This is a genomic window from Microbulbifer hainanensis (genome assembly GCF_014904735.1).
GTDB classification, from domain to species: Bacteria; Pseudomonadota; Gammaproteobacteria; order Pseudomonadales; family Cellvibrionaceae; genus Microbulbifer; species Microbulbifer hainanensis.
This window is the reverse complement of sequence record NZ_JACZCR010000026.1, coordinates 1-57,671: the sequence shown is the minus strand read 5'-3', so window position 1 is coordinate 57,671 and position 57,671 is coordinate 1. Positions and strand designations below refer to the sequence as shown.

General features: G+C 58.0%; 46 protein-coding genes (1 of these 46 running past the window's edge). 23 read left to right on the top strand and 23 right to left on the bottom strand.

Annotated elements, in window-relative coordinates:
* The 8 genes from IG168_RS09125 to IG168_RS09090 form a co-directional block, all read right to left on the bottom strand.
* Window positions 1-36 carry the 5' portion of an FAD:protein FMN transferase gene (locus IG168_RS09125; protein ID WP_226876732.1) on the bottom strand. 888 nt of this gene lie to the left of the window's left edge, so only the first 36 of its 924 coding nucleotides appear in the window; it begins with the start codon at window positions 34-36; its stop codon lies beyond the left edge, outside the window.
* 152 nt (window positions 37-188) lie between these two features.
* Window positions 189-1,412 (bottom strand): NADH:ubiquinone reductase (Na(+)-transporting) subunit F, encoded by a 1,224-nt coding sequence (gene nqrF / locus IG168_RS09120; RefSeq protein ID WP_193164080.1) that lies wholly within the window; start codon window positions 1,410-1,412, stop codon window positions 189-191.
* Between the two features lie 18 nt (window positions 1,413-1,430).
* Complete coding sequence (gene nqrE, locus IG168_RS09115) at window positions 1,431-2,039, bottom strand: NADH:ubiquinone reductase (Na(+)-transporting) subunit E (RefSeq protein ID WP_319024682.1); 609 nt, start codon at window positions 2,037-2,039, stop codon at window positions 1,431-1,433.
* A 2-nt stretch (window positions 2,040-2,041) separates the two neighbouring features.
* On the bottom strand, window positions 2,042-2,704 hold the full coding sequence (locus IG168_RS09110; protein WP_193164079.1) for an NADH:ubiquinone reductase (Na(+)-transporting) subunit D: 663 nt from the start codon (window positions 2,702-2,704) through the stop codon (window positions 2,042-2,044).
* A gap of 3 nt (window positions 2,705-2,707) precedes the next feature.
* Entirely contained in the window at window positions 2,708-3,490 is a 783-nt protein-coding gene (locus IG168_RS09105; RefSeq protein WP_193164078.1) for a Na(+)-translocating NADH-quinone reductase subunit C, read from the bottom strand.
* Window positions 3,483-4,703, bottom strand: coding sequence for an NADH:ubiquinone reductase (Na(+)-transporting) subunit B (locus IG168_RS09100; RefSeq protein ID WP_193164077.1), 1,221 nt, complete (start codon window positions 4,701-4,703; stop codon window positions 3,483-3,485). The genes IG168_RS09105 and IG168_RS09100 overlap by 8 nt, the downstream gene beginning before the upstream one ends.
* 2 nt (window positions 4,704-4,705) lie before the next feature.
* Window positions 4,706-6,046, bottom strand: a complete 1,341-nt coding sequence (locus IG168_RS09095) for a Na(+)-translocating NADH-quinone reductase subunit A (RefSeq protein WP_193164076.1) — start codon at window positions 6,044-6,046, stop codon at window positions 4,706-4,708.
* A gap of 362 nt (window positions 6,047-6,408) precedes the next feature.
* A complete protein-coding gene (locus IG168_RS09090; RefSeq protein ID WP_193164209.1) occupies window positions 6,409-7,872 on the bottom strand; it encodes a glyceraldehyde-3-phosphate dehydrogenase in 1,464 nt (487 codons plus the stop codon).
* A 304-nt stretch (window positions 7,873-8,176) separates the two neighbouring features.
* Between IG168_RS09090 and mfd the strand changes: the two genes are divergently transcribed.
* The 3 genes from mfd (at window position 8,177) to IG168_RS09075 (ending at window position 13,746) form a co-directional block, all read left to right on the top strand.
* Window positions 8,177-11,656, top strand: coding sequence for a transcription-repair coupling factor (gene mfd / locus IG168_RS09085; RefSeq protein ID WP_193164075.1), 3,480 nt, complete (start codon window positions 8,177-8,179; stop codon window positions 11,654-11,656).
* Between the two features lie 90 nt (window positions 11,657-11,746).
* Window positions 11,747-12,475, top strand: coding sequence for a CsiV family protein (locus IG168_RS09080; protein WP_193164074.1), 729 nt, complete (start codon window positions 11,747-11,749; stop codon window positions 12,473-12,475).
* Window positions 12,476-12,513: 38 nt separating this feature from the next.
* Window positions 12,514-13,746 carry a DUF819 family protein gene (locus IG168_RS09075; protein ID WP_193164073.1) on the top strand — a complete coding sequence of 411 codons (1,233 nt, stop codon included), beginning with the start codon at window positions 12,514-12,516 and terminating at the stop codon, window positions 13,744-13,746.
* A gap of 156 nt (window positions 13,747-13,902) precedes the next feature.
* On the opposite strand, the gene IG168_RS09070 is transcribed toward IG168_RS09075, so the two are convergent.
* The 4 genes from IG168_RS09070 to IG168_RS09055 all read right to left on the bottom strand — a co-directional run bounded on the left by IG168_RS09070 (window position 13,903) and on the right by IG168_RS09055 (window position 17,362).
* Window positions 13,903-14,118, bottom strand: a complete 216-nt coding sequence (locus IG168_RS09070) for a cold-shock protein (RefSeq protein ID WP_020413094.1) — start codon at window positions 14,116-14,118, stop codon at window positions 13,903-13,905.
* Window positions 14,119-14,414: 296 nt separating this feature from the next.
* Window positions 14,415-15,524 carry a mechanosensitive ion channel family protein gene (locus IG168_RS09065; RefSeq protein ID WP_319024681.1) on the bottom strand — a complete coding sequence of 370 codons (1,110 nt, stop codon included), beginning with the start codon at window positions 15,522-15,524 and terminating at the stop codon, window positions 14,415-14,417.
* 42 nt (window positions 15,525-15,566) lie between these two features.
* Window positions 15,567-16,583 carry a beta-N-acetylhexosaminidase gene (nagZ, locus tag IG168_RS09060; RefSeq protein WP_193164072.1) on the bottom strand — a complete coding sequence of 339 codons (1,017 nt, stop codon included), beginning with the start codon at window positions 16,581-16,583 and terminating at the stop codon, window positions 15,567-15,569.
* 146 nt (window positions 16,584-16,729) lie between these two features.
* The gene (locus IG168_RS09055; protein ID WP_193164071.1) at window positions 16,730-17,362 is read right to left on the bottom strand and encodes a TetR/AcrR family transcriptional regulator; all 633 of its coding nucleotides are present in this window, start codon (window positions 17,360-17,362) and stop codon (window positions 16,730-16,732) included.
* Window positions 17,363-17,496: 134 nt separating this feature from the next.
* On the opposite strand from IG168_RS09055, the gene IG168_RS09050 reads away from it, so the two are divergent.
* Entirely contained in the window at window positions 17,497-17,820 is a 324-nt protein-coding gene (locus tag IG168_RS09050) for a DUF6763 family protein (protein ID WP_193164070.1), read from the top strand.
* Window positions 17,821-17,883: 63 nt separating this feature from the next.
* Here the strand turns inward: IG168_RS09050 and IG168_RS09045 are convergent, their stop codons facing one another.
* Window positions 17,884-18,522: an LOG family protein gene (locus IG168_RS09045; RefSeq protein WP_193164069.1), complete on the bottom strand. Its 639-nt coding sequence runs from the start codon at window positions 18,520-18,522 to the stop codon at window positions 17,884-17,886.
* Between the two features lie 163 nt (window positions 18,523-18,685).
* Here IG168_RS09045 and lexA point away from each other — a divergent pair, with 163 nt between their 5' ends.
* Window positions 18,686-19,291 (top strand): transcriptional repressor LexA, encoded by a 606-nt coding sequence (gene lexA, locus IG168_RS09040; protein ID WP_193164068.1) that lies wholly within the window; start codon window positions 18,686-18,688, stop codon window positions 19,289-19,291.
* A gap of 97 nt (window positions 19,292-19,388) precedes the next feature.
* Here lexA and IG168_RS09035 read toward each other — a convergent pair whose 3' ends face one another.
* The 4 genes from IG168_RS09035 to IG168_RS09020 form a co-directional block, all read right to left on the bottom strand.
* Window positions 19,389-19,643, bottom strand: coding sequence for a hypothetical protein (locus tag IG168_RS09035; protein ID WP_193164067.1), 255 nt, complete (start codon window positions 19,641-19,643; stop codon window positions 19,389-19,391).
* Between the two features lie 76 nt (window positions 19,644-19,719).
* The gene (locus IG168_RS09030; RefSeq protein WP_193164066.1) at window positions 19,720-20,214 is read right to left on the bottom strand and encodes a DUF6586 family protein; all 495 of its coding nucleotides are present in this window, start codon (window positions 20,212-20,214) and stop codon (window positions 19,720-19,722) included.
* Window positions 20,211-22,892 (bottom strand): type I DNA topoisomerase, encoded by a 2,682-nt coding sequence (gene topA, locus IG168_RS09025; protein WP_193164065.1) that lies wholly within the window; start codon window positions 22,890-22,892, stop codon window positions 20,211-20,213. Before topA ends, IG168_RS09030 begins: the two co-directional genes overlap by 4 nt.
* A gap of 218 nt (window positions 22,893-23,110) precedes the next feature.
* Window positions 23,111-23,635: a hypothetical protein gene (locus IG168_RS09020; RefSeq protein ID WP_193164064.1), complete on the bottom strand. Its 525-nt coding sequence runs from the start codon at window positions 23,633-23,635 to the stop codon at window positions 23,111-23,113.
* A 150-nt stretch (window positions 23,636-23,785) separates the two neighbouring features.
* Between IG168_RS09020 and IG168_RS09015 the strand changes: the two genes are divergently transcribed.
* On the top strand, window positions 23,786-24,229 hold the full coding sequence (locus IG168_RS09015) for a universal stress protein (RefSeq protein WP_193164063.1): 444 nt from the start codon (window positions 23,786-23,788) through the stop codon (window positions 24,227-24,229).
* A gap of 30 nt (window positions 24,230-24,259) precedes the next feature.
* Here IG168_RS09015 and IG168_RS09010 read toward each other — a convergent pair whose 3' ends face one another.
* Entirely contained in the window at window positions 24,260-26,122 is a 1,863-nt protein-coding gene (locus IG168_RS09010) for an ATP-binding cassette domain-containing protein (RefSeq protein ID WP_193164062.1), read from the bottom strand.
* A gap of 197 nt (window positions 26,123-26,319) precedes the next feature.
* Between IG168_RS09010 and IG168_RS09005 the strand changes: the two genes are divergently transcribed.
* Window positions 26,320-28,281 carry a transglycosylase SLT domain-containing protein gene (locus tag IG168_RS09005; protein ID WP_193164061.1) on the top strand — a complete coding sequence of 654 codons (1,962 nt, stop codon included), beginning with the start codon at window positions 26,320-26,322 and terminating at the stop codon, window positions 28,279-28,281.
* A gap of 42 nt (window positions 28,282-28,323) precedes the next feature.
* On the opposite strand, the gene IG168_RS09000 is transcribed toward IG168_RS09005, so the two are convergent.
* On the bottom strand, window positions 28,324-28,572 hold the full coding sequence (locus IG168_RS09000) for a glutaredoxin family protein (protein ID WP_193164060.1): 249 nt from the start codon (window positions 28,570-28,572) through the stop codon (window positions 28,324-28,326).
* A gap of 5 nt (window positions 28,573-28,577) precedes the next feature.
* Window positions 28,578-29,447: an FHA domain-containing protein gene (locus IG168_RS08995; RefSeq protein ID WP_193164059.1), complete on the bottom strand. Its 870-nt coding sequence runs from the start codon at window positions 29,445-29,447 to the stop codon at window positions 28,578-28,580.
* 336 nt (window positions 29,448-29,783) lie between these two features.
* On the opposite strand from IG168_RS08995, the gene IG168_RS08990 reads away from it, so the two are divergent.
* Genes IG168_RS08990 through IG168_RS08980 form a run of 3 tightly spaced genes read left to right on the top strand, consistent with a single transcriptional unit; the run spans window position 29,784 to window position 33,607 of the window.
* Window positions 29,784-30,707 (top strand): PP2C family protein-serine/threonine phosphatase, encoded by a 924-nt coding sequence (locus tag IG168_RS08990; protein ID WP_193164058.1) that lies wholly within the window; start codon window positions 29,784-29,786, stop codon window positions 30,705-30,707.
* Window positions 30,708-30,726: 19 nt separating this feature from the next.
* Window positions 30,727-33,195, top strand: coding sequence for a bifunctional serine/threonine-protein kinase/formylglycine-generating enzyme family protein (locus tag IG168_RS08985; protein WP_193164057.1), 2,469 nt, complete (start codon window positions 30,727-30,729; stop codon window positions 33,193-33,195).
* A 31-nt stretch (window positions 33,196-33,226) separates the two neighbouring features.
* The gene (locus IG168_RS08980; protein WP_193164056.1) at window positions 33,227-33,607 is read left to right on the top strand and encodes a hypothetical protein; all 381 of its coding nucleotides are present in this window, start codon (window positions 33,227-33,229) and stop codon (window positions 33,605-33,607) included.
* Between the two features lie 40 nt (window positions 33,608-33,647).
* Here the strand turns inward: IG168_RS08980 and rlmKL are convergent, their stop codons facing one another.
* Window positions 33,648-35,828: a bifunctional 23S rRNA (guanine(2069)-N(7))-methyltransferase RlmK/23S rRNA (guanine(2445)-N(2))-methyltransferase RlmL gene (gene rlmKL, locus IG168_RS08975; protein WP_193164055.1), complete on the bottom strand. Its 2,181-nt coding sequence runs from the start codon at window positions 35,826-35,828 to the stop codon at window positions 33,648-33,650.
* Window positions 35,829-36,283: 455 nt separating this feature from the next.
* Here rlmKL and rmf point away from each other — a divergent pair, with 455 nt between their 5' ends.
* Window positions 36,284-36,535, top strand: coding sequence for a ribosome modulation factor (gene rmf / locus IG168_RS08970; RefSeq protein ID WP_193164054.1), 252 nt, complete (start codon window positions 36,284-36,286; stop codon window positions 36,533-36,535).
* A 128-nt stretch (window positions 36,536-36,663) separates the two neighbouring features.
* Here the strand turns inward: rmf and IG168_RS08965 are convergent, their stop codons facing one another.
* Together IG168_RS08965 and IG168_RS08960 are read right to left on the bottom strand one after the other, a co-directional pair.
* Window positions 36,664-37,701 (bottom strand): quinone-dependent dihydroorotate dehydrogenase, encoded by a 1,038-nt coding sequence (locus tag IG168_RS08965; protein ID WP_193164053.1) that lies wholly within the window; start codon window positions 37,699-37,701, stop codon window positions 36,664-36,666.
* Between the two features lie 120 nt (window positions 37,702-37,821).
* Entirely contained in the window at window positions 37,822-42,702 is a 4,881-nt protein-coding gene (locus IG168_RS08960; RefSeq protein WP_193164052.1) for an NAD-glutamate dehydrogenase, read from the bottom strand.
* A 441-nt stretch (window positions 42,703-43,143) separates the two neighbouring features.
* Between IG168_RS08960 and IG168_RS08955 the strand changes: the two genes are divergently transcribed.
* The 12 genes from IG168_RS08955 to IG168_RS08900 all read left to right on the top strand — a co-directional run.
* Window positions 43,144-44,115, top strand: a complete 972-nt coding sequence (locus IG168_RS08955; RefSeq protein WP_193164051.1) for an AAA family ATPase — start codon at window positions 43,144-43,146, stop codon at window positions 44,113-44,115.
* Window positions 44,116-44,154: 39 nt separating this feature from the next.
* The gene (locus IG168_RS08950; protein ID WP_193164050.1) at window positions 44,155-45,129 is read left to right on the top strand and encodes a DUF58 domain-containing protein; all 975 of its coding nucleotides are present in this window, start codon (window positions 44,155-44,157) and stop codon (window positions 45,127-45,129) included.
* Window positions 45,126-45,692, top strand: a complete 567-nt coding sequence (locus tag IG168_RS08945; RefSeq protein WP_193164049.1) for a DUF4381 domain-containing protein — start codon at window positions 45,126-45,128, stop codon at window positions 45,690-45,692. Before IG168_RS08950 ends, IG168_RS08945 begins: the two co-directional genes overlap by 4 nt.
* A complete protein-coding gene (locus IG168_RS08940) occupies window positions 45,685-46,698 on the top strand; it encodes a vWA domain-containing protein (protein ID WP_193164048.1) in 1,014 nt (337 codons plus the stop codon). Before IG168_RS08945 ends, IG168_RS08940 begins: the two co-directional genes overlap by 8 nt.
* On the top strand, window positions 46,695-48,560 hold the full coding sequence (locus IG168_RS08935) for a VWA domain-containing protein (RefSeq protein ID WP_193164047.1): 1,866 nt from the start codon (window positions 46,695-46,697) through the stop codon (window positions 48,558-48,560). Before IG168_RS08940 ends, IG168_RS08935 begins: the two co-directional genes overlap by 4 nt.
* Window positions 48,554-50,314 (top strand): BatD family protein, encoded by a 1,761-nt coding sequence (locus IG168_RS08930; protein WP_193164046.1) that lies wholly within the window; start codon window positions 48,554-48,556, stop codon window positions 50,312-50,314. Before IG168_RS08935 ends, IG168_RS08930 begins: the two co-directional genes overlap by 7 nt.
* 781 nt (window positions 50,315-51,095) lie before the next feature.
* Entirely contained in the window at window positions 51,096-51,875 is a 780-nt protein-coding gene (locus IG168_RS20985; protein WP_193164045.1) for a GDP-mannose 4,6-dehydratase, read from the top strand.
* 49 nt (window positions 51,876-51,924) lie between these two features.
* A complete protein-coding gene (locus IG168_RS08920) occupies window positions 51,925-52,854 on the top strand; it encodes an NAD-dependent epimerase/dehydratase family protein (RefSeq protein WP_193164044.1) in 930 nt (309 codons plus the stop codon).
* 12 nt (window positions 52,855-52,866) lie between these two features.
* The gene (locus tag IG168_RS08915) at window positions 52,867-55,131 is read left to right on the top strand and encodes a glycosyltransferase family 4 protein (RefSeq protein WP_193164043.1); all 2,265 of its coding nucleotides are present in this window, start codon (window positions 52,867-52,869) and stop codon (window positions 55,129-55,131) included.
* A gap of 2 nt (window positions 55,132-55,133) precedes the next feature.
* Window positions 55,134-55,859 carry a glycosyltransferase family A protein gene (locus IG168_RS08910; protein WP_193164042.1) on the top strand — a complete coding sequence of 242 codons (726 nt, stop codon included), beginning with the start codon at window positions 55,134-55,136 and terminating at the stop codon, window positions 55,857-55,859.
* A 15-nt stretch (window positions 55,860-55,874) separates the two neighbouring features.
* On the top strand, window positions 55,875-56,510 hold the full coding sequence (locus IG168_RS08905; protein ID WP_193164041.1) for a phosphoadenosine phosphosulfate reductase family protein: 636 nt from the start codon (window positions 55,875-55,877) through the stop codon (window positions 56,508-56,510).
* Window positions 56,511-56,523: 13 nt separating this feature from the next.
* Window positions 56,524-57,671, top strand: a 1,148-nt coding sequence (locus IG168_RS08900; RefSeq protein WP_193164040.1) for an NAD-dependent epimerase/dehydratase family protein, incomplete at its 3' end; no start/stop codon positions are given.

Here is a 57,671-nt window from a genome sequence, read left to right as displayed (position 1 = left end):
TACATCCACCACGGTAATGTGGTAGGTGGTGCCCATAGTGCGTCCGCTCAGCTGCCAGTCCCGAGATTCCGGGGCGCAGGCAGTGAGACTCATTACCAGCCAGAAAAGCAAAAACAGGGCCGGATTAACGGGCCCTGTTTTTATTGTTATCGGCTTGCGAATTGCGAATTGCAATTTAACGTCTCCGATCAGCCACCAAAGTCATCGAGCAGGATGTTGTCATCCTCGACACCCAGATCTTTGAGCATATTGATGACTGCCGCGTTCATCATGGGCGGTCCGCACATGTAGTATTCGCAGTCTTCCGGCGCCGGGTGATCCTTGAGGTAGTTCTCGTAGACCACGTTGTGAATGAAGCCGGTGTAACCGGTCCAGTTGTCTTCCGGCTGCGGATCGGACAGTGCCACGTGCCACTGGAAGTTGTCGAACTCTGCCTGCAGACCGTTGTAGTCGTCCTCGTAGAACATCTCACGCAGGGAACGCGCACCGTACCAGAAGCTGATCTTGCGCTTGCTGTGCAGACGCTTCAGCTGATCGAAGATGTGTGAACGCATCGGCGCCATACCGGCACCACCACCGATAAAGACCATTTCGTTGTCGGTATCCTTGGCGAAGAACTCACCGAAGGGACCGTACACCTTGATCTTGTCACCCGGCTTCAGGCTGAACACGTAAGAGGACATCTGGCCCGGCGGCACACCTTCGGTGCGCGGCGGCGGAGTGGCGATACGGATGTTGAACTTAACAACGCCCTTCTCTTCCGGATAGTTGGCCATGGAATAGGCGCGTACAACCGGCTCGGTCACCTTGGATTCCAGATTGAAGAAGCCGAAGTGCTCCCAGTCACCGCGGTACTCCGGCTCGACATTGAAGTCGGAGAATTTCACGTGGTGGGCCGGGGCTTCCAGCTGCACGTAACCGCCAGCGCGGAAGTCGACGTTTTCGCCTTCCGGCAGCTTCAGGGTCAGCTCTTTAATGAAGGTTGCCACGTTCGGGTTGGATTCCACAGTGCACTCCCACTGTTTCACACCGAACACCTCTTCGGGCACTTCGATTTCCATGTCCTGCTTTACAGCCACCTGACAGGAAAGGCGCTTGCCTTCCTTCGCATCGCGCGGGGTAAAGTGCGCAGCTTCGGTGGGCAGCATATCGCCACCACCGGATACCACTTTACACACGCACTGGGCGCAGCTGCCGCCGCCGCCACAGGCGGAGGCCAGGAACAGGTTGTTCGCAGCCAGAGTCTGCAGCAGCTTGCCGCCGGCCGGTACGGTGAGAGTCTTCTCACCGTTCACCAGGATGTTGACGTTACCCGTGTTTACCAGGCGCGAGCGAGCGACGAGGATCACCGCCACCAGTGCCAGCACGATGACGGTAAACATGGCCACGCCGAGGATAATTTCTATATTCATATGTTCTTTCTCCCCCGCTTAGAGTGCGATACCGCCGAAAGACATGAAGCCCAGGGACATCAGGCCAACGGTAACGAAGGTGATGCCCAGGCCTTTCAGGCCGTTCGGAACGTCGCTGTATTTCAGCTTCTCGCGGATACCGGCCAGGGCCAGGATCGCCAGTGCCCAGCCAGCGCCGGCGCCGAAACCGTAGGCAACACTCTCGCTGAAGTTGTATTCGCGCTCGACCATGAACAGTGAAGCACCCATGATGGCGCAGTTCACGGTGATCAGCGGCAGGAATACGCCCAGCGCGTTGTAGAGCGCCGGTACGAATTTATCCAGGAACATTTCCAGGATCTGCACCAGAGCGGCGATTACGCCGATGTAAGACAGCAAGCCGAGGAAGCTCAGGTCCACATTCGGGAAGCCCGCCCAGGCCAGGGCGCCGTCTTTCAGCAGGTAGGTGTAGATCAGGTTGTTGACCGGTACCGTCAGGGTCAATACCACGACGACCGCGACACCGAGACCGATAGCGGCTTCGATCTTCTTGGACACCGCCATGAAGGTACACATGCCCAGGAAGAACGCCAGCGCCATGTTCTCGATGAATACAGCGCGGACGACCAGAGAAATCAAATGTTCCACGATTAAGCCTCCTGTGCCAGCGCTTTAGTATTGGGCGCGATCTTGAATTCCGTCTCTTCCCGCTGACCCGGTTTCCAGGTGCGCAGGCCCCAGATAATCAGTCCGATCAGGAAGAAGGCAGAGGGCGGCAGCAACAGCAGGCCGTTCGGCACATACCAGCCACCGTTGCTCACGGTCTGCAGGATTTCAACACCGAACAGTTTGCCAGCGCCGAACAGCTCGCGGATGAATGCCAGGGTAATAAGCATGGCGCTGTAGCCGAGGCCGTTGCCGATGCCGTCAAGGAAGCTGGCCACGGGGCCGTGCTTCATGGCAAAGGCTTCCGCGCGCCCCATGACGATACAGTTGGTGATGATCAGGCCGACGAATACGGACAGCTGCTTGGAGATGTCGTAGGCCGTCGCCTTGATGATCTGATCCACCACGATTACCAGAGAGGCAATCAGGGTCATCTGCACGATAATGCGGATGCTGTTCGGGATGTAGTTCCGAACAGAGGAAACCGCCAGGTTGGAGAAGGCCGTTACCAGGGTCAGTGCGACACACATCACCAGGGTGACTTTCAGGGAGCTGGTTACCGCCAGCGCGGAGCAGATACCGAGGATCTGCAACGCGATGGGGTTATTGTTGAATACCGGCTCCAGCAGAATTTCTTTCAATTTCATTGCTTATGCCTCCCCTGCTTTCAGGTTCTTCAGGAAGGGACCAAAGCCCTCGCTGCCCAGCCAGAAGTGCAGCAGGTTCTGCACACCGTTGCTGGTGAGAGTCGCACCGGACAGTGCGTCCACCTGGTGAACCGCTTTGGGACTGTTCGGATCCACTCCGCCCTTGACCAGGCTGATATCCACGGAGCCGTCTTTACCGAAGACTTCCTTACCCGGCCACAGTGCTTTCCAGTTGGGGTTGTCTACTTCACCGCCCAATCCGGGGGTTTCCTTCTGGTCGTAGAAGCCCAGGCCGGCCACGGTGTTGAGATCGCTATCCAGTGCGAGGAAGCCGTAGAGCGTACTCCACAGGCCGTAACCGCGCACCGGCAGCACAACGCGTTGCAGCTCGCCGTTATTCTCCACGAGGTAAACCTCGGAGATGTTTTCGCGGCGAATGATCTTCGCAACATCGTCGTCCGGATTCAGCTTTTCACTGGCTGACGGGACCTTGGCCGCGGCGCGACCCTGACCACCTTCCGGCTTCTCATCGGTAAATTTACCGGTGTTGAGATCGACATAACGAATCGTCACATTGGCGAACGCGTCTTCAACCGTTGACTTGCTGGCCTTCGGGTCATTGATCAGGCCCGCGGCCATCAGCACGTTGCGCTTCATGTCCAGCTCAACGTTGGCCTTCTGTGCCGGTCTCAGCATGACCGCTGCGGTGGAAACCACCACCGAGCAGACAATACACAGGACCAATGCGACCAGCAGTGTACCTTTTACAGAATCTTTATTAGCCACGTGCCAACCTCCGTTTGATATGAGACTGCACCACAAAGTGGTCAAACAGCGGCGCGAACAGGTTGGCAAACAGGATCGCCAACATCATGCCTTCCGGGAAAGCCGGGTTTACGACACGAATCAATACGCACATAAAGCCGATCAGGATGCCGTAGAACCAGCGACCGGTGTCGGTCATGGATGCGGAAACCGGATCGGTCGTCATGAAGATCAGACCGAATGCGAAACCGCCCACTACCAGGTGCCAGTACCAGGGCACTGCAAACATCGGGTTGGTATCGGATCCGATGAAGTTGAACAGAGTGGCAGTGGCCATCATGCCCAGCAGCGTGCCGGCCACGATACGCCAGCTGGCGATTTTCATGGTCAGCAGGATGGCGCCGGCAATCAGGATTGCCAGGGTAGAGGTCTCACCGATGGAGCCCTGCATGTTGCCGAAGAAGGCGTTGAACCAGCTCAGGTGACCGCCAGCCAGGCCGCCGGTGCCGAGAACGCCGTTCTGGATACCGTCACTGGCCATGGAGGACAGCGCAGTAGCGCCGGTGTAGCCGTCCACGGCGGTCCATACCGCATCGCCGGACATGGAGGCCGGGTATGCGAAGAACAGGAAGGCACGACCGCACAGGGCCGGGTTCATGAAGTTCTTGCCGGTACCGCCGAACACTTCTTTACCGATGACCACGCCGAAGCTGATACCCATCGCCACCAGCCACAGGGGCAGGTCCGGCGGGCAGGCCAGTGCAAACAGGATGGAGGTCACGAAGAAGCCTTCGTTGACTTCGTGGCCGCGCACGGCCGCGAACAGCACTTCCCAGATACCACCTACGATGAAAGTCACCGCGTAGATCGGCAGGAAGTACATGGCACCGTAGACCAGGTTGTCCCACAGGCTGTTGGGGTCATAGCTGGTCAGCGCACCGATGATCGCCTGGCGCCAGCCAGTCAGCGACGGGTCGGTCATGCCCTGGAGAATGGTATTGGCCTGGAAACCGACGTTGTACATGCCGTAGAACATCGGAATCAGCGCACAGGCCCACACGGTGATCATGATGCGCTTCAGGTCGATGCCGTCGCGCACGTGTGCCGTGGTCTTGGTGGTATCCGCCGGCTGGAACAAACCGGTATCAACCGCTTCGTACAGTGCGTACCACTTTTCGAGTTTACCGCCCTTGTGGAAATGCGGCTCAATGGAATCGAGGAATTTACGCAACATCCTTAACCCTCCTTCTCAATACGGGTCAGGTTGTCCCGCAAAATGGGGCCGTATTCGTACTTGCCCGGGCACACAAAGGTGCACAGCGCCAGATCTTCTTCGTCCAGCTCCAGTGCGCCCAGTTTCTGGGCAGTCGCGGTATCTCCCACGATCAGCGCACGCAGCAGCTGGGTCGGCAGGATATCCAGCGGCATCACACGCTCATAGGTGCCGATCGGCATCAGCGCGCGCTCGGAGCCATTGGTGCTGGTGGTGAAGTTGAACAGGCGGTTCTTGAACAGGCGCGACAGGTAGATCGGGAAGACCGAGAAGCGCTTGTTGCCCGCGCGCAGGTAGTGCAGGAACGGACGATCGCGACCCTCTTCCAGCACAGTCACCTGGTTGTGGTAACGACCCAGATAGGCCAGCGGACCCGCCGCGGTGCTACCACCGAACACGGAACCGGAGATTACGCGGTTGTCGTCACCCTGCAGCTCGCCGGCGGTCAGCTCGTCCAGGCTGGCGCCCAGACGGGTACGCAGCAGGCGCGGCTTGTTGACCCGCGGGCCAGCCAGGGAAACCACGCGGTCAGTGAACAGCTTGCCAGTGGCAAACAGCTTGCCCACTGCAATGACGTCCTGGTAACCGATGGTGAACACGCTGCGGCCGGGCTTAACCGGGCTCAGGTAGTGAACATGAGTGCCAGACAGTCCCGCCGGATGCGGGCCGGCAAAGGCTTCACGGCGAATGTTGCTCGCGCTGGGCACCGGAATATCGGCATCCGGCGCGGTACATACATAGGTGACATCCGCCAGTTTGGACAGGATTTCCACACCCTGCGCAAACGCATCGCGCTGCTCGCCGATGATCAGGGCGGGATCCGCCGCGAGCGGGTTGGTATCCATGGCGTTGATGAAGATTGCCGCTGGCTGGGCGTCCAGAGCCGGTACTTTGCTGTACGGGCGGGTACGCAGCGCGGCCCACATCCCTGACTCCACCAGGTTCTCGCGAACCTGCTCTGCAGTCAGGCTGCCGAGCTGGTCGGCACTGTAGGAGGCGAACTGCTCCGCCTCGTCGCCATCGATCTCGATAACGACGGACTGCAGTGCGCGGCGGGCGCCACGATTGATGGCCACTACGCGGCCGGCAGCCGGAGCGGTATAACGCACACCTTCAGTTTTCTTATCGGTAAACAGCAGCTGTCCGAGTTTGACGCTATCCCCCTCTGCCACCGCCATGGTCGGCTTCATCCCGTGGTAATCGGGGCCGAGCACAGCGACGGTTTTGAGTGCAGGACCATCGTGGATGGCCTGCTCGGGCGCGCCGGATATGGGTAAATCCAATCCCCGACGGATCTTTCTCATACGCCTATGCCTAAGTTTCTAGTTTAAAAAATATGCAACAGCATCCTTTCGCAACCCGACACACAGCCCAATACCCATCTGTGCTCGGCTCGAAGAGACACTGTTTCAGGAATTCTCGCGCTGCGAGGACTTAAACCGCATTGCCCGGAGGTCGGGCAGGAGGAAGCTAACTTCTCGGCGCACGGCGGCCCCGCCAAAATCGCGCGCATTATAAAGATGGGACGGATTCATTACCAGTGCGGAAGCGGCCTAATCGGCCCGCCATTAGGAAAATTTTGCTGGAAAAACAGGGATTTGGGGGATGGGACCGGGGAGCCCCTGCTTGGGACTCCCCGGTCGGCAACGGCGTCAGTGCTGGCGCCTCAGTCCTTCTTCGGGTACAGCTCGTAACGTACGCCGGCCATATCCTCGAGACAGCGCACCACCTGGCAGCTGTATCCGAACTCGTTGTCGTACCAGCAGTACAGAACGGCGTTATTGCCGTCGACAATGGTGGCAATCGAGTCGAAGACACAAGCGCGACGGGAGCCGACAAAGTCGCTGGACACCACTTCCGGGGAGTTGGTGTAGTCGATCTGCTGGCGCAGCGGCGAGTGCAGAGCCACTTCGCGCATATAGTCGTTCAGCTCTTCCTTGGTGGTTTCCTGACCCAGGTTCAGATTCAGGATCGCCATGGACACGTTCGGGATGGGAACGCGAATCGCGTTACCGGTCAGCTTGCCCTTCAACTCCGGCAGCGCCTTGGAGACCGCCTTGGCCGCACCCGTCTCGGTCAGGACCATGTTCAGCGCGGCAGCACGACCGCGGCGCTCGCCCTTGTGGTAGTTGTCGATCAGGTTCTGGTCATTGGTATAGGCGTGGACGGTCTCCACGTGGCCATGCTCTACACCGTACTTGTCCATCACCGCTTTCAGGACCGGCACGATGGCGTTGGTGGTACAGGAGGCGGCGGACAGGATTTTGTCGCTCTCCTCGATATCGCCGTTATTGATACCGTAAACGATATTCTTGATATCGCCCTTGCCCGGCGCAGTCAGCAGCACCTTGGCGGCACCCTTGCTCTCGAGGTGCTGACTCAGGCCAGCTTCGTCGCGCCATACACCGGTGCTGTCCACGACGATCGCATCGTGAATGCCGTGCGCGGTGTAATCCACTTCCTGGGGTGAATTGGCGTAGATCACCTTGATCTCGTTGCCGTTACAGATCAGGGTATTGGTCTCTTCATCGACACGGATGGTGCCCTTGAAGGCGCCGTGTACACTGTCGCGGCGCAGCAGCGAGGCGCGCTTGACCAGATCATTGTCAGCGTTGCCCTTGCGCAACACGATGGCGCGTAGGCGCAGCACATCGCCACTGCCGGCCTTATCGATCAGCAGGCGCGCCACCAGGCGGCCGATGCGGCCAAAACCGTAGATCACGACATCTTTGGGCTGTGGCAGCGGCGTGCCGGCGCCCTCGGCATCCGCCAGCTCGCGACGCACGAATTCGTCCACGGACAGGCCGTTGCCTTCGCGCATGAACTTGTTGGTCAGGGTGCCCAGGTCGATATGTACCGGGCCCAGGTCCAGCTTGCAGATGGCTTCCAGTACCGGGAAGCTCTCGAACTCGGAGAGTTCATTCTCCTCGACCTGCCGCACAAAACGGTGCGCCTTCATGATGCTCAGCACGGAGCGGTTAACCAGGTTACGGCCGTACATGTAAACACCGACGTTGCGCTCACGGTTGAGCTTGCCAATCATCGGGATCATGGATTCAGCCAGCGCTTCGCGCTCCTTCCAGTCCTTGAAAAAATCCGCGGGCTTTGGTCGCTTCTGAGTCACTGTCAGACACCTCTGCAATGTGTTCGATAGGCAGGAAATTCGCGGCCTGCAGGCACTGCCCGGGCCGCGTGGCTGCGCAATATAGGGATTACACTCCGGGGGTGCAACCGGGCAAAAAAACAGCAAAAAAATGTAGTAAAACTACCAATTTACGCGCCGCCGATTGCCCACCCGAAGACACCTTCCGGTGCCTCCCTCGCCGGACCGTTTTAGCGCCCGCTGACAGATGCCCTGCACGGGTTTCAGTTCACCGCTACAATAGCGTCCCCCGAGCCGACCTCCGACTGAAAGCGCGGATTTATAAGGAAAGATGACCGATTTAAGCCCCCTATCCCCACCGGACTTTCGCTCCTCCAGTGACCGCCAATTCTGGGGTCAACTGCACGGCGCTGCCGCCGCAGTGGCAATCCTGAACGCTGCCCGCAGAGCGGAAACACCCACCCTGCTGGTGACCCGCGACAGCCAGGAAGCGCACCGACTGGAGGTGCAGCTGAAATTTTTTAACAAGTCCCGGCGAGATGACGGCGACGGCAGCGAACTGGAAATTTTCCATTTCCCGGACTGGGAAATACTTCCCTACGACACCTTCTCTCCGCACCAGGACATCATTTCCGACCGACTGGCGACCCTCTACCGCCTCCCGCAGATGGGTCGCGGCATCGTCATCGTGCCTGTCAGCACGCTGATGCACAGGCTGCCGCCGCGGGACTACGTGGCCGGCAATGCGCTGATATTGCAGGAAGGGCAGCGGTTTGACATCGATGCCCAGCGCCGCCTGCTCGAACAGGCCGGCTACCACTGCGTGGATACCGTCTACGAACACGGTGAATTCGCCGTGCGCGGTGCGCTGATGGATATCTTTCCGATGGGCAGCCGCCTGCCCTACCGCATTGACCTGTTTGACGATGAGATTGAAACCCTGCGCACCTTCGACCCGGAAACCCAGCGCACGGTGGATAATGTGGACAGCGTTCACCTGCTGCCCGCACGCGAGTTCCCGCTGCACAAGGCTGCGCTGGCGGAATTCCTGCAGAACTGGCACGAGCAGTTCGACTGCGACCCGAGCCAGGTATCCATCTACCAGGACATCAGCGCCGGCATCGCTCCGGCGGGTATCGAATACTATCTACCTCTCTTTTTCCGCGATCAGTGCGCCAGCCTGTTCGACTACCTTCCGGAAAACAGCCAGGCATTCCTGCAGGGCGATATTCAGCAGCCCATCGAGCATTTCTGGCGCGAAGTCGGCAACCGTTACGAAAGCCGCTGCGGTGACCTGACCCGCCCGATTCTCAAACCGCGTCAGATCCTGCTCAATATTGACGAGTTCAATGCGGCACTGAAGGGCATGCCGCGGGCGATATTCTCCGAAGAGACGCTTCCACAAGGCCAGGGCAACCATAACTTCACCACCGATGCCCCGCCCAAGCTACCGGTGGACGGCAAAGCCGAGCAGCCGCTGGCAGCGCTGGAAAGCTACCTGATGGAATACTCGGGCCGCGTGCTCTTCTGCGCGGAAAGTGGTGGCCGTCGCGAGGCACTGCTAGAGCTGCTCCGCGGGATCCGCCTGGAACCGACGCAGTTCGGCAGCTGGAGCGACTTCCTGGCCAGCGAGGAGAGTTTCGGCATTACCGTAGCGCCGTTGGATCAGGGCTTGAAGCTCGCCGACCCCGCCATCAACCTGATCGCCGAACCGCAACTGTTCGGCGAGCGGGTACTACAACAGCGCCGGCGCAAGAAAGCCAAGGACGATGCCGATAACGCGGTCAAGAATCTCGCCGAGCTACGCATCGGCGCGCCGGTGGTGCATATCGATCACGGTGTGGGCCGCTACCGCGGCCTGCAGCACCTGGAAATCGACGGCCAGCCGGCGGAATTCCTGACCCTGGAATACGCCGACGAGGCCAAACTGTATGTGCCCGTCGCCAGCCTGCACCTGATCAGCCGCTATTCCGGTGCCGACGAGGCGCTCGCGCCCCAGCACAAACTGGGTAGCGAGCAGTGGCAGAAAGCCAAGCGCAAGGCGGCGGAAAAAGTGCGCGACGCCGCCGCCGAGCTGCTGGATATCTACGCCCGGCGCGAAGCCCGCGTCGGCCACGCCTTTGCCGATCCCGGGCTCGCCTATCGCGAATTCGCCGCCGGCTTCCCGTTCGAAGAGACCCCGGACCAGCAGCAGGCCATCGAAGCCGTCGTTGCCGACATGCTGTCGAAGAAACCGATGGATCGGCTGGTCTGCGGCGACGTGGGCTTCGGCAAGACCGAGGTGGCGATGCGCGCGGCTTTTGTGGCCGCCCACGCCGGCAAGCAGGTGGCCATGCTGGTGCCCACCACCCTGCTCGCCCAGCAGCATTTCCAGTCATTCCGCGACCGCTTCGCCGACTGGCCCCTGAACATCGAGGTGATCTCACGGTTCCGCTCCGGCAAGGAAATCGACAGCATCAAGGACAAGGTGGCGAGTGGTGCGGTGGATATTCTGGTCGGCACACACAAGCTGCTACAGAGCGATCTGGACTTTAAAAACCTCGGCCTGCTGATCATCGACGAGGAACACCGCTTCGGTGTGCGCCAGAAAGAGCGCCTGAAGAGCCTGCGCGCGGAGGTGGACATTCTCACCCTGACCGCGACACCTATTCCGCGCACGCTGAATATGGCAATGGCCGGCATCCGCGACCTGTCTGTCATCGCCACGCCGCCGGCCCGGCGCCTGTCGGTGAAAACCTTTGTACGGGAACGCGATGAGGCGCTGATCAAGGAGGCGGTGCTGCGGGAGATATTGCGCGGCGGCCAGGTGTATTTCCTGCACAACGAGGTAAAAAGCATCAAACGCATGGCGCGGGAGCTGCAAGAACTGATTCCCGAAGCCCGCATCGGCATCGGCCACGGCCAGATGCGCGAGCGCGAGCTCGAGCAGGTCATGAGCGACTTTTACCACAAACGCTTCAACGTACTGATCTGCACCACCATCATTGAGACCGGTATCGATATCCCCACTGCCAATACAATTCTGATCGAGCGCGCTGACAAATTCGGCCTGGCGCAACTGCACCAGCTACGCGGCCGTGTGGGCCGCTCCCACCACCAGGCTTACGCCTACCTGCTGACACCAAACAAACGCGCCATGACCACCGATGCTGTCAAGCGCCTCGAGGCGATCAGCGAAGCCCAGGATCTCGGCGCCGGTTTTACCCTGGCCACCCACGACCTCGAAATTCGCGGTGCGGGGGAGCTGCTGGGCGAGGAACAGAGCGGACAGATACAGAGTGTCGGCTTCAACTTATATATGGAGATGCTCGACCACGCCGTCAAAGCGATTCGCGAGGGCCGCACGCCGAATATCGACGAGCCGCTGGAATCGCCGGCGGTAGACGTGAACCTGCGCGTCCCCGCGCTGATCCCCGAAGACTACCTGCCGGACGTGCACGGGCGCCTGATGATGTACAAACGCATCGCCAACGCGGCCGATTCGCAGGCACTGAGAGAGCTGCAGGTAGAGATGATCGACCGCTTCGGGCTGCTGCCGGAACCGGTAAAGCACCTGTTCCGCACCACCGAGATCAAATTGCGGGCCGACGGCATGGGCATTCGCAAACTCGAGGCTTCCGCCGTGCGGGGACGTATCGAATTTGCGGACAATACCCGGGTTGATCCGCTGACTTTGGTTAAGATGGTGCAGACCGAGCCGGGCCGCTATCAGCTGCAGGGCGCCAACCAGTTAAGCTTCGCGCTCGACGAAGAGGGGCCCGATCAGCGCCTACAACAGATTAGCGGAGTGTTGGAGCGGCTGGCCCAGTGATAGTATTCCGCCGCGGGCGCCGATAGTATGCGGCCCGCGGCGCGGGCCCGGACCCACTTGAAAGCCATAACGATTAAAAGCGGTAACGAAATGACCAGAATTCTCAAACTGTGCTCCGCACTGCTGCTGACCTTTGCCGCAGCCAGTGCCAATGCGGTCAGCTACGCCGGCACAACCTTCGAAATCGAGATGATCGTGTTCAGTCGCACACAGGGCATGGAGCGCTCCAGCGAAACCTGGCCTGCCGCACCGCGCCTGCAATACCCGTGGCGCTGGGTGGATTTCCAGTCCACCAACGACAACGGTGCACCGGCGCTCACTCCAGTACCGACGCAACTGGACAACAAAGTTGCGGCATTGAACCGCGGCGGCCAGTACCGGGTGCTGTTCCACAAGGCCTGGCAGCAGGTCCTGTGGCAGAAACACCGCGCTCCGGCGATCGTGATCAGCGGCGGCGACAGCTATCGCGGTCACCGCCAGCTGGAAGGCAGTGTCACCGTCAGCGTGTCTCACTATCTGCACCTGAACACCAACCTGTGGTTCAACGACTTTACCGGTGAACCCACCAGCGCCAGCATACTGCTGCCCGAGCCCCCCAAAGCCACCAGCGACGAACCGCTGGATCTACAGCAGGGCGTACCGGCAACTGGCGGCATGACAACCGGCTTCAGTGCCCCCCTTTACGCCCAGCATGTTGCAGTGCTGCAGGAGGGGCGCCGCCTGCGCAGCGGGGAACTGCATTACTTCGACAGCCCCCAGCTGGGTGTCCTGATCGAGGTCCGCACCGTGAAAAATCCGGCAGATGCCGCCGGCAAATAACGTCCGTCTTATAACAACAACAGAATCTTTCCTGCTTTATGATTACAAACGATGCAATTATTCTCGGCATGCTCGCCGCCATCCTCGGTTTTGTCTTTTATACCGCGGGCAGCGAGCACCGGTTCTGGAAGCGCTTTTACCGCTTTGTACCGGCACTGCTGCTGTGTTATTTCCTCCCTTCCCTGCTGACCACATTCCACATTATCGATGCGGAGTCTTCGCGGCTTTATTTCGTTGCGTCGCGCTACCTGCTGCCGGCAAGCCTGGTACTGCTGACTCTTAGCATCGATCTGAAAGGCATCATTAACCTGGGCCCCAAGGCGCTGGTTATGTTCCTGACCGGCACCCTCGGCATCATCATCGGCGGCCCTATCGCACTGCTGATCATGTCGACCTTCAGCCCCGACCTGATTGGTGGCGGCCCAGATGCGGTTTGGCGCGGCATGACGACCGTGGCCGGCAGCTGGATCGGTGGCGGTGCCAACCAGGCAGCAATGAAAGAGATCTTCGGCGTGGGCGGTAACATTTTCTCGGCCATGGTGGCCGTGGATGTGATTGTGGCCAATATCTGGATGGCAGTACTGCTGATTATGGCGGGTAACGCCAAGCAGCTGGATGCCCGCCGCGGTGCCGACACCAGCGCGATCACCGAATTGCGCGAAAAGGTCGAGGCGATGCACAAGAAGCACAGCCGCAATCCCAGCCTGACCGACCTGATGCTGATTGCAGCCGTCGGCTTTGGTATCACGGCCATTGCCCATGCCTGCGCGGATCAGCTGGCACCCTGGTTCCAGGCCAACGCACCACAGCTGGCACGCTTCAGCTTTACCAGTCAGTTTTTCTGGTTGATTGTGATCGCCACCACAATCGGAATATTCGCTGCATTTTCACCGGCGAAAAAGCTCGAGGGCGCCGGCGCCTCCAAAGTGGGGTCGGTGTTCATTTATTTCCTGGTGGCGACCATTGGCACCCACATGGATATCACCGCACTGCGCGACAGTCCGGAACTCTTCCTGCTGGGGGCTATCTGGATGGCGATACACGCCGGCCTGATTTTGCTGGTAGCCAAGCTGATCAAGGCGCCCACCTTCTTTATGGCGGTGGGTAGCCAGGCCAATGTCGGCGGTGCCGCATCGGCACCGGTGGTGGCGGCGGCCTTCCACCCCTCTCTGGCACCGGTAGGCGTACTGCTTGCGGTCATGGGCTATGCACTGGGCACCTACGGTGCCTGGTTCTGTGGCCAGCTGCTGCGTATCGTTGGCGGGGGATAATCGACAGATAAAGAAAAGGCGGGCCAGATGGCCCGCCCGGTAGGATTCACCGCTCAGCACTTAAAGCGCCAAACTAAGATCTGGTGCAAATATTGTCTATTTCCAACCAGAACCCGTGAACAGAAGTGCGGATTCTATCGAGTAATTCGGTATCAATTACTCGCAGGGAACCACATCTTCCGCCAGCAATCCCTTGTCACCCTGCTGCATCTCAAACTCTACAGCCTGACCTTCGTTCAGAGTTTTGTAACCCTCGCCGCGAATGCTGCGATAGTGAACGAAAATATCCTCAGTTCCTTCTCCACAGGTGATGAAGCCATAACCCCGGGCGTTGTTAAACCACTTCACTGTACCTGTAACGCGATCACTCATTGAGACAACCTCATTATTGTTATTGCGCTTGCCTCTCAACCTCTGCGGGCAAAAGTGCAAAACGCCACCCCGATACCAGCCGTCAGTACAGTTGCCAGCGGCTGTCTTGCTCTGCCCACCGGGTCAAACCCGGCAAGCACATACTGATTCTTAGATAAAAAGGCGCCAGTGTCTAGGTGTGTCCGGGAAATAAATACTGACGATTCAAGTTCGTGCGCAATAATTCACCAACCGTGACCCGCATCCCCTTTCTTACTGTTCAATCCTGCTTTTGCGTACTCGTGTTTACCAGCTGTCTATCCGGCACTTTTCGCCACTTCCGGTATTTGGGATGGCCACTCCGCGACATGCAGTGTTGACGTGGGGAAAGCACAGGAAGCGCCGTGCCCCTCGATTATCTGCAAAATCCGCAACAGGATATCCTGTTTGATTTCGTGGTAGCGCACCCATTCCGTGGTCTTGGTAAAGGTGTAAATAAAGAAATCCAGTGATGACGGCGCAAAACTGTTGAAATTGACTATCAGGGTCTGATTGGTATCGATTTCCGGATGCTGCTGCAACATTGCTTTCACATCTGCAACGATTCCGGCCATCAGCGGCGCATCCTCGTAGCGAATGCCAATCGTTTCATAGATGCGCCGGTTGAGCATCCGCGATGGATTCTCCACAGCAATCTGGGTGAAGATTCCGTTGGGGATATACAGCGGGCGCTTGTCGAAAGTACGGATCCGGGTCAGGCGCCAGCCGATGTCCTCGACCGTGCCTTCGATCTCCTTGTCCGGTGACCGCACCCATTCGCCCACTGCAAAAGGCCTATCCAGATAGATCATCAGGCCACCGAAGAAATTTGCCAGCAAGTCCTTCGCTGCAAAACCGATCGCCAGGCCGCCGATTCCGCCGAATGCCAGCACACCACTGATGCTGTAACCGAGAAACTGCATGACCACCATCGCAGCGGTGATCACAATCGACGCCCTAACAAGTTTGCCCACCGCACGCACGGTGGTAGCATCCATGGGCTTGCCCATGTAGCGGGGATCGCGCAGGTTGTGCTCGACATTGCGGGAGAAACGCAGCGCAAACCAGGTAATTACCAGAATGAGCCCGATTTCGCGCATCGGTGCTGCAAGGTTAAAGATCTCCGCGCCGGTGGCCGCGCCGGCACGGCCGGCCGCCACGGTCAAACCGAACAGCCAGACCAGTACGGCACCCGGCGGCATGAGAGCTCCTACCAGTGCATCATCCCAGGGGTTCATGGTCCGCTCGGCACGAGCGGACAGCCGCTGAACGAAGCGCGAGAGCAGCCACGCGGCCAGCGATGTGGCCAGTACAATCAGAAAAATTGCGACGATCCACAAGCGGTTGTCACCGACCCAGGACAACAGCATCCCCTTCAACGATTCCACCGACTACAGCTCCTTTCCTTTGTATCTGAAAAAATTCTGCTATTAACCTGTAATACTGGCCAGCCAGGCGCGGGTGGCCTGCCAGCGCTCGCTGGTTTCGAGCGCGTCCCAGGATTTGATTGCCGGCTTGCCACGCATACGTTGCAGCCGATCGCTGGAGGCGGGGGACGGGCAGAACCCGTCCAATGTCTCCAGTACCTCGAGCGCCCCTGCGCGATTGTTGCAAACCACGCCCATATCGCAACCGGCGTCCAGCGCGGCCTGTATCCGCGCGCCATAACCGCCAGCTACTCCGGCCCCCTCCATGCTCAGGTCATCGCTGAATATGATCCCATCGAAAGCCAGTTCGCCGCGCAGGATTTCCTGCAGCCAGTAACGGGAAAAGCCCACCGGTTGCTGATCCATCTGCACAAAGCGGATATGGGCCGGCATGACCGCATCCAGCTCACCTTCTCGAATACATTCGATAAACGGCAAAGCATCGGAAGCCATCACGTCAGCCAGAGAGCGCTCGTCTTCGGGCAGTTCTTCGTGACTGTCTTCAAGCACATGCCCGTGCCCCGGGAAGTGCTTGCCGGTCGTGGCCATGCCCGCTTCGTGCATACCCTCCATGAAGGGGCGCACCCGCGCGGCGACCTGGGCAGGATCGGCGGCGAAACTCCGGTCGCCGACGATGCGGCAGTGCTGGTCGTCCGCGTCCAGAACCGGGGCGAAGCTGAAATCGACACCCACCGCGAGAAGCTCGGCGGCGAGCAGCCAACCCACATCTTTCAAGCGTCCGCTATCGGCATGTGCGGCCAGCTGCTGCATCGACGGCAGGCGGGTAAATTCATCGCGAAAGCGCTGCACCCTGCCCCCTTCCTGATCCACTGCCAGGAGGATATCCGGCCGCTCGGCGCGGATGGCCGCCACCAGATCCTGCAACTGCTGGCGGTCGCGAAAGTTGCGCGCAAAAAAGATCAGCCCGCCCACCAGCGGATGGCCCAGCAGTACCCGGTCTTCCGCCGTGAGTGAATGGCCCTCGATATCGATCATTACCGGGCCAAGAATTGCAGACATACAAAGCTCCTTGAAACGCAACAGCTTACGCGGGCAACTGTGCTGCCGCCGGCTGCCATGATACTTGCCTCTCGCTCACAAAGTGTGACCGCCGGCAAAAATCACCCGGATGGAACACGGCGTTTCACCGTGTACCGGAGGGGGCGCTAGTCGGCATCCACCTTCAACATCGCCGCCGCTGCCGGCACAAGGCGCTCCAGCGTCTCCGGCAGGCTGCTTTCCGCGCCGAAATCCTCCCTCAGGATAGCCTCGATGGCGTCAAAGCTCGACAGGGTGAAGATGGTGGCGCCCAGCATGAAATAGAGCCGCCAGTAGAAAGTCACCGGATCCAGCCCCGGCAGCGCCTGGGCCAGCAGTCCGGCAAAGCGCCGGTAGCTGTCCCCGTAGCGGGAGACGATAAAGCGGCGCAGATGCCCCTGGTACTGGGTATACGCCAGCCCCAGCAGGCGCATGAAGCGCTGGGGATCTCGCCCCTGTGCAGCCAGGCTGCCCATCCCGACGCGGTAGAGGCTCTCCAGCAGGCCCTCGACAGTCACCGCCTGGCCCGCCGTCACACGCCGATCCAGCTCATCTGCCAGCGTCTGGGTAAATGGCGTCAGAAAGCGCTCGAATACCGCCTGGATCAATTCTTTTTTTGAGCCGAAATGGTAGTTTACTGCGGCGAGGTTGACTCCGGCCGTACTGGTGATGGTGCGCAGAGATGTCTCGGTAAAGCCGCGCTCGGCAAACAGCACCTCGGCCGCATCCAGAATTCGACTGACAGTATCCGTCTGGCTCATACAGATTTAAACCAACGATTAAAACAGTTGTTTGGCAAAACAGCAGATTAGCACATCAGGCGCCAAATGACGCCGTTACTGAGCCCGGCGGACAGACACTAGATTTGATGAACAACTATCAGGGGCAATCGGTCATGGGACAGAGACTACCGGATATCGGCAACTGGTTTGAAAACATCGAGGACGGCGCACTGTTCGAAATCGTGGCCATTGATGAGTTCGCGCACACAGTCGAAGTACAGTACCTGGACGGGACGCTGGACGAATTTGAAATGAGCCAGTGGCACAGCCTGCCGATCGTCGATGCGGCACCACCCGAAGATGCAAATATCGCCTACGGAATGACAGCCGTAGAGCAGAGTCCCGACTCCAATGGCAACACTGCGATCGGGCGCGGCAATCCGCTGGACAATCTCGAGGGCGAGAATTTCGCCGGCACCGACGAATCCCCGTTCTGATCACACGCCGATAATATACGGGAAGCCCACTTGGCAGTCGGGCTTCCCTATCATCAAAACCCGCTACTCCCTTTCGCGGATAAACTTGATAATGATTTCCGCCGCCTCGTCCACGCTATCGACGATCCGAAACAGCTCGAGATCCGATGCGTCGATACAGCTGTGCTCGAGCGCCGTATCCACCAGCCAGTCATGCAGGCCGGACCAGTAGCGCTTGCCCACCAACACGATCGGAAATTGACGCACCTTGTGCGTCTGCACCAGTGTTAGCGCCTCAAATAACTCGTCCAATGTGCCGTATCCACCCGGCAGGCCGACAAAGCCCACCGCATGTTTCACAAACATAAATTTGCGCACAAAAAAATAACGAAAATGGAGGCTGATATCCTGGTAAGGATTGGCTTCCTGTTCGAAAGGCAGTTCGATATTGAGACCGATGGAGGAACCCGGCTGTGGATAGGCACCGCGGTTACAGGCTTCCATCAAACCCGGTCCACCGCCGGTAATGACCGGAATCCCCTCGGCGGCAAGCAGCTCGCCCAGGCGAACGCCCTGTTTGTATTCCCGCGAATCCTCGCTAAAACGCGCGCTTCCGAATACGGTGACCGCGCCGCTTAGCTTAATCAATCGCTCTATCCCATCCACAAGTTCAGACTGAATACGCAGCACACGCCAGGCTTCGGGCATCTTGGCATCAAGCATTATTGTACTTCCTTTTTTGTCGCGTCTTTCGACAGAACCTTTATTCTTCCTGTCTTCACTTTAGCAGCTTGACGCGACAACAGCGGAAACATTGCGCCCCCACCGAATCTGTATATAATCACAGCAACTGTATATAAATACAGAAACAGATCAGGTGACTTTCATGACCAACCTCACTGCCCGCCAGGCTCAGGTACTCGAGCTCATCAAGGCTTATCTAGAAGATACCGGGTACCCACCCACTCGCGCGGAGATTGCCCAGGAGCTGGGGTTCCGATCCCCCAATGCCGCCGAGGAACACCTCAAAGCGCTGGCGCGCAAAGGTGCGATCGAAATGGTCGCCGGGGCTTCGCGAGGCATCCGCATTCCGGATTACCAGCCGGGCCTGCCGATCATTGGTCGCGTCGCCGCGGGCAACCCAATTCTGGCAGAGGAAAACATCGAAGATTACTGTGATCTGCCGTCTGACTTTTTCCACCCGCCAGCCGACTACCTGCTGCGTGTACACGGAATGAGTATGCGCGATGCGGGTATTCTCGACGGCGACCTGCTGGCCGTTCAGCGCACAGACCAGGTTCGCAATGGCCAGATAGTGGTGGCCCGTATCGAAGATGAGGTAACGGTCAAGCGCTTCCGGCGCAAGGGCAACCAGGCCACCGTGCAGCTATTGCCGGAAAACGAAGACTTTGATGTGATTCAGGTGGATATGCGGGACAAGCATTTTGCCATCGAGGGCCTGGCAGTGGGGGTGATTCGCCAGACCCCATAAACGGTTCCGGAGGGCCGGCACCAGTCCGATCTCGAGCGGAGGGCGGACGCCATGGGAAGCAGTTGCCGAACCTATAGTCAGGTGCTGGTGCGGCTGCTCAGTGAATGGTGTGGTTGACCGGCTCCAGCTCTTCCTCTTCGTGGAATTCCGGATCTATTTCGTCGATATTTTGTACAGCCTCAATACCCGCTTCCAGCATGGCACGGGCGATCGCAATTTTGTGTTCGCGCAGGAACTGGAGGCTCTCGTCAGAAAAGTGAATGCGCACGAGCGGCTCCTCCTTGTGACCGGCACGGCGCAACGCCACATCACCATTGGCGAGCTCGATTATCTCAAAGGTCTCGGAGGACATTCATTTCTCCCTAACATCGGTTTGTGCGCAGTGTAACACAGGCACACGGGGAGATTCAGGCGTCGCCGAATTCAACTCACCACTCTTCGGAATGCGCCCGCTGGCGCCGCACCAGTTCCGCCAGGGCCCTGCGCCATTCGTCGAGGGTTGCGAAATCGAGCACCCTGCTCTGCGGCGCAGACAGGTTGCGCGCCGGTATCAGGTCGACCGCCCCACCCGCTTTGCGCTGGCCGCTCTCGCTGGAGAAGCTCCACAGCTGCACCCAGGTGACCTGCAGCTGCGCCAGCCAGCTGTCATCATCCGCGCCCAGGCCGCACAGTTCGGCCGCTTCAGCACAGGTCTTGCCCATCGCACTGGCCCTATCCGCCAGCGCCCGGGCCGATTCAGGCTCGACGCCCAGCTGCAGCTGGTAAGCCAGTTCGGCGAGAAAGGCGCGGTAAGCGCGCCACAACTCCAGCACTACCGCATCCTGAATGGCAGCGCGCGTGGGCGCATCACCCACTCCGGCCTGCAGCAGCAGCTCAGCTTTACGCAGGGCGGATGCCACCGCCCCGGTGTACGGATTACTCATTTCGCAGATTTTGCCGATTTTTTGGCCGGCTTGCGTTTGGCGGCAGTCTTACTGCCCGCGTCAATCTGCCACTTGCCATCGCGGTAGAACGCACGCCAGCCAGTGGCTTTGCCCTCTTCTTCCGATTGCACGTACTGCTCCTGGGTCTTGCGACTGAAGCGCACCACCGTATCGCGTCCCTGATCGTCCTCAGTCGGTGCCGAGAACAGGAATGTGTACTTGGGATCGATCGCATCCTTGTGTGGCAGCAGTTCCTTGACCAGCGGCGCGCGGGTCTCGCGGTTTTTCGGGAACTGACTCGCGGCCAGGAACAGCCCGGAAGCCCCATCGCGCAGGATGTAGTGGTCTTCCACTTTCTGGCAGGGCAGCTCAGGCATGGGGACCGGATCCATTTTCGGCGGCGCCGGCTGACCGTTTTTGAGCAGCTTGCGGGTGTTCTTGCAGTCTTCGTTAGTGCAGCCGAAATACTTGCCGAAGCGGCCGGACTTCAACTGCATATCACTGCCGCATTTATCGCACTCGATCACAGGGCCATCGTAACCCTTGATCTTGAAGGTGCCCTGCTCTACTTCGTAGCCATTGCAATCCGGGTTGTTGCCGCAAATGTGCAGCTTGCGGTGTTCGTCAAGCAGATAGCTGTCCATCGCTGTGCCGCACTTGGCACAGCGGCGTTTCTCGCGCAGCTGGCGGGTTTCCGCCTCCTCGTCCTTGTCCGCATCCACCGCTTCCTCGCCCGACACCAGGTTCATGGTGTTCGTGCAGCGCTCTTTCGGCGGCAGCGCATAACCGGAGCAACCGAGGAAAACGCCGGTGGAGCCAGTACGAATCTGCATATGGCGGCCGCATTTACTGCACTCGATATCGGTATCGGTGGGCGTATTGCGGCGCATGCCGTTGTCGGTGTCCTGGGCCTTTTCCAATCGCGAGGAAAAATCCTTGAAGAACTCGTTCAGCAGATCCTTCCAGCCCTTGTCCCCGTCGGCCACCGAATCGAGGGACTCTTCCAGATTCGCGGTAAAACCGTAATCCATCAGGTTGGTAAAGCTTTCACTCAGACGGTCGGTAACAATGTCACCCATCTTTTCCGCGTAGAAACGCCGGTTTTCCAGGCGCACGTAGCCGCGATCCTGAATCGTCGAAATGATGGACGCATAGGTGGAGGGGCGGCCGATACCGCGCTTCTCCAGCTCCTTGACCAGTGCGGCTTCGCTGAAGCGCGCCGGCGGCTTGGTAAAGTGCTGCTTCGGGTCGAGCTTCTTCAGCGCGAGTTTTTCGCCGACCTTCACGTCCGGCAACACCATGTCTTCGTCTTTCTTGCTGGTCGGTGGCGTCACTTTGAGGAAGCCGTCGAAACGGATCACCCGGCCGCGGGCGCGCAGCTCGAAATCGCCGGCGGTGACCACCACCGAAGTGGAAGTAAACTGGGCCGGCGTCATCTGACAGGCGACAAACTGCTGCCAGATCAGGTTGTACAGGCGCTCCGCGTCCCGCTCAACGCCGGACAGCATATTGGGCTGCACGCGCACGTCCGATGGGCGGATCGCCTCGTGCGCCTCCTGTGCGCCCTCTTTGCTGCTGTAGCTGTTTGGGGCGTCGGGCAGGTATTTATCGCCGTAATTTTCGCCGATAAATTCGCGCACGGATTCCACCGCTTCCTTACTGAGGTTGGTAGAGTCGGTACGCATATAGGTGATGTGTCCCGCCTCATAGAGGCGCTGGGCCAGCATCATGGTTTTCTTCACGCTGAAGCCAAGACGATTGCTCGCCGCCTGCTGCAGGGTGGACGTGATGTACGGCGCCGTCGGCTTGGAGCTGGTGGGCTTGTCGTCCCGGGCACTGACAGTGAAATCGCTGCCCTGCAGGGCCTGTACCGCAGCACTGGCCTGCGTTTCATTGGTCGGACGGAAGGCCTCGCCACTCTGCTTTTTGACTTCCAGGCGCAGCGCATCGCTACCCGTAGTGGCCGTGTCGGCAAACAGCGTCCAGTACTCTTCGGGAATAAATGCACGAATCTCGCGCTCGCGCTCCACGACCAGGCGGACCGCCACCGATTGCACCCGCCCGGCGGACAGGCCCCTTGCGACTTTCTCCCACAGCAGGGGGGAGACCATATAGCCAACGATCCGGTCCAAAAACCGGCGCGCCTGCTGGGCATTGACCCGGTTGATATTCAGCGGGCCCGGATCCTTGAAGGCCTCCTGAATCGCGGATTTGGTGATTTCATTGAACACCACGCGGCGATAGCGGTTATCGTCGCCACCAATCGCCTCGCGCAGATGCCAGGCGATAGCCTCCCCCTCGCGGTCCAAGTCCGTCGCGAGGTAGATGTGGTCGGCATTGGCGGCGAGCTTGCGCAGCTCACTGACCACCTTTTCCTTACCCGGCAGAATTTCGTAGTGGGCTTCCCAGTTGTGATCCGGGTCGATGCCCATGCGCTTGATCAGCTGCTCGCGATTTTTCTTGCGCTTGTAGATCGCCTTGTCTTCCGGAGACAGCTTGCGCGTTTCGGCAGCGCGGCGCGCGCGCTCCTTGGCATCGACCGGTTGCTTGTTGCCACCGCCGGTGGGCAAATCGCGAATATGACCGACGCTGGACTTCACCACGAAGTCCTTACCGAGATACTTGTTGATGGTTTTCGCTTTGGCCGGTGATTCGACGATGACCAGTGATTTACCCATAAGCATTTGATTTTAAATAGAAAATTTACAGCTTTCGCACACCCGACAGCCCGTTTACGAAGGGCCGCGCTGCGCGAATATATAAGCTCCGCCCCCAGTGCGGTCAAGCAAACTGGCCAAATTCTTTCTCGCGACCGGCCGTTCTGGGGGAATAAAATTGCTGGCTGGCGGGCCGCCAGCGGGTCGCCCTTAGCGCCCGCAAACCGCCGCACCGCACCCTATTTGGGGGATTCTCCATCCCGGCGCGGCTGGCGAATTGCTTCCTCTATAATGGGAGCGAATTCCGGCAGGGAGTGCTCCAGCGCCGTCATTCCGCGCTCCCCGGTATTTTCCCGCCACTGCACGCCCAGGCCGCCATGGCTCGCGACAACAGCACAGGCGTCTCCGGGCAGTTGGGCCAGCAATTCGCGCAGAGGTTCCCAGGCTGCTTCCGGCGCACTGCGCTTGTTCTTCCAGTCCCAGCGATCGGAAAAGTGCAGTTCGTGTGACATTCGCTGCAATTCCAGGATCCAGCCCGTCTGCAACCGCCGCGGGTCGCGCCAGCGGTGGATGTATACCGCAGCGGTGCCCTCACCCATCGCCGATGGCAGCGGCAGCATTTGCACGGACATGCCCGCCTTCGCGGCACGCTGGCGCAATGCGGCAAGTTGGCGGTCGCGCCCACTGGGTTTGAGCCACATCACCGGGCCCACCACCAGAGTCACGGCCAGGAGAATAATAATCACGGGAAGCCAAGCGGACATAGCCACTCCTCGTCAGTGGAAATCGGCGTCCATTTTGGATGGAGCAGTGCTATTTCTGTCAACCGGATTTTTTTAAAGTAGACTTTCGGTGAGGTCGCCCGCCACTACTCGCGATGAAAACAGACACTAACGGAAAGGAGCGAAGTGCCTATGACCAGCTACAAGCGCATTTTAATCGGTCTGGATCTATCGGAAGAATCGTCCCAGGTACTGCAGAAAGCCGGCACGATCGGCGCCGCCTGTGACGCGGAACTTACTCTCGCCCACGTCATCGAGCCGCTCACCTTCGCCTATGGCGGAGACATTCCCATGGATCTCTCAGAGGTCCAGGAGCAGCTGCAGACCCAGGCCAAGGAACAGTTGCGCAAGGCTGCCGCCCAGCTGAATATCCCAGCGGAGCGCCAGCATGTGGTACTGGGACAACCGGCCACCGAAATTCACCGCCTGGCCGAGGAGATGCAAGCAGATCTCGTGGTTATCGGCAGCCACGGCCGTCACGGCCTCGCCCTGCTGCTCGGCTCTACCGCGAACGGAGTCCTGCACGGCGCCAGTTGTGACGTGCTGGCCGTTCGGGTGCACACCGAAGACAAATGAAGTCAGCCGGCCGTTAAGCCGGCTTCTTTACTACTGCTCGCTATCGAGCTCCGCCCAGCGTTCGAATGCCGCTTCCAGCTCTGCCTGCTTGTCGGCGAGCTGGCGGAGCTTTTCCTCCACCTGCGCCTGCTCCTGCTGGTAAAAATCCGGCTCGGCCACCGCGGACTCGATCTCACCGATTTCCGCTTCGAGCTGTTCAATTTTTCCCGGCAGGCTGTCCAGCTCCCGCTGCAGTTTGTAGCTGAGCTTTTTCCTTTTCGGTGCCGCCGCGGCAGGTTCAGCAGTCTTCGCCTGAGGCTTTTCCTGCGCCTTCTGCCCCTTTTCCTCCGGCACTGCAAAACTGCCGCCCTGACGTAGAAAATCGGCGTATCCACCAACGTACTCGCGCACGACGCCATCCCCCTCGAACGCCAGACAGGAGTCGACCACATTATCGAGGAAGGCGCGATCGTGGCTCACCAGCAGGACTGTGCCGGGAAAATCCAGCAGCAGCTGCTCCAGCAGCTCGAGCGTCTCCACATCCAGATCGTTGGTCGGCTCGTCGAGCACCAGGATGTTGGCCGGCTGGCTGAACAGCTTGGCCAGCAATGCCCGGTTGCGCTCACCGCCACTGAGCGCCTCGACCCTGGTGCGCGCCTTGACCCCACTGAAAAGAAAATCCGCCAGGTAAGACATGGCATGGCGGGTTTTGCCGCCGACGGTGATCGACTCGCGCCCCTCGGCAATATTATCCAGCACCGTCAATTGTGGATTGAGCTGATCGCGCCGCTGATCGAAATAGGCCACCTGCTGCTTGGTGCCCAAGCGCACATTGCCGGAATCCGGCGCCAACTCGCCCAGCAACAGGCGAATCAACGTACTTTTACCGGCGCCGTTGGGACCGATCAGCCCCACCCTGTCGCCGCGCATCAGGGTGAAGGACAGATCGCGGATCAGCGGCTTCTCGCCCGGGTAGGCGAAGGAGACGTCGGTCAGCTCGGCCACCAGCTTGCCGGACATTTCCCCGGAGTCCAGCGACATCTTCGCCACGCCCTGGCGGTTGCGGCGCGCCTCGCGCTGGCGCCGCAGCGTCTGCAAGGCCCGCACTCGCCCCTCATTGCGGGTGCGCCGGGCCTTGATCCCCTGGCGGATCCAGGCCTCTTCCTGCGCCAGCTTCTTGTCAAACAGCGCCTCGTTGCGCGCCTCCTCTTCGAGAAGCTTTTCCTTCTCCTCCTGATAGCGGTCGAAACCGCACAGGAATACCCGCAACCTGCCGCGATCCAGATCCCAGACCGTCTTCGCCAGGCGCTGTGCCAGCGCGCGGTCGTGACTGACGAACAGCAGTGCGCCGCGGTAGCTACTGAGAAAATTTTCCAGCCACTCCACCGCGGCAATATCCAGGTGGTTGGTGGGCTCGTCGAGTACCAGCAGATCGGGCTCGGTAACCAGAGCGCGCGCCAGCGACGCCCGGCGCTGCCAGCCGCCAGAGAGGTCCGCGACAGTTTCCTCCGGATTCAACCCCAGGCGATCGAGCACGCTGTCGATGCGCGGCAACAGTTCCCAGCCGTGCGCGGATTCAATATGCGCCTGCAGCTCGGGCCGGGGATCGGCGCGATAATCCGCCAGCCACAGGCCAACGTCGCCGAGACCGCCGGCGACAAAGCGGTAAACGCTGTCTGTGCAATCTGACGGCAACTCCTGGTCGAGTGCCGCCTGCACCAGACCGCTTGCACGTACGACTTCGCCGCCTTCCGGGTCGATCTGCCCGGCAATTACCTGTAACAGGCTCGACTTGCCTTCGCCGTTCCGACCGACCAGGCAAATGCGGTCGCCGCGATCAATCTTGGCGCTGACCTCGTCGGCCAGTACCTGGGTTCCGTAGCGCAGGCTAACGCCATCCAACTGAAGCAACATAATTAACAACTACAATATCTATGGTTGGAGCAGCTTCTCATGCCCGCAGAAACAGCGGCAATTTTCTGCTCTCGACCTTGTGTAAAAAAACGGAAATTTTACGCATTTTTCAACGCGTGGCTCTGTTAGTGTATTGTTTCACACTGGGTGACGAACACCACAACAACCGGCGCGAGAATTCAATCGGGTGATATGTGATGTCGATTGACGCAAAGGGACTAGCGTTTCTTTTACTGATGCTACTGGGCACCGCCCCAGCCCTGGGAGCCACTACTGACGCGGAAAAAGCCGTGGCACAGCGCGATAAGCTGCAGGCCGCAAGGACGGCTATTGCCCACCGGGACTGGAGCTCAGTCAACAAGATCAAGCGCGAACTCAAGGACTACCCGCTGCTGCCCTATATCGACTATTGGGCCATCAGCAAGAAACTCCCGAGCCTCCCCTACGACGAAATCGATCAGTTTCTCGCAGAATACCGCGACACGGCAATCGGCGACTGGATGCGGGTGCGGGTTCTGCGTGAGCTGGGCAGCCGCCAGCGCTTCAAGGCATTCCTCAAATACTACGATCCGGACAAGATCGTGCGCAGCTCCCTACGCTGCTACTACGCGGACGCACTGGCACGCCACGGCGACAAGCAAGACGCCTACAAGCTGGTGGAAGAACTCTGGATGGTGGGCACCTCCCAGGCGGAGGAATGCGACCCCGTATTCGCGCGCTGGATAAAAGACGGCGGCCTGACCCAACAGCTGGCCTGGCAGCGACACCGCCTCGCGGTGGAAAGCGGCCATCTCGACCTGGCAACCTATGTCGCCGGCAAGATGGACAGCGATCACGCGCACATGGCCAAGCTGCTGCACTCGGTTCACCGCGATCCGAAACAACTGCTGAATTACCAGCGCTTTGTCAGCGACCAGCCCGAATACCGCACCATCGTCATCCACGGCCTGCAGCGACTGGCGCGGGAAGACGCCCCCCTGGCCGAGAAGGCCTGGCACCGCTACGAATCCAGCTATCTCTTCACCGATGCCGAGCGCGACCAGCTGCTGCGGGATCTGGCCCTGCAGTTCGCGCGCCAGGACAACCTGGGCGGCCTGAGGCACTTACTCAAAAATGAAAACTTTGCCGACGCCCGCGCGATGGAGTGGCTGGCGCGCCAGTCCCTGCGCGAGCTCGACTGGGAACAGGTCGCCTTCTGGATCGATCGCCTGCCCGAGGAAGAGCAGCACCGCGACCGCTGGCTCTACTGGAAAGCACGATCCCTGGAAGAACTTTATGGCAAGGGGCGCGCCGACGCCGCAGTAATGCTCTACCGCCAGGCCGCACGGGAGCGCAGCTACTACGGTTTCCTGGCGGCCGACACTCTGGGCCAGAACTACAGCTTTGTGGACCGGCCGGCACCGGTGACGCCCCAGCAGGTGGAAGCGATGGCGGCGCGGCCGGGTATGCTGCGTGCCCGCGAACTGCAGGCCATCGGCGAGCTCTACCATGCGCGGCGCGAGTGGGATTACGCCACCGAGGGTATGAATCACGAGGAATTATTGACCGCGGGCAAAGTCGCCAGCTCCTGGGGCTGGTACCACAAGTCCATCCAGTCAGTTCTGGCTGCCGACTATCTCGACGACCTGGAGCTGCGCTTTCCGCTGGCTTTTTCGGACATCGTCGACACCGTCAGCAAGAAAATGGGCAAGAAAACGGCGCTGGACCCCTACCTGATTTACGCCATTGCCCGGCAGGAAAGCCACTTCAGCCACGATGCCAAATCCCATGCCGGGGCGCTTGGATTGATGCAGCTGTTGCCGTCCACCGCCCGTGCAACGGCCCGTCGCGCCGGCGTACGCTACCACCGCAGCTGGGACCTGCTCAGCCCGAGCACCAATATTGCCCTGGGCAGTTACTACCTGAACACGCTGTTGAGCCGCTTCAACAACAACCGCTTCCTCGCCGCCGCGGCCTACAATGCCGGTCCGACTCGAGTTGCCAGCTGGCTGAAAGAAACGGAAAACAAGCTGCCCTACGACGTGTGGATCGAAACGATCCCGTACAACGAGACGCGCAAGTATGTACAGAATGTGCTCGCTTATACGGTGATCTATGCCTACCGCAGCGGCGCCAAACTGTCGTTAGTGCGGGAAAGTGAATCGGCCAGCAAGCTGTAAGCGGCCGCAATTCGGGAAGGTGATGGCCGGCGGATCAGGCGCTTACAGGCGCGCCTCGAGCCACGCGGCCAGTTGACTACTGTCAAACGGCCAGCCGCAGACATCGTCCGGATTGCCCAGCCCCACCAGCGGGATGCGGACGGCAAATCGCTCGAGCAGCTGCGGATCATCGGCAATATCCACTTCGCGCAGCCGCAGATCGAAGTGCGACAACTGCGGCCAGATTTCCAGTTTCGCCTTTTCGCAAAGACTGCAGCCGAGGGTCGTGTACAGAATCAGTTCGTTGGCCATCGACTTCAGATCAAGCCCTGATTGCGCGCCCAGAAAAAGCCGACAGCCGCTGCGACCACTAAAAGCCCGCCCATCCACATCCAAGCGCTATTGCCACCATCGGCCACCACTGAGTCGGCAGTTTCGTATTTGCTCCGCTCACCCGTGAGCTCCGCGCTTGCGGCCGGCTCGACACGGCCCGCCGATTTCGCTGCCTCAGCTTCAACCGAGGCGCGCATTTGCGCCATGGAGAGCGCCGGTCGCACCGTGGTCTTATCCAGATCGTCTGCCGGACCCACCACGCTGAAACTCAGCGTATCAAATCGCAACTCATCGCCACGGCGCACACGGGTCTCAACAACACGCTTGTTATTGAGGTAGGTCCCATTGGCGGAGCCCAAATCAATCACGAACAGCAGCCCGTCACGCACTTCCAGGCGCGCGTGTCGGCGAGAAAGGTGAGACAGGGAAAAAGTGATATCACACTCGTCGGAACGCCCCACCACATTGGTTTCCCGCACCGGAAATACGCGGCCGGCAATAGCGGGATGGTTGGCGCGCAGTGCCCAGGCGATACCAGTGGAAGCTGCACCTGCCTTAAGACGGGTCACTTTCGGGTCGACGACGGACAGAATGCGCCCACCGATCTTGAGCTCATCGTTCAGTTTCAGAGGACAGCGGCCTTGAACCGGCTTTCCATTGACTAAAACCTGACCACTGCCAGCCAGATTGTGTAATGTGAGCCGATCGTCATCCACAATGACCTCGGCGTGCAATTTTGCGACGGATTCGTCGGCGATGGTTAAATCACAATTGCCCGCACGGCCGATGGTCACTTTTGGCGCTACCAACCACACACTTTGGCTGGCATCCTTGAGATCACAGAGCTTGAGCATGGATTCTTTTCCTTTGCCGGGCCGGCAATGGCTGAGCGCCAGAGGTCGCCGGACAGGGTTAGCGCGCCCGGAACTCATTGACCGGGCGCAGGTTCATTATTGGTACGGTGAGTTTATCACGCAGATTTTCATTAGCGTGTGATTCGGTTTGCAGCTTACAATGGACGTTGGCTCTAATATGGCCTCAGCGCCATACTCAGTTGTTGCGGCGTCTCCGGACGCGACATGGACGAGATTACCGGCGGCGAACGCGCCCTCCCAGACCGCGCCGCCCCGGCCTGGTGCTTATGTAATTCACCGGGTAATTCAGAATAATAGACAGGTAGTTGCACGCCAGTGAGTGAAACCAAAGTACGCGAAGTATCGCGGCACAGCGGGACAGTCGAACACCCCGGCGGTACCCGGCGAAGCGCCGGCGCCACACACCCGGGATATAAACGCGAGCAGAATGAAGACGCCTACTGGGCCGACGAGGAGCGCGGTATCTGGGTGGTGGCGGATGGCCTCGGCGGCCACCAGGCCGGCGAAATTGCCAGCAAGACGGTGGTGGAGGAAATCCAGCGCTCGGCGGCGACCGACCGGCACTACGAGAGAGCTCTGCAGCGGGCCCATGCCCTGCTACTCGGCGACGAAGGCAACACCGCCAACATGGGTTCTACTGCAGTGGTGGTGGCGGAAGATGGCGCCTATTTCCACGTATATTGGGTCGGCGACAGCCGCGCCTACCTCTGGTCTCCCGGCGATGGGGACGGCCAACTGAAACAGCTCACCAGCGATCATTCCTACGTGCAGATGCTGGTGGATTCTGGTGCTATCAATTCGGTGGAAGCTGCCAGTCATCCCAACCGCCATGTAATTACCCGCTGTATCGGCGGCAGTACCAATCCCAAGTTGGAAATCGATCGGGTTTCGGCCCCCTGGCGCAGCGGTGAGAAACTGTTGTTGTGCAGCGACGGGTTGAGTGCAGAAGTGGAACCCGAACAGATCGCCGCAGTGCTAGCCGCAAACAGCGATAACCGCCGGGCTGCTGACCTCCTGGTGGGCGCAGCACTCGATGCCGGCGGCAAAGACAACATTACCGTGCAGGTTATCGATGCGCCGACACCAGCACCGACTGGCGCGCAGAAATGGATCTCGCTCACTGGAGGCGCGTCGCAGTCTTCCGCACAGGAAAGACAACCACTGCGCAAAATAGCCCTGGCGATTTGTACGCTTGTCGCCGGTGTCGCGCTCGCAGCCTGGCTGCTCGGTAATTACTGAATCACGGGAAAGCGTTTAAATGGAAGTCGTTACCAGCGGTACAGCTCTGGAAATTCCCGGCTATCGTATCCTGAAGAAAATCAATCAGGGCGGCATGTCGACCGTATACCTGGCGATTCAGCGCAGTGTTGGTCGCCAGGTGGCGCTAAAGGTGATGTCACCGGTACTCAATGCTGACCCGATTTTCAGCGAGCGCTTCCAGCGCGAGGCGAATATCGTCGGCCAGCTATCACATCCGAATATTGTCGGCATCCACGATATCGGCCGCTACCGCAGCCTCAACTATATCGCAATGGATTACATGCCCGGCGGCTCCGTTGCCGACCGCCTGGCCAAAGGCATTATGGAGCCCCTGGAGGCACTGAATGTCACCCGACAGATCGCTATGGCCCTGGATCACGCCCACGGCAAGGGCTACGTCCACCGGGACCTGAAACCGGAAAACATCCTGTTCCGTGAGGACGGCTCCGCGGTGCTGACCGATTTCGGTGTCGCCCGCGCAGTGGCGCGTACCACACGCATGACCAACACCGGTATGGTGGTGGGCACCCCGCACTACATGAGCCCCGAGCAGGCCCGCGGCGCCGCCATCGATGGCCGCGCCGACCTCTACAGCCTTGGCGTGGTGTTCTACGAAATGATCTCCAGCGCCGTGCCCTTCCAGGCGGATGAGGCGGTGGCCATCGCGATCAAGCATCTTACCGACCCTATTCCGCGCCTGCCGGCCCGCCATTCGCTGTATCAGAATCTGGTGGACCGGTTCCTGGCCAAGGATCCCGACCACCGCTTTCAGCGCGGGCTGGACGTCGTCGATGCCATTGACCAGCTGCTCGCCGCGCTGGCGGGAAAACCGGCCGCACAGACCACACAACTCAATAATACCTCGGTACGCGTGTCGAGCCTGTTGCGCGCCCTGCTGATGACCCTCTACGGCACCATCAGCGACAAGATCGCCCGCATCTGGGCGCGCTGGCGTGACAAGCCGCTGAACGAGCATCACCCGCGCGCCGAACAGGCGACCATCATGCGGATTCACCAGGTGATCCAGCAGGCGCCGCCGCGCAAGCGCCGCCAGTGGCTGTTCACCGGTCTGGTGAGCGTCTCGCTGCTACTGGGCTGGCTGGTATTCAGCCTGATCAGTTTCAAACTTCACTGGCAATCGGACGACAGCCTGCTGGGCAGTGCCACTCGCTTCACCGCACAACTGCTGCTGCCGGAACAAGAAGCTGCCCCTGTGGCAGCGGAAGCGCCGGCAGCGGGTGAAACACCCGCAAGCCAATCCACAGCAGCCCAAACCAGTCCGGCAGAAACAGCGGAGCAATCTCCGACGCCTGTGGCCAGCGCTGCAGGTCCGGTGGATAGCGCGGCCAAAAGTCATCAGGTAGCGGCTGAAGCAGTTAGCGAAGAGGTGGCTGCAGCCAGCAAGGAAGAATCCAATAAAGAAGCTGCAACAGAAGCAACAGCCACTGACGTAGCAGCCGCTGCGGAAGCGACCCCACCAACGGAGGCCGCAGAAAGCCAAGATTCGCGTCCTGCGCTTTTCAGCCTCAATGTGCGCCCCCAGCCAAGCAATGCCCGGGTACGCATCATGAATATCAACCCTCGCTACCAGCCGGGTATCGAGCTTGAACCGGGCCGCTACGATCTTGAAGTCAGCAGGCCCGGCTATTCCACCGTGCGCCGCTGGGTCACCATTACTGACGCCGACCTCGCGGTACCGGTCAAACTGAAACGCGCCTATTACGGTGGCAAAAAAATCCGCTCGCCCCTGCGCTCCGGCGGCCATGGCCCGCAGATGATCGTGGTCAAGGCCGGCAGTTTCACCATGGGCAATAACAAGCGCACTTTCGCCCGGCCGGAACACCGCGTGCGCATTGGCAAACCTTTCGCGATTTCCACCCATGAAATCACGTTTGCCGAATACGACCGCTACGCGGATGACACCGGCGCTGCCCTCCCCGGTGATGCGGGCTGGGGTCGCGATAACCGACCGGTAATCAACGTAAGCTGGCGCGATGCACAGAATTATGTGCAGTGGCTGTCAAAGCAGACAGGTAAACACTACCGGCTGGCCAGTGAAGCCGAGTGGGAATATGCGGCGCGCGGCGGCACTTCCACCCCCTTCTGGTGGGGCGGCAAGGACCACGACGGCAAAGCGAACTGCCGCCGAGGCTGCAACAGCGAGTTTAACGGGATTTTCACCGCCACCAGCGCACCGGTAGGCCACTACCGGGCAAATCCGTTTGGCCTCTACGATACCGCCGGTAATGTCGCTGAGTGGGTGCAGGACTGCTATCTCGGCGACTACAGCAAATACCGCCGGGATGGGCGCCCCGTAGTCATCGGCAATTGCAACCTGCGCGCGATCCGCGGCGGCTCAATGCGCGATCCCCTCAACCACGTGACGTCTGACTACCGCGCGGGGCTGAGTGAAAACACCATGTCGACGGAGGTTGGTTTTCGCGTGGTGATGGAACTCGACGGTTAAGGGATCCACTCACATCGACAAAGGGCTTCCGATGAAAAAACCCGCCCTGATACTGCTGTCGACTCTGGTTGCCACCGGATGCAGTGGGGTCACTTTTAAAAGCAATCTCGGGACCTACACCGCGGGGAAAGTCGTTGCTGCCAGCGTGAAAGAATATTCGCCCGTTGAAATTGGCAGATACGACGCAGACTCGCTGGGAATGGTTGAAGCCAGCGAATGCCAAAAACACGTCGACGAGCCCGAGCTGACCAATGCTTTGCTGGTTCGGAAGCTAAAAATTCGGGTACATGATCTGGGCGGAAACGGCGTTGTTGTCGAATCATGCAGCCGAGTACCGTCCGGCGCCTGCACGGATTATATGGAATGCCGCGGCACCGCCTACGCGGTGCCCTATCGCCAGTCCCGGCCCTAGCCCCTAAGCCTCCGGCAACACAGCCCTCGCGTGGCCCGAGTCAGCGGGCCACAATTTTCCAGACATTGTGAATTTTCGGATTGCGCTGGAAATCCCGGTCGAGCAGATCCAGCTTTTCCACTACAAACTCTTCCGCGACATCCCCATCCATTTTGAAACTGCGCAGATTATTGGAAAACACCAGCGTGCCGCCAGGTGCCAGCAGCGCCATGCACTGGCGAATCAGTATGCCGTGATCCCGCTGTATATCCAGCACGCCGCGCATTTTGGCGGAATTGGAAAAACTGGGGGGATCCAGGAAGATCAGGTCGTAGTGACCACGCCGGTTCTGCTGGGCCGATTCCAGCCACTGCAGGCAGTCCGCCTCCACTAGCTGGTGACGGTAGGGGTCCAGGTTATTGCGGCGGAAATTGCGCGCACTCCAGGCCTGGTAGGTTTTGGACATATCGACACTGGTACTCTGTTCACAACCACCCAGCGCCGCCTGTACTGTGCCGGTGGCGGTATAACAGAACAGATTGAGCAGCTTCTTGCCCCGCGCGTGCTCGTGCAGATACTGGCGCACCGGCCTGTGGTCGAGGAACAACCCCGTATCCAGATATGCTCGCAGGTTCACCTCCAGCTCCGCGCCGTATTCGCGCACCCAGAAGGAGTCGCTGCCCTCCTCCCGTTTCTGGTACTGACTGCCGCTGGCCTTGTGACTGTGCCGGCGACGCTCCTTGATACAGATCTGGCGCTGCGGTATTTCCAGAACCACCTGCACCGCCCGCACCAGATCGCGCAGGCGCGCTCGCGCCTTGTCTTCGGCGATACTGGCCGGCGCGCGGTATTCCTGCACATGGGCGAACAATTGCCCTTCAATGGAGCGATAAAGATCCACCGCGGCAGCGTATTCGGGCAGGTCAGCATCGTAAAGCCGGTAGCAGTCGATATTGCTTTTCTTGGCCCACTTACCGGTGGTGCGCAAATTCTTGCGCAGCCGATTGGCCACCATCTCCGCTTCTGCCGACAACCGCGGGGCGCTATCAACGCGGTCACCCTGCTGCTCCCGCACATGGAACAGCAGCAACTGGCTGGGGATGCTGCCGTTATACATCTGATACTGCTTGTGAGACCGCAGGCCAGTGGCGTGCCCCAATTCCGGGTTGCCGGTGAATACACCCGCCAACCAACCCGGGAATTCCTTTTTCAACTGGCGACCAAGCTCAGCATAAGTCTCGCGCAACGCCTCCTGCTCTCCGAGACGCTCGCCGTACGGCGGGTTGGTCAGCACGAGGCCCGGCTTGACCTCCCGGTGGCTCGGCACTTTGAACGCAGCGACCGGCCGGCAGCTGACCCGCACCTGTCGCTCCAGTCCCGCCCGGGCGATATTGGCCTCCGCGGCAAACAGGACTTTGGCATCGGCGTCGTAGCCGCGGATCTCCGGCATTTCTCGCTGCAGACCCGCGCGGCGGCGCTCCAACGCCTCCTCGCGCAGTTTCAACCAGATATCGGACTGGTGATTGAGCCAGCGCTCAAAGCCAAAATTGTCGCGCAGCAGGCCGGGGGCGATGTCCGCGGCCATCATCGCGCCCTCGATTAAAATAGTGCCGGAACCGCACATCGGATCGAGCAGCGCACCGCCCTCCGCGGCGATCTTTGGCCAACCCGCACGCAACAACAGAGCAGCGGCGAGGTTTTCTTTCAGTGGGGCCGCGCCGATATGGGTGCGGTAGCCGCGGCGGTGCAGGCTGTCGCCGCTGAGATCGATGGCGATATCCAGCTTGTCCCTGTGCAGGCGCAACGCCACCGTCAAGTCTGGATGCTGCTTGTCCACTTCCGGTCGCGCTCCAGCCTCCCGCCGCAGGCGGTCGACGATGGCGTCTTTCGCCTTCTGCGCCCCGAACTGGCTGTTGCGGATTTCGCGGTTGGTGCCGGAAAACTGCAGCCACAACCTACCGGACGGATTGATGTGCTGCTCCCAAGGAAGCGCCGCCACCGCGCGATAGAGATCCTCCGCATCGCCAATCGGTTCCTGCGCCAGGCGCAGCAACACGCGGTTTGCAAGTCGACTCCACAGACAGCAACGATATGCCAGCTCCAGCGTACCGTGAAAATACACTGCTGCGGGCTGTTCGCGGGTGTCTGTCGCACCGAGTTCGCGCAACTCCTGGGCCAGCAGCCCTTCCAGACCTTTCGGGCAAGTGGCAGTAAATTCCAGGCTTTCAGCAATAGGGTCCATCAAAAACTCTTTCTCTAAACAATGGCACCTGCGCACCGGCACTGGCGGAGGTATCAAATTCTTTCAAAAGTCGCATCTGGTGCGACATTATTTCAAGCGCTGCACAGTGATGTGCCAGAGGCGCCGGCAGGCAGACATCCGGAGCGAGAGATATCCGGCCGATCGATAACAGGAAGCGCTCGACCTCCAATTACTTTTTGCTCTAACGAATTCTGCACTCATTTCCATTTGCGATAAAAAGAAAAACCAGCAGAAATTTTTGGCGCTAGACAAGTCCGCTGGCACCTACCGTTCAGTCCAAGTGGCAATCGTATTGTCATATTCACTAAGCTTGTAGAGAAGGCCCCCAACAAGAGCACGATTGACAACCACCGACCAGGAGCAGAACCCCCACACGCGGCAGCGTCCGCACCACTACAAACAGATCAAGTACTGCACAAGAGGTACTGCATAATATGAAACGTCAAAAACGCAACCAAGCCGATAGAGCATTCTACAAGGGCTACCTTGCGGCGATGCACAACAAATCCATGGACAGTTGCCCGCATGCCAACGGCGACTCTCACCAGGAATGGGTAAACGGCTGGCGCGAAGGACGCGAAGATTACTGGACTGGACTCGATGAGACCACCAAGGCGCAGAAGCTGGAAATTTATCGCGCCGTCTCCACCGACATTAAGTACCCGGACGGGTGGAGCACCATCTAGCGAACGACAATTCCCGTTTTATACGGCGGGCAGCGCTTTTCACCGCAAAGGCCGCACTCCCCTCCGTCAAGTCAGTGAGTGAATCAATGGGCTGGGAGGCTGACCTCCCAGTCCATTCATTACTGCAATCAGCTTTTTGATCCGCTACGACGTTCCAGAGCAATAGCTTCTGCCGCCTCGCGCACCAGTTCCGGGCCGCGGTAGATAAAGCCCGTGTAAATCTGTACCGCAGTCGCACCAGCGCGGATTTTTTCCGCCGCACTTTCGCCATCGAAAATACCACCGACACCGATAATCGGAATACGTCCACCCAGCTCTGCGGCCAGCTGTTTAATGACCTCGGTGGACCTTTCGGCCAGCGGCTTGCCGCTCAACCCGCCCTCCTCGTTGCCGTGGGGCAAAGTGGCGACGGATGACTTGTCAATCGTGGTATTGGTCGCAATCACACCATCGATCTCAAATTTGCACAGCGTCTCGGCAATCTGGGCGATGGCCTCCGCATCCATATCCGGCGCTATCTTTACGGCCACCGGGACGTAGCGATCGCTGGACTGAGCCAACTGTTGCTGCTTTTCCTTGATGGCCCCCAGCAGCCTGTCGAGGCTGTCGCCGAACTGGAGGTCCCGCAGCCCCTTGGTATTCGGGGATGACACATTCGCAGTAATGTAGTCCGCGTAGGGGTAGACCTTGTCCATGCACAGGCAGTAGTCGTCGGCGGCGCGTTCCACAGGAGTATCAAAATTCTTGCCGACATTGATCCCGAGGACCCCACCGTAGCGCCGGCGCTTGACGTTCTCCACCAGGTAATCAACGCCCCGGTTGTTGAACCCCATACGATTGATAATGGCTCCGGCCTCTTCCAGCCGGAACAGCCGCGGCAGCGGGTTGCCCGGCTGCGGGCGCGGCGTGACGGTACCCACTTCCACAAACCCGAAGCCCAGCGCACCCAGACCGTTAAAGGCCTGGGCATTCTTGTCCAGGCCCGCTGCGAGGCCCACCGGATTCGGCAGGGTGAGTCCCATCAGCTCCACCGGATCATCGGCAACCGGCTTCGCCAGTAGCGACGCCAATCCGAGGCGCTCGGCAGCGCCGATAGCGTCGAGAGAGAGGTGATGTGCCCTTTCCGGGTCGAGCGCAAACAGTGCTTTGCGCAGGTATGAATACATGATTTCCCTTAAATCCGTCGAACTAACTACAGTGCGCAGGCGCTCCGCGATGCCGCGATCGAAATCAGCAATGTCCTGATTTCGACCGCGCTCCCGGGCCTCAGCCCGCGGGCACCTTCGCTATTCCGGCAGCGATTCCTGGTCCGCTGTCGCGTTGGCGAGATACATCAACTCGCGCAGCGCCACGGTAAACATTGCGAAATCGCCGACCGGTGCCGCTTTCAGCTCTGCAAGCAGACTGTTCCAGCGCTGGATAGCGGGCGCCATGATAGCGCCCCAGCGGGTCATTGCGCCATCGACATCCAGGCCGGATTCGCCCGCCAGTCGCAGAATATTGACGGCAAGGCTGGAGAGCTGGTTGTCCAGATCGTCCATACTGGTTTCGCGGGCCTGTGCCTGCCAGAAGCTCTCCACGGGCAGATCGATGATCTGATTGCCGAACCAGTGCAGGTCCAGCTTGTCGGCGAGCCGGAAATAGATGCTCGCCACCTCTTCCACCGGCCGCGCACTGGCCCGCGCGGACTCGGAAATACCCAGCGCCGAATAGAGATAAGTGGGCGATGCTGCGAGAAGCGCAACCGGCTGCGGCACTTCCGCCTCCAGCAGGTTCTGGTAGCGGGACTCCCACTCGCGGAGCGGTTCGCCGCTCAAGACTTCCGGCAGCGCCTTGATCACACGCTGCACGGAATCCTGGAACAGATCCCGGTGTTGCGCCGGATCCTGCTCGCCGCGGCGATTGCGCACAAACCAGCGGGTCGCGCGGCGCACGCGGCCGATCATGGAGTTGGTCAGCTCTATCTGCAGGCTGGCCGGCACCTTGTAGTCCAGGGCCGCCACTTGCTCCAGGAACTCATCCATCAGGTAGACGTCGCGTGCACTGATATAGGCCGCGGCCACCGTGTTGATATCGGCTCCGGTAGCACCGCTGATGCGGTGATAGAAGGTGATCCCCATATTGTTGACCAGCTCGTTGGCCACCTGGGTCGATACGATCTGGCGGCGCAACGGATGGTCGTAAACCATCTCGCGGTAGCGCGCTACCAGCTCCTCCGGGAACGCCGACTCCACGGCCTCCTGCACTCGCGGGTTGTCGATAATCTCGGCGTTCAGCAGCTCCTCTTTGAGCTTTACTTTCACGTAGGAGATAAGAACCGACAGCTCCGGACGTGTCAGGTACTGCCCCTTGTTCTGCCGCTCGATGATCTGCTCATTGTCTGGAATGAATTCCAGCGCCCGCTTCAGCCGCCCCTCGCTCTCCAGCGAGTTGATGGTCCGACGGTACTCATCTAGGCGCTCCGCCACCTGGTATTCGGCCACGCTGAGCGCGCGGGTCTGGTCGTAGTTGTTGTGCAACACCAGATCGGACACCGAATCGGTCATATCCTCCAGCAGCTGGTTGCGCTGCTTGTCTGTGAGGTCGCCGTTGGTGACCACCTTATTGAGGAGAATCTTGATATTCACCTCGTGGTCGGAACAGTCCACGCCGCCGGCATTGTCGATAAAGTCGGTGTTACAGCGGCCACCGTTCAGTGCGAACTCGATGCGGCCACGCTGGGTCATCCCCAGGTTGCCCCCTTCCCCGAAAACCTTCGCGCGCAGTTCGCTGCCATTGATGCGCAGACTGTCGTTTGACTTGTCACCCACCTCGGCATTGGATTCGGTACTGGCCTTGACGTAGGTGCCGATGCCGCCGTTCCAGATCAGGTCTACCGGCGCGCGCAGCAATGCACTGATCAGCTCGTTCGGGTTCAGCTGGTCGGCCTCGATAGCGAATGCCGCTTTCATTTCCGGCGATATCTTGATGGACTTGGCCCGCCGGTCGAAGATACCACCACCTTTTGAAATCAGCTTCTGCTCATAGTCCGTCCAGCTGGACCGCGGCAGCTCGAACAGGCGCTTGCGCTCCTGGAAACTGGCAGCGGCATCCGGGCTTGGATCGACAAAAATATGCAGGTGGTTAAACGCCGCCTTCAGGCAGATGTGTTCTGACAGCAACATGCCGTTGCCGAAAACATCCCCGGCCATATCACCGATGCCGATAACCGAGAAGTCTTCCTTCTGGACATTGACGCCCATCTCGCGGAAATGGCGCTGGACAGAAACCCAGGCACCGCGGGCGGTAATCCCCATTTTCTTGTGGTCATAGCCCTGGCTGCCGCCAGATGCAAAGGCGTCGCCAAGCCAGAAGTCATACTCAGCCGCGATACCGTTGGCGATATCGGAGAAGGTCGCAGTCCCTTTGTCCGCCGCCACAACCAGATAGGGATCGTCGTCGTCGCGACGCACGACCATCTCCGGCGGCACCACTTCGCCATCCTTCAGGTTGTCGGAGATATCCAGCAGACCGCGGATAAAGGTCTTGTAGCAGGCGATGCCCGCCTCCATCATTGCCTCGCGGCTGTTGTCCGCCGGCGGCTGGCGCACGACGAAGCCGCCCTTGGCACCACTCGGCACGATCACCGCATTCTTGACCGCCTGCGCCTTCACCAGGCCCAGCACTTCGGTACGGAAATCCTCCAGCCGATCGGACCAGCGCAGACCGCCGCGCGCCACTTTGCCACCGCGCAGGTGCACACCCTCGACCCGCGGCGAATAGACAAAGATCTCGAATTCCGGGCGCGGCTCGGGAATACCGGGGATATTGCGCGGGCTAAATTTGATGGAGATGTAATCTTTCGGCTGGTCGTCTTCGCCGGGCTGGAAGAAGTTGGTCCGCAGCGTCGCCAGGATCAGCTCGAGATAGCGACGCAGCACCTGGTCTTCGTTCAGGTTGTCGACGCCGTCGAGCCCTTCGTGAATTTTCTTGATCAGCCGCTCGATGCGGGTCTGGTCCTGCTTGCTGGTAGTGATCCGCGGATCGAACATGGCCCGGAACAGGGCTACCAGGTTGCGGGTAATCTCCACGTGATTGGCCAGGGTTGCCGCAATATACGGCTGGCTCGCGCTGAACTTGGTCTGTTTCAGGTAGCGGGCGTAGGCGCGCAGCATGGAGACCTCGCGCCAGTTGAGGCGCGCGGCCAGAACCAGGCGGTTAAAGGCATCGCTCTCGGCCACGCCGTTCCAGATCGCGGCGAAAGCATCCTGGAACAGGTTGCGTGAGGCCTGGGCATCAACGCGCGTGGGCAGGCCGAACTCCAGGTGGAACTCGTGCATCCACACCTCACTGCCACCCGCCGGACGAATGGTGTACGGGAATTCACCCATCACGCGCAGACCGAGGTGCTCCAGCACCGGGATTACATCGGAAAGCGTGAGCCCCCCGCCCCAGTTAAACACCTTGAACCGCAGGCTGCCGGGCGCCGCGCCCACCGGCTGATAGAAACTCATCGCGACGCGATTGGTGGCATCCAGTTCCTGAATCGCAGCCACGTCCTGTACCGCGATCCGCGGTTCAAAATCTTCCCGGTAACCCGCCGGAAATGCGCGACCGAAAGTACTGTAAAGGCGGTTTCCCTCTTCCTCGCCATGGCTTTCTAGCAGAGATTTCTGGAAAACATCTTCCCAAGAGCGGGTAATATCCACTATCTGCGCCTCCAATTGCGCTTCATTAATTTCCACCGGTTCGCTGGGTGAAACGCGGAATACAAAGTGCACCCGGGCGAGAATGGATTCGGAAAAGTAGGTGGTGAAATCGGATTCTTTGGCCTTGATGGCCTTGGCAATATGCGCGCAGATTTCCTCGCGCACACTACTGTTAAACTGCTCACGCGGCACGTAGACCATGGCAGTTACAAATTTGCCGAAGGGATCTTGGCGGATGAACAGGCGAAGGTGTGCCCGCTCATTCATGCTCAGCACGCCCATGACGGTATGGAACAATTCCTGAGTACTACTCTGGAAAAGCTCATCGCGGGGGAATGTATCCAGGATACGGCGCAGTGCCTTGCCATCGTGACTATGCGGAGCCAGGCCGCTGGATTCCAAAACCGAGGCCATCTTGCGACGGATGATCGGAATCTTCACCGGGCTCTCGGTGTATACGGGCGAGGTGTAGAGCCCCATAAAGGCAGACTCGCCGATCACCTCGCCTTTCGCATCATAGCGCTTGATAGTGACGTAATCGGAATAGGCCGCGCGATGCACCCGCGACTTGACCGATGACTTGGCAAAGGTGAGGAAGTTGGGCCCCTGGTAGAACTTTTGCTTACCCTCGTTAAAGGCATACTCTGGGGTTGGCTCCGCGGTTTCTTCCAGTTTTTTGAAAATACCCAGGCGGCGCTGCTCGACCTCGCCAAGGACTTTCTTGTCCCCCTCCTGGGTGAACTCGTACTCGCGGTAGCCGAGGAAAGTGAAATTGCCGTCGCGCATCCACTGCAGGAACGCACAGGCTTCCTGCAGGTTGGCGTCGTCTTCAGCCAGACCGGTGTGCAACTGGTCTTCCATTGCACTGCAGGTGTCGAGCATCGGCACATAGTCGTCGACGACCAGCTCCACATCGCCGAGGACATCTTTCAGTGCCGCTGCCAGATTGGCCGCGTGGCGCTCTGAGGTATCCAGGTTGATTTCGACGTAGATCAGCGCCTCGCCGGAAATAGACGCATCGTTTTCGTCTATCGTGTGGTGGCGTGGCAGCAGTTGCTGCAGTTTGCCGCGCTTGTCGCGCCGCACCTGCATCACCGTACTCTTAATGGAGTGGATAACCGTATCGCGCCGGTTGATTTCTATGCGTACCGAATCCACCAGGAACGGCATATCCCGCTGCAGCACGCCAACCACTGTATGGGAACACTGCCAGCCATCGTCTTCCAGGCGCGGGTTAAACACGCGCACTTTGGGCTGGTCGCCGGGGCGCTGCTGGATAAAATTCCACCAGCTGTAGATACAGCCGTACACGTCCACCAGCCGCCGACCTGCCAGATCTTCCAGTGGATACTGGTGCAGAAACTGCTCGGCAAATGCCACTACAGGCTCTGCCTTGTCTGCCAGCTTGTCACGAATCAGGGCGCTGACCTGCTCCACCAATTCTTCACGGCTGTCGGTAATCACCGTCGCCACATTCACGGAGAACCTCCAAAATCCAATTTTTGTACCGTTCGACTCCGGCTTATCCAGACTCGAAAAACCTTTTTCAGTTTCCCCGTACCGCCAATTGGCCGGCACGAAAAATATATTTGCAGCTTTCACCCCGCCGTCGACATGGCTGGGGTGAACTTAATGCCAAGTCAACTGTCTATCGTGTGCTTCGCGGTTGCCTCTCGGCATTGTGCCGCTAAAATCAACACGCCCACCCCCGTGGCGGCGACTATATATAGAAGATGATAGGGCACCCCGAAAATTCGTAACGAGCGGTCGGCTGGTGGCGGCCGCCAGGCCGGGAGCGGCGCGCCATGCGCGAACCTTCCGGACAGCGCCGGATGCCGGCGATAGATTTTCAGGGGAGTGTGGTAGATAGCCGCCTAACGGGAAAGCGGGAGAAGAATCATTTTCAACAGAAGTGACACTATGGAAGCAAACCAGAATATCCGGGAGCAGTTGACCTCCCTGGGCGGATGGTTGGAACAGCAGATCATTGGCCAGGAAACCCTGGTGAATCGCATCCTGATCGCCCTGCTGGCGGACGGCCACCTGCTGGTGGAGGGAGCGCCGGGCCTGGCAAAGACCAAGGCGATCAAGACGCTGGGCGAGGCTGTTGAAGGTGATTTCCATCGCGTCCAATTTACGCCGGACCTGTTGCCGGCGGATATTACCGGTACCGATATCTACCGACCGGAAACCGGAGAGTTCCACTTTCAGCCGGGACCTGTGTTTCACAACCTGGTTTTGGCCGATGAGATCAACCGCGCGCCAGCCAAGGTGCAGTCTGCGCTGCTTGAAGCCATGGCCGAAAGGCAGATCAGCGTTGGCCGCAAGACCTATCCGCTGCCCCAGCTTTTCCTGGTGATGGCGACACAGAACCCTATAGAACAGGAAGGTACTTATCCGCTGCCAGAGGCACAATTGGATAGGTTCCTCATGCAGGTGAATCTTGCCTATCCGGGTGCCGACGCGGAAGCGAAAATTTTGCGGTTGGCCAGATCCGAGGCAACCCTTGGCGAAAATCGCCCTTCCGAAGTGATCAGCCAGGAAACCATTTTCCGCGCCCGCCAGGAGATCCTGGAGATGCAAATGGTGGAAGCGGTAGAGACCTATGCTGTCCAACTTGTCATTGCTACACGCGAGCCGGCGAAGTATGACAGCGAGCTGGCATCCTGGCTAGATTTTGGTGCAAGCCCCCGGGCCACTATCGCCCTGGATCGCTGCGCCCGCGCCCGAGCCTGGCTCGCCGGCCGCGACTATGTCACACCAGACGATGTCATGGATGTGGCCCCGGACATACTCCGCCACCGCCTGCTGTTGAGTTTCGAAGCCGAAGCCGCCGGCGTCACCGCCGACCAGGTCATCGCACGGTTGCTGCAGCAAGTACCCGCGATCTGATGCCCTCCCGAACCACAGAACGTGTCCGGCGCAGTCACTATGCCTGATAGCAATACCCATCGAGAACTCGAGATACGCGGCGCCTACCCTGAGGTGGGCCCGCTAGTGCAGCTCCGCTATGTCGCCCGCCAGCTGCAACTGTTCAAGCCCCGCCTGGCCAAAAGCAACCAGGCCGGCAACCTGTTGACCCGCTACCGCGGCCGCGGTATGAATTTTGAGGAAGTGCGCGACTACCAGCCCGGCGATGACGTGCGCTCTATCGACTGGCGCGTAACCGCCCGCACCGGCCAGACTCACACCAAGCTTTACCAGGAAGAACGCGAGCGCCCGGTGGTTATCCTCCTGGACCTGCGCTCGCCGATGTTCTTTGGCAGTCACCTGGCGTTCAAGTCCGTCGCGGCCAGTGCTATCGCCGCAGCCCTGGGCTGGGCCGGATTGCAGCACAGTGACCGCATCGGCGCGATGCTGTTCACTGACGACGACATCGAAACGGTCCGCCCCCGCCGCAGCCACCATTCCGTGCTGGCGATGATTCATGGCATGGCGGCCCGGGCCGCTGAACTGAAAAGCCCCGTGGCAGCCGATGGCAGCCAACCGCTGAAGTTACTGCTGGAGGAAGCCCGCCGAATCGCACGCCCGGGAAGCGCCCTATTCCTGATCAGTGACTGCCACGACCTGGACGATGATTGCGCGCAACCGCTTTACCTGCTCACCCGCCACGCGGATCTGCAGGTACTGCGCATCAGCGATCCACTGGAACGGCAGCTGCCCCAACAGTCCCTGACCATCAGTGACGGTCGCCAACGCACCTTCCTGAATGGCGGCAACCGCCCACTGCGGGAACATTTCGCCGAACGACAGGCCCAGGCGCGCGAAGATGTCGAGCAACTCTGCCGCCGCCACCGCCTGCCCCTGCTGGATTTCGACAATACCCAGCCGGTCATACCGGCACTGCTTTCCTATTACGGCGCACGCCAGCAGAAGCCCCGGGTTGCCACGGGAGTATTGCAGTGAAACCGGTCGCCAACCAGCAACCGACAGCGCCTGCGCCGCAGCAGTCACCGGAAGTGAAAGAGCTGCTGGCACAGCTGCATGACATTCACGAACCAGCGCCCGTGGGCTGGTGGCCGCCGGCACCGGGCTGGTGGGCACTGGCCGCATTGTTATTGGGCATCATTTTTGCCGGAGTGCTCTGGATACGCCGCCGCCAGCGCCGTCGCGCGCAAAACCGCTATCGCGTGGAGGCCGTGCGCCTGCTGCAACTGATCGATACCGAGCACGCCGGTGCGCCACAGGAAATCAATGAGATACTCAAACGCGTGGCCGTCATCACCTTCGGACGCACCGAGTGCGGCAATCTGACCGGCCGCCGCTGGCTCGAGTTTCTAAATGCGAGCGCGCCAATCGAGTGCCCGCCCGAGGTCGAGCGCGCTTTACTGGAATCGCTATACCGGGCGGATCGATCGGACACCCCAGGAAACATTGCCCTGCGCGATTTCGCCATGCACTGGGTCGAATCTCACGGTCGCGCCCCCGCCACCGCCAAACCAGCAATTGCGGAGGCCAGCGGTGTTTGAATTTGCGTGGCCCTGGGTCTTCGCTCTGCTGCCGCTACCGTGGCTGGCGCGTCTATTGCTGCCGCGCGCCAAACCCCTGAGCAGTGCGCTCAAGGTGCCCTTCTACGCGGAGCTGTCCCAGCGCGGTGGCGGTGGCCCGAGCAATCCGCTCAATCTTCTTATGCTCTCGCTGATCTGGATACTGCTGGTGGCCGCTGCCGCGCGCCCCCAGTGGTATGGAGAACCGATCGCCCAGACAAGCAGCGCCCGCGACCTGCTCGTTGCCGTGGATATCTCCGGCAGTATGGAGACACCGGACATGGTGCTGAATGGCAGTCCGGCCATGCGCATCGACGCAGTCAAGGCAGTGGTCGGTGACTTCGTCGACCGCCGCGAAGGCGACCGGCTGGGTCTTGTTCTGTTCGGTACCCGCGCCTACCTGCAGGCGCCGCTGACCTATGACCGCGAGACCGTGGGCACGCTGCTACGCGAAGCCCAGATCGGCTTTGCCGGACAGGGTACCGCCATTGGTGACGCCATCGGTCTGTCAGTGAAGCGCCTGATGCAGCGCCCGGCGAAACAGCGCGTCCTGATTCTGCTGACAGACGGCGCCAATACCGCCGGCGAAGTTTCGCCGCTCAAGGCCGCCGAACTCGCCGCACAGGCCGGTGTTACCGTGTATACCGTGGGCGTGGGTGCGGAAGAAATGGTCCAGCCCGGACTACTCGGCAGCCGCTTCGGCGCGCGCCGGATCAATCCTTCCCGCGATCTCGACAGCAAGACCCTGCAGGCCATCGCCGATCGCACCGGCGGACGATACTTCCGCGCGCGCAATCCGCAGGAGCTGGAAGAAATTTACGAAGAGCTGGATCGCCTCGAGCCCGTGGAGCAGGAGGCGGCCAGCTACCGGCCGCTCAAATCCCTGTTTATCTGGCCGCTGGCTACGGCATTGTTGCTGGCGCTGCTGTGGGCGAGTATCCCGCTGCTTGGTAATGGCCTCGCACGTTTACCCCGGGAGGCAGGATGAACGAGTTGAGCCAGTTCCACTTTTTACGCCCGCAATTGCTCTGGCTGATATTGCCGGCCGCCCTCCTCTGTTGGGGACTGGCGCGCACGGTCCTGAACAGCGGCCAGCTGCAGAAAATCATCGATGCCGACCTGCTGCCGCACCTCCTTTTGCGCGGCGGCGCCAAGCGCCCCTGGCTGTTCGGCCTGATCTTCGCGCTGCTAGCTGCCATGACAGTGGCCCTCGCCGGCCCGGTCTGGCGCAAACTGCCCACTCCGGTTTACAGCAATCAGGATGCGCTGGTGATCCTGTTCGACCTGTCGCCGTCGATGATGGCCACGGATCTGTCACCGGATCGGCTGACCCGCGCCCGCCTCAAGATTCTCGACATCCTGCGCCAGCGCAAGGACGGCCTGACCGCGCTGGTCGCCTATGCCGGCGAGGCCCATGTGGTGACACCGCTGACCGAGGATACCGCCACCATTGCCAACTTGGTTCCGGCACTGTCGCCGCGTATCGTACCCGTGCCCGGCAGCAATATAGAGATGGCCGTCGAAACGGCTATCAAGCTGTTGAAAGACGGCGCCAATGGCCACGGCCAGCTGCTGGTTATTACCGACGGTATTGACAAGTCCGCGCTCGACACTGTCGCCAGCCTGGTGTCCAGCGCCAATACCAAGCTGTCGATTCTCGCGGTTGGCAGCGGTGAAGGCAGCCCTATTCCGCGGGGTAACGGTGGCGGTTTCGTCACCGACGACAATGGGTCCATTATTATCTCCAACTTCAATGCCCGCGAACTCAGCCGGCTCGCGCGCAAGAGTGGCGGCCACTTTGCCAAGATCAGTGTCGATGACAGCGACATCGCCAAGGTACTTCCCGAGGACAACGCCCCGGACCAGGCCAAGTTGACCGAGCGCAAATTCGACCAGTGGAGTGAAGAAGGGCCGTGGCTGGTGCTGCTGTTACTGCCTTTTGCCGCCCTGCTGTTTCGCCGTGGCGCCCTCGCCTGCGCGCTGCCGTTGACACTACTGCTGCTGCCCCCGCAGCAATCACAGGCGTTTGAATTGCAGGATCTATGGCAACGCAAGGACCAGAAAGCCGAGCAATTACTGGAACAGGGTAAAGCCGACCAGGCCGCGGAAACCTTCCGCAGGCCCGACTGGCGTGGTACTGCCCACTACCGCGCTGGCGATTATCCCGCCGCAGCTAAAGATTTTTCCCAGGGAGGGAACGCGCAGGACCTGTACAATCTCGGCAACAGCCTGACGCAGCAAGGTCAATATGACAAAGCCATCAAGGCCTATGATGAAGCCTTGAAAGTCCAGCCAGAACTGGCAGACGCCAAACACAATCGCGAGATCGCCCGTAAACTGAGGGAACTGCAGGAGAAGCAGCAACAATCGCAACAGCAGCAATCCGGACAACAACAGCAGAACCGGAGCCAAAATCAGAAGCAGCAGCAACAGTCTGGCAACGGCCAGCAGCAGCAAAGCCAGAGCAATCAACAGCAACAGGGACAGCAGAATCAGCAGAATTCTGGTGCCCAGCCGGACTCATCCCAGGGCTCACAGCAGAACCAGCGGGCCGGAGAGCAGCAACAACAGCAGGATGATCAGGAAAAGAAATCCGAACAGCAGTCCGCTCGCGCGAAAGAAGGCCAGAAAGGCAAGAAGCAGGAAGGCAAACAACAGAAGGCCGGTGCCGAAGAGAGCCCTCTGGATCCGGAAACCCAGCAGGCACTGGATCAGTGGTTGCGCCAGATTCCTGACGACCCCGCCGGCCTGATGCGTGAAAAATTCAAATACGAAAGCCTGCAGCGCCGTCGCGCCTACCGCAGCGGTGAATGGCAGCCCCCGGAGAACGGAGCCACTCAGAGATGGTAAGCCCAAGCAGCGTGAGTCAGCGCACTTCCTATTCCCCTCTCCCGCCGAGACAATATCGGGCTACAGCGGCGGCCAGCTTCTCTATTTCTTGGCTGTGCAAACTACTGCAGCTGTGCCTGCTACTCGTTGTCGCCAACATTGCCCACGCCGATGACCAGCTGACGGCGACAGTCGACCGCAATACCATTGGCATCGACGAAACGCTGAACCTCACCCTGCGCTACAACGGTAGCGGTGGCGGAGAACCGGATTTCGAGCTGCTGCAACAGGATTTCGACATACTCTCCCGCCAGCAATCGAACCAGTACCAGGTCATCAACGGCCGCGCGGAAAGTTTCGTCCTGTGGACCCTGTCCCTGGCGCCCAAGCGCGAAGGCAAGCTGTTTATCCCCTCCCTGCACTACCAGGGCAAGGTGTCCGACGCGATTCCGATTACCGTCACCAAAGCCGGCCAGGCCCCCGACAGTGGCGACCGCCAGGCCTTTCTGGAAGTGGAACTGGACAAGCAGCAGGTCCATGTGCAGGAACAGCTACTAGTCAAGGTGCGCCTCTACACCACCATTGGTCTGCACGATATCGCCACAGATCCCCTACAAATACCGGGCGCACATGTCGAGAAAGTGGATGAGCAGCGCTATGAGCGCCGTATCGGTGGCATCGGCCACGCTGTCTATGAGCTGACTTATGCGGTGTTTCCAGAGAGCTCCGGGGAGCTGAGAATACCCCCTCTGACTTATGTCGCCGTAGCTGGTCGCCGCGATCCCTTTTCCCTGTTCAATCGCAACACCCAGCGATTGCGCCTGCGCTCCGAACCGAAGACCATCAAGGTACTGCCAAAGCCTGACAGCTACAGCGGTGCCCAGTGGCTGCCCGCCGCCAGCCTTGGCATTTCACAAACCTGGAGTAAGAGCCCGCAGACGTTCAAGGTTGGTGAGCCTATCACCCGCATCGTTACCGTCACGGCCGAAGGCCTCCGCGCGGCCCAGTTGCCGCCGCTGCCCCAACTCAATGTCGAAGGCCTGAAGACCTATCCAGATCAGCCGCAACAGGATGACCAGGTCACCGCAAAAGGCATAACCGGCAGCCGTATCGAAACCACCGCTGTCGTCGCCACCAAACCGGGCGACTACCAATTGCCATCCATCACCGTCACCTGGTGGGATACCAAGACCGGGCGACAACGGGCCACTCAGTTGCCGGCATTCCGATTTACGGTTACTGGTTCCGCAGCGGCCTTGAGCAACCAGGGTACGGGCTCTATTTCCGATCTCGAACCGGGCGCAAGCGGCGGAGCGAGCAAATTAGCATCGGGGAACAACTTCTGGCGGAATATCGCCATTGCCGCCATCGTATCCCACTTGTTTTGGCTGCTGTATTTTCTCTACCTGCGCGGCGGGGTCAGTGCTCGCCGCTCCGCCTCCCCGAAGAAGCAACCGAATGCCGAACAGGAAGCCCGCGCACTAAAGCGGAGCGCAGAAAACGGGCCCCCTGTGGAACTACAACTTACAATCCTGAAATGGATTCATGCGCGCTGGCCCCAAGTGAGGGGAAACAGCCTAGGCGAAGTCAACCGGCAACTGAGATTTCCAGAATTAAATAAACTCCAGGAGCTACTGGATGCCGCTCTCTACCTAACACCACCCAAGCCAATGAATAGACAGCAGGTGAATATACTGGTTAGCAAACTACTGAAGCGCGAGGTCGCCGAGGACTTGGCCGAGGATGACAATCCATTGCCAGACCTATTTGCCTGACCCAATACATCGTGAATAGGAGCACTGCCTTACAGCTAGACTCGGTTTCAGCTTAAAAATTTGAAAATTCGGCCATCAAAATACGGTCTTGCGTTTTGACCTGGCGTTAAGCGCGAATGCGTACTCACCAAGATTGCTATCTCCTCACAGTAGAGCAAAACATTCATGCTCTTAGCAGCGAAGGAAAATAGAGTCACACTTCGCGCTCACCTGCGAAGCCACAGAGATTAGCGATTCTGAAGTGCTGAGGAAAACGGAGCACAACCAGACCGCACGCAATAAAGCCCAAGTGAAGGACGAAGGGCCTTCCCAAGCAGAAAGCAAGCTGCGCCACGATCACGAACGTGACAGGCTGACTTATCGATGTCTACTCCTACAAAATACACACACTCGAAGGACAGGCACCCACAGAATATCTGCACCACTGCCAGGTAAAAAATATAATCACAGTGCTTAATCAAACTAAAGAGGACCATGTAAAGAGCCGCAACATGCACCACCACCAGAAGCGCACTTTTTAGCCAATCTACCCGCCAACGGCACCCTTGCGACAGAGCCCCTCCCCGCTTGTCATTAGGAACATCTGAATTGTCATTTAAAACACCCTCAACGCTCAACATTTGAGCACTTAGAACAATTTACGAACAAGTTACTGAGTCGGGCAAATTCCTCCCTCTAAATATGTACCCCGGAGCTCTCCATTGATACCATTCGATCATTAAAAAAAATATCGATTAGTTTTTATTCTGGATTGTGGGTCACATTTTTAGGGGTTGACAAAATGGGGGTTGTTTTGGTGGCCGAGGGGGCGAACTTCATCGGAAATACGGTCGCTCGTCACATCGTCACAAATACTAGAGGTTCTGCGGCAACTTTTGACAGGCTGAATGATGCAGGATATCTACAATCCCCTAATTCTGAAGAGCAATCTTCTAGGTATACATTTGAGCAGGTCGACGCCTGTGATTCGTGCGCGATTAGCAAGCTGTTAGAAAAGTATTACCCCTCCGCCATAGTGCTTCTCGCGGTGCAATCTCATGAAGCCCTCTCAATCGACACCAGTAGCACCTTTATTCAGGTCTACACTACCCTCACATATTCATCATTCCAGATTGCATGCACGTACTGGTCCGCGTCCCCTTCAGCCTTGAAAAAGGCCTTTCGCTCTAGCCACATATTCGCTGTTAGCAAAGCACCATCCGGCCATCTGGTTAACGCGTGGGGTAGAATTGATGGCCTGTCCGCCATAATCACCAGTTACTCCAACAGCGAAGACCCATCCCTATTTCCGGAAAAGCTCATCCCACGCGAGTTCATAAACGCCCTCACAGTTAAGCCGATACCCGTGGATGACGATGAGCCCCAGGTTCGCAACCGGCTAAATATTGAAGTCCAAACAAGACCACGTCACACAAAGCAACGCCAATCCACCCGGGACGCAAATGGTGCATGCAAAAGTAGTCGTGCTAAACACAAACGGACAACACCAGAGCTAAAACTTAGGCCGCAACCAAATTGTATGCAATGGCACCGTACTAGAGAAGAAATTTTCCATCACTGAATTCGAGATAAGCATTCAAAAACACTAGAACTAAATACGGAATTCAATAATGAAATTAATAATCGGGGGCTCCGGATTCATCGGTTCCGCATTTCGAGCACATCTAGCACAACAAGGACAGGACTATATTGCGGTTACCAGGAAGTCCTTTGATTTAAAGAACCACATGATTTCAAGAGAGATGTTTTACTCTGCGAAATTCAGCTCAAAGATACGTTCCGCCACAACCTTGTATTATCTGGCATCGGCGACCGCCCCCAGAAATTGTCAATCTCTTCCCAAAGAAATTGAAGCGAATGTCATCGAGTTCCAAAAATATATTGAGCATGCAATAGCTCTCAACTCCGACTTACGGATTATTTACCTCTCATCTGGCGGACAGATTTACGGCACTAAAGTTGCGAACCTTGCGAGTGAAGAACAGCAGTTGGCCCCCGAGACTCCCTATGCTGTGGGCAAAGCCATGATTGAAGAGAGCCTCAGATATTTTGCCCGCAAATACTCAATCAGCTATGGAATTCTCCGCCCCAGCAACCCGATTGGTCCAAGCCAAACCAATCACGGACAGGGAGTAATCCCAGCTTTGTTCAATGCGGCATTCAATAACACTCCATTTAATGTTGTCGGCAGTCTTCAGTCCGCCAGAGATTATGTACATGTTAAAGACCTATGTCTCGCAATGTCTCTGGCAGATTCCACCATCCACAACGACACCTGGAACGTGGGCTCAGGCAAAGCAACGACACTCGAAGATATTATCAAGCATATAGAGCAGGTCTCAAATAAGAAAATAAAAATCAATAAAAGCAGCAGACTCAATAATTATGAAATGGATCGCATCGCTTTAGATACTACAAAAATAAGAGACAATTTAGGCTGGACACCTCAAATTAGCCTAAGACAGGCCGTACATGAATGTTTCTGCGCACACCAGAAAAAAACCGCCGCAGAAAAACAGTTAGATCTATCCGTAGTATAAAGGCGTGCAAGAATGCAATTTAATGTTTCCAACGACACTTTACGCATCGCAAAATCCTTTTTTCCAGAACTTCAGGCCATTAAAGATGGAAAAAATTGGAATGTGAAGTTCAACAATAAAATAACCCACATTCCGCTCTTTGACTCCGAACTAGTAGCTAGTCAAATAGGGGAATCATTTAATTCTGAAGCTGGTACATTAGAATTATTCTTCCTTTGGATCGACGCAGGTCGAGAACAGGAAATAATCCCGACTCGACTATTTGACGAGAAATTCTACCTCGCCCGGAATCCAGACGTCCAAAAAAGTAATATGTGGGCATTTGATCATTTTTTACTGTTTGGAGCAGAGGAAAACCGCCTACCTAACAGCAAAACTCCCGACTGCGCACCCGAACAGGTGATAGAAATGCGATATCAGGATGCCACTTTGTCAGAGAGTGACCTTGGCTTCCTAAAATCAATAATCGGATTTTTCAAGCGACAGGACGTTAAATTAGCGATCCAACAGGGAGACTCCAGGGAGATTCTCACCAAACTACCAGAGGACGAAAACGTCTTACTCCTTTTCAATGCAAATGTGTATCGCAAGTCAATAGCATCTCAACATCCAGAACTGCATATCCCCGAAGGTAAAGAGTTTCTACATTGGATTCGAAATGGTCGCCATCTTGAAGCGGCATTCACTCCATTTTTTTCCATTAGACATTATCGAAACACCTATTCTGACCTGCAGAAACTTTCGAATGAGGGCCTTCATCAGCATTTCTTGAATCATGGCCTCTATGAAAATCGCAATGGCAGCAGCGTATTCAATGCAGGTCAATATGCAAATATTAATAGGCTCAAAAATCGTAGTTCAGCGGTTCTTTTTGCTCTAAAGAAACTACAAGATGAGGGGACTCCGATTCCCACAAGAGCACTTACCATCAACCACAAGAGTAAGTTGGAGCACCTGGCTGAACTCGGGCAACAAGCAGAATTAATGGCGGAAAGGCTACAGTCTCCGGAAATTCGCGCCCAGGTTAAAAAAGCAGAAGCATACGAGCCTAGAATCGACTTCAGACCGCAGGGACGCCAAGTACTATGCCCACAGCTTAATCATCCCGCCGACGACCTACATTCGGCTGACCAGCTAATTTACAATAATTTAGCTAAAACTCGGTATAAGGCATTGATGCTCATTCCACATTGCAGGATGAGTGGAGCGGCACGAGTTTCTGGCGCACTTGCCCATGTCCTCGCCAAGCACTTTGGCGACGAAAATATCTGTATAGTTACAACCGATGGAACTGCGTTCGAGCACCCGGAGTGGTTCCCAGAAAACGTGGATATTCTTGACCTCCATAAATACACTGCGCACTTGGATCGAGACTTCAAAATACAGGCGCTGGTGCTTTTATTGAGAGGAGTAAACGCACAGCATATATATAACGTCAACTCCCGACTAGGTTGGGAGACAATTCATTCATACGGTAAACAGCTATCAACTCTTTGTTCTATTAATTCCTATATGTTCTGCTCTGATCGTACCGAATCCGGGCAAAGAACCGGATACCCACAAGAGTTCTTTACCTCGACATTCTTCTACCACGAGCACTTTTTTGTAGACAACCTACAATTGAAAAAGGAACTCGTCCAAGACCATCTTTTGACAAAAAAGTTTGCAGATAAAATTGTCGTTCTAAACACACCAACATCTCAGCAAATCTCTGTTGCGGCTGAACCGGGATGGAAACTATCCAAGTTATGGAACCGAAAAAAACGCGTTTTCTGGGCAGGCCGCTTTGACAGGCAAAAGAACTTCAACCTTCTTGTCGAAATCGCCAAAAATATGCCTGATATAGAGTTCTGGGTTTGGGGGAAACCCGTGCTGGACTCCGCGCCAAAAGACATCTCAGAAATCAAAAATATCAAATTACTTGGCGAATATGGCGACTTCTCAGAACTCCCGCTGGAGTCATGCCACGTATGGCTGTACACCAGCCTATGGGACGGAACACCCACCATCATTCTAGATGTAGCTACAGCTGGCATTCCCGTCGTGGCATCTCCCACAGGAGGTATCCCCGAACTACTAGACGGCTTCCCTGAATTTTTGGTCTCCGAGACCGACCTCCTCAACCCCAATGCTTACATCAGTAGGATCCGCAGCCTTGTGGATAACAGTGATGGGGCATTCGAGCGAGCACATGAACTCCAAAGCAGAGTCACTCAACTGCACGATGCAGTTGCATTTGGTGAAGCCATTATTGAAACTATCAATTTGGGGGCCTAAACATGCAGAGAAATCGAAGCGATATAAGTTTAATTATCACGGCCCACAATGAAGGCCTGCTTCTTGGTGCAACAATAAACAGCGCTCTCGCGGCAGCAAAAGAGGCGCAATCTCAGGGGTTTGTTACTGAAACCACTATCTACCTTGATCGCGCAGATAGACCGACGTCCGAATTTGCCAGGACTCTAGCAAAAGACTTGGATATTCCAGTGATCGAAACGGACTTCGGCGATCAGGGAAAGGTACGAAACCTCGCTTGCCAAACTGCTTCGACGGGCTACATCGCGTTCCTCGATGGCGACGACCTCTGGAGCGAAAATTGGATAAGCCTAGCGATGCAAATCGCGCTAAAGAATAAAATGTACATTGTCCATCCAGAAATGAACTGGTTCTTCGGAGGTAGTAACAACATCCTGCTCAAAGTCGACCAGGAAAGCGAAAGTTTTGATCCATCTTTCCTGAGGGCTGGTAATCCATGGGACGCCCTATGCTTAGCACACCGAGACACCTATCTCGCTACGCCATATTGCAACAGAGATATTGCTACAGGCTTCGCTTATGAAGATTGGCACTGGAACTGTGAAACTGTCGCCAAGGGCTATGTTCACAAGGTAGCTAAGGGCACGATTCACTTCAAACGCCGCAGAGAAATCAGTCAGAATACACAGGCAACATCGCGAAAGGTATTGATCAGAGATACCCCGCTATTGCTCTATCCCGAAAAATGACAAAAAACAGTGAAAATGGCTGAATTCGAATTACAAAAGTTCTGCGACCACTTGAATAAGAAATTTGATCGGGATTCCCATCCATCAGAGATCCTGGCGTATTGTGGCAATTTATTTGAGCAACCAGTACTCACCTCGAGCTTCGGATACGATTCCGGCGTTACGATTGAGCTCTGCATGAGTGCAATACCCGATATCCCCGTTGTCTGGGTTGACACGGGATTCACTCATCCAGACACCTACAGATACATTAAAGGACTTGTACAGATAAGAAAAATTAACCTGAAGGCTTATAGCCCCAAGTACCAGCATGCCTTTCTGACAAATGTACTGGGCCTGGATCCGATGGCCAGCGAAGAGCACCGCGCAGACTTTAACCAGATTGTTAAAGTCGAGCCCCTTACCAGGGCCTTCGATGAGCTGAAGCCCGACCTCTGGATTACTGGGGTCAGGGCTGAAGAAACCAGCAACAGAAGGAAGTTCAGGCTTTTTTCTATCGGTTACAATAGAATAAAGTATTCACCCTTGCTTTATTGGACGCAAGACGACGTCAAAGATTTTAAGTCTCGTAATTCTATTTCATCCCCGGGAAACTATTTTGACCCGACCAAAAAGAATGAACGGGAAGAATGTGGCATCCACTTAATATAATGAGGAGTATTTTATGAAAAAGATTTTGGTCCTGGGCGGCGACGGCTTTTGCGGCTGGCCCACTGCACTGCACCTTTCTAAGCATGGCCACGAAGTGGTTATTGTCGATAACCTCTCACGGAGAAATATCGACAATGAACTCGGCGTTTCATCACTGACCCCGATCGCCTCCATTGAGCGTAGGCTGCAATGCTGGAAAGAAGAAACTGGCAAAACGATCCGTTTTTTTAATATTGATATCGCTCACGAATACCGCGAAGTTCTCGACCTGATTACAGCGTACGAACCACATGCGATCGTACATTTTGCTGAGCAGCGTGCGGCGCCCTATTCTATGAAGTCGGCGAAGCACAAAATCTATACCGTCAACAACAATCTGAATGCGACTCACAATGTTCTCGCTGCGGTTGTCGAAAGCGGCCTGGATATTCACCTGGTACACCTGGGGACCATGGGTGTGTACGGCTATGGCACCGCTGGAATGAAAATTCCGGAAGGCTACCTGACCGTCAAAATGACGACTGACCAGGGCGAAGAGGTTGAAAAGGAAATCCTGTATCCGGTTAATCCCGGCAGTATTTACCACATGACCAAAACCCAGGATCAGCTATTTTTTGCGTATTACAACAAGAACGACGCGCTGCGCGTAACGGATCTACACCAGGGCATCGTCTGGGGAACCAATACTGACGAAACGAATTTGCATGAAGATCTGACGAATCGATTCGACTACGATGGCGATTACGGCACCGTACTCAATCGTTTTGTAATGCAGGCCGCAATCGGTCACCCACTGACAGTACATGGCACTGGCGGCCAGACACGCGCATTTATCCACATTCGTGATACTGTGAAGTGTATTCGGCTTGCTGTCGAAAATGAACCGGCCAAGGGAGAGAAAGTACGCATCTTCAACCAGATGACCGAAACTCACCGAGTACGCGACCTCGCCAAGATGATTTCCGATATTTCTGGTACCGAGTTCAAGCTAATGCCGAACCCCAGAAATGAGGCCGACGAAAACGATCTGTTTGTGGCGAATGACTGCTTCTTGCAAATGGGTCTGAAGCCAACCTATCTGTCCGAAGGGCTTCTGGCTGAAGTTAATGAAATTGCCAAGAAATATGAGTCACGTTGCGACCGCAGTAAAATTCCATGCAT

Coding starts and splice junctions, on each gene's coding strand:
- nqrF (WP_193164080.1), bottom strand. CDS start 1,412: ATGAATATAGAAATTATCCTCGGCGTGGCCATGTTTACCGTCATCGTG.
- IG168_RS09110 (WP_193164079.1), bottom strand. CDS start 2,704: ATGAAATTGAAAGAAATTCTGCTGGAGCCGGTATTCAACAATAACCCC.
- IG168_RS09100 (WP_193164077.1), bottom strand. CDS start 4,703: ATGTTGCGTAAATTCCTCGATTCCATTGAGCCGCATTTCCACAAGGGC.
- IG168_RS09095 (WP_193164076.1), bottom strand. CDS start 6,046: ATGAGAAAGATCCGTCGGGGATTGGATTTACCCATATCCGGCGCGCCC.
- mfd (WP_193164075.1), top strand. CDS start 8,177: ATGACCGATTTAAGCCCCCTATCCCCACCGGACTTTCGCTCCTCCAGT.
- IG168_RS09080 (WP_193164074.1), top strand. CDS start 11,747: ATGACCAGAATTCTCAAACTGTGCTCCGCACTGCTGCTGACCTTTGCC.
- IG168_RS09075 (WP_193164073.1), top strand. CDS start 12,514: ATGATTACAAACGATGCAATTATTCTCGGCATGCTCGCCGCCATCCTC.
- IG168_RS09070 (WP_020413094.1), bottom strand. CDS start 14,118: ATGAGTGATCGCGTTACAGGTACAGTGAAGTGGTTTAACAACGCCCGG.
- nagZ (WP_193164072.1), bottom strand. CDS start 16,583: ATGTCTGCAATTCTTGGCCCGGTAATGATCGATATCGAGGGCCATTCA.
- IG168_RS09055 (WP_193164071.1), bottom strand. CDS start 17,362: ATGAGCCAGACGGATACTGTCAGTCGAATTCTGGATGCGGCCGAGGTG.
- IG168_RS09050 (WP_193164070.1), top strand. CDS start 17,497: ATGGGACAGAGACTACCGGATATCGGCAACTGGTTTGAAAACATCGAG.
- IG168_RS09045 (WP_193164069.1), bottom strand. CDS start 18,522: ATGCTTGATGCCAAGATGCCCGAAGCCTGGCGTGTGCTGCGTATTCAG.
- lexA (WP_193164068.1), top strand. CDS start 18,686: ATGACCAACCTCACTGCCCGCCAGGCTCAGGTACTCGAGCTCATCAAG.
- IG168_RS09035 (WP_193164067.1), bottom strand. CDS start 19,643: ATGTCCTCCGAGACCTTTGAGATAATCGAGCTCGCCAATGGTGATGTG.
- IG168_RS09030 (WP_193164066.1), bottom strand. CDS start 20,214: ATGAGTAATCCGTACACCGGGGCGGTGGCATCCGCCCTGCGTAAAGCT.
- topA (WP_193164065.1), bottom strand. CDS start 22,892: ATGGGTAAATCACTGGTCATCGTCGAATCACCGGCCAAAGCGAAAACC.
- IG168_RS09020 (WP_193164064.1), bottom strand. CDS start 23,635: ATGTCCGCTTGGCTTCCCGTGATTATTATTCTCCTGGCCGTGACTCTG.
- IG168_RS09015 (WP_193164063.1), top strand. CDS start 23,786: ATGACCAGCTACAAGCGCATTTTAATCGGTCTGGATCTATCGGAAGAA.
- IG168_RS09010 (WP_193164062.1), bottom strand. CDS start 26,122: ATGTTGCTTCAGTTGGATGGCGTTAGCCTGCGCTACGGAACCCAGGTA.
- IG168_RS09005 (WP_193164061.1), top strand. CDS start 26,320: ATGTCGATTGACGCAAAGGGACTAGCGTTTCTTTTACTGATGCTACTG.
- IG168_RS09000 (WP_193164060.1), bottom strand. CDS start 28,572: ATGGCCAACGAACTGATTCTGTACACGACCCTCGGCTGCAGTCTTTGC.
- IG168_RS08995 (WP_193164059.1), bottom strand. CDS start 29,447: ATGCTCAAGCTCTGTGATCTCAAGGATGCCAGCCAAAGTGTGTGGTTG.
- IG168_RS08985 (WP_193164057.1), top strand. CDS start 30,727: ATGGAAGTCGTTACCAGCGGTACAGCTCTGGAAATTCCCGGCTATCGT.
- IG168_RS08980 (WP_193164056.1), top strand. CDS start 33,227: ATGAAAAAACCCGCCCTGATACTGCTGTCGACTCTGGTTGCCACCGGA.
- rlmKL (WP_193164055.1), bottom strand. CDS start 35,828: ATGGACCCTATTGCTGAAAGCCTGGAATTTACTGCCACTTGCCCGAAA.
- rmf (WP_193164054.1), top strand. CDS start 36,284: ATGAAACGTCAAAAACGCAACCAAGCCGATAGAGCATTCTACAAGGGC.
- IG168_RS08965 (WP_193164053.1), bottom strand. CDS start 37,701: ATGTATTCATACCTGCGCAAAGCACTGTTTGCGCTCGACCCGGAAAGG.
- IG168_RS08955 (WP_193164051.1), top strand. CDS start 43,144: ATGGAAGCAAACCAGAATATCCGGGAGCAGTTGACCTCCCTGGGCGGA.
- IG168_RS08950 (WP_193164050.1), top strand. CDS start 44,155: ATGCCTGATAGCAATACCCATCGAGAACTCGAGATACGCGGCGCCTAC.
- IG168_RS08935 (WP_193164047.1), top strand. CDS start 46,695: ATGAACGAGTTGAGCCAGTTCCACTTTTTACGCCCGCAATTGCTCTGG.
- IG168_RS08930 (WP_193164046.1), top strand. CDS start 48,554: ATGGTAAGCCCAAGCAGCGTGAGTCAGCGCACTTCCTATTCCCCTCTC.
- IG168_RS20985 (WP_193164045.1), top strand. CDS start 51,096: ATGGGGGTTGTTTTGGTGGCCGAGGGGGCGAACTTCATCGGAAATACG.
- IG168_RS08920 (WP_193164044.1), top strand. CDS start 51,925: ATGAAATTAATAATCGGGGGCTCCGGATTCATCGGTTCCGCATTTCGA.
- IG168_RS08915 (WP_193164043.1), top strand. CDS start 52,867: ATGCAATTTAATGTTTCCAACGACACTTTACGCATCGCAAAATCCTTT.
- IG168_RS08910 (WP_193164042.1), top strand. CDS start 55,134: ATGCAGAGAAATCGAAGCGATATAAGTTTAATTATCACGGCCCACAAT.
- IG168_RS08905 (WP_193164041.1), top strand. CDS start 55,875: ATGGCTGAATTCGAATTACAAAAGTTCTGCGACCACTTGAATAAGAAA.